46 protein-coding genes, 1 tRNA gene and 2 pseudogenes (1 of these 49 running past the window's edge) are annotated in these 57,671 nt (G+C 72.3%); 24 read left to right on the forward strand and 25 right to left on the reverse strand.

The genetic code is table 11. From position 1 onward, the window contains the following. Positions 1-30: 30 nt before the first annotated feature. Positions 31-1,224: a cellulose-binding domain-containing protein gene (locus ABD350_RS29075; protein ID WP_344351763.1), complete on the forward strand. Its 1,194-nt coding sequence runs from the start codon at positions 31-33 to the stop codon at positions 1,222-1,224. A 142-nt stretch (positions 1,225-1,366) separates the two neighbouring features. Here ABD350_RS29075 and ABD350_RS29080 read toward each other — a convergent pair whose 3' ends face one another. The 4 genes from ABD350_RS29080 to ABD350_RS29095 form a co-directional block, all read right to left on the reverse strand. Next, on the reverse strand, positions 1,367-2,782 hold the full coding sequence (locus tag ABD350_RS29080) for a TQXA domain-containing protein (RefSeq protein WP_344351669.1): 1,416 nt from the start codon (positions 2,780-2,782) through the stop codon (positions 1,367-1,369). A 260-nt stretch (positions 2,783-3,042) separates the two neighbouring features. Further along, positions 3,043-3,519 carry a single-stranded DNA-binding protein gene (locus tag ABD350_RS29085; protein ID WP_344351671.1) on the reverse strand — a complete coding sequence of 159 codons (477 nt, stop codon included), beginning with the start codon at positions 3,517-3,519 and terminating at the stop codon, positions 3,043-3,045. 383 nt (positions 3,520-3,902) lie between these two features. Beyond that, positions 3,903-6,548, reverse strand: a complete 2,646-nt coding sequence (locus ABD350_RS29090) for a GTPase (RefSeq protein WP_417801518.1) — start codon at positions 6,546-6,548, stop codon at positions 3,903-3,905. A gap of 3 nt (positions 6,549-6,551) precedes the next feature. Then, positions 6,552-8,159, reverse strand: coding sequence for a dynamin family protein (locus ABD350_RS29095; RefSeq protein ID WP_344351673.1), 1,608 nt, complete (start codon positions 8,157-8,159; stop codon positions 6,552-6,554). Between the two features lie 321 nt (positions 8,160-8,480). Between ABD350_RS29095 and ABD350_RS29100 the strand changes: the two genes are divergently transcribed. Then, positions 8,481-8,556 (forward strand) — tRNA-Arg (locus ABD350_RS29100). A 367-nt stretch (positions 8,557-8,923) separates the two neighbouring features. Next, on the forward strand, positions 8,924-9,067 hold the full coding sequence (locus tag ABD350_RS29105) for a hypothetical protein (RefSeq protein WP_344351675.1): 144 nt from the start codon (positions 8,924-8,926) through the stop codon (positions 9,065-9,067). A gap of 301 nt (positions 9,068-9,368) precedes the next feature. On the opposite strand, the gene ABD350_RS29110 is transcribed toward ABD350_RS29105, so the two are convergent. From ABD350_RS29110 to ABD350_RS29120, 3 genes are all read right to left on the reverse strand, one after another. Beyond that, the gene (locus ABD350_RS29110; RefSeq protein ID WP_344351676.1) at positions 9,369-9,638 is read right to left on the reverse strand and encodes a hypothetical protein; all 270 of its coding nucleotides are present in this window, start codon (positions 9,636-9,638) and stop codon (positions 9,369-9,371) included. Positions 9,639-9,711: 73 nt separating this feature from the next. After that, positions 9,712-10,050 carry a hypothetical protein gene (locus ABD350_RS29115; protein WP_344351677.1) on the reverse strand — a complete coding sequence of 113 codons (339 nt, stop codon included), beginning with the start codon at positions 10,048-10,050 and terminating at the stop codon, positions 9,712-9,714. Between the two features lie 335 nt (positions 10,051-10,385). Beyond that, positions 10,386-10,673: a hypothetical protein gene (locus ABD350_RS29120; RefSeq protein ID WP_289971594.1), complete on the reverse strand. Its 288-nt coding sequence runs from the start codon at positions 10,671-10,673 to the stop codon at positions 10,386-10,388. 821 nt (positions 10,674-11,494) lie between these two features. Here ABD350_RS29120 and ABD350_RS29125 point away from each other — a divergent pair. Together ABD350_RS29125 and ABD350_RS29130 are read left to right on the forward strand one after the other, a co-directional pair. Beyond that, positions 11,495-11,788, forward strand: a complete 294-nt coding sequence (locus tag ABD350_RS29125) for a hypothetical protein (RefSeq protein WP_344351681.1) — start codon at positions 11,495-11,497, stop codon at positions 11,786-11,788. Between the two features lie 228 nt (positions 11,789-12,016). Beyond that, a pseudogene (locus ABD350_RS29130) lies at positions 12,017-12,151 on the forward strand (chaplin family protein); the annotation flags it as partial. Positions 12,152-12,298: 147 nt separating this feature from the next. Here ABD350_RS29130 and ABD350_RS29135 read toward each other — a convergent pair. From ABD350_RS29135 to ABD350_RS29145, 3 genes are all read right to left on the reverse strand, one after another. After that, positions 12,299-13,165, reverse strand: coding sequence for a tyrosinase family protein (locus tag ABD350_RS29135; protein ID WP_344351683.1), 867 nt, complete (start codon positions 13,163-13,165; stop codon positions 12,299-12,301). Then, a complete protein-coding gene (locus tag ABD350_RS29140) occupies positions 13,149-13,655 on the reverse strand; it encodes a tyrosinase cofactor (RefSeq protein ID WP_344351685.1) in 507 nt (168 codons plus the stop codon). Before ABD350_RS29140 ends, ABD350_RS29135 begins: the two co-directional genes overlap by 17 nt. Positions 13,656-14,192: 537 nt before the next feature. Then, positions 14,193-14,858, reverse strand: a complete 666-nt coding sequence (locus tag ABD350_RS29145; RefSeq protein WP_344351687.1) for a hypothetical protein — start codon at positions 14,856-14,858, stop codon at positions 14,193-14,195. Positions 14,859-15,671: 813 nt separating this feature from the next. On the opposite strand from ABD350_RS29145, the gene ABD350_RS29150 reads away from it, so the two are divergent. Genes ABD350_RS29150 through ABD350_RS29185 form a run of 8 tightly spaced genes read left to right on the forward strand, consistent with a single transcriptional unit; the run spans position 15,672 to position 25,232 of the window. After that, the gene (locus ABD350_RS29150) at positions 15,672-17,012 is read left to right on the forward strand and encodes a glycosyltransferase (protein WP_344351689.1); all 1,341 of its coding nucleotides are present in this window, start codon (positions 15,672-15,674) and stop codon (positions 17,010-17,012) included. Beyond that, entirely contained in the window at positions 17,009-18,430 is a 1,422-nt protein-coding gene (locus ABD350_RS29155) for a sugar transferase (protein WP_344351691.1), read from the forward strand. Before ABD350_RS29150 ends, ABD350_RS29155 begins: the two co-directional genes overlap by 4 nt. Positions 18,431-18,434: 4 nt before the next feature. Next, entirely contained in the window at positions 18,435-19,811 is a 1,377-nt protein-coding gene (locus ABD350_RS29160; RefSeq protein ID WP_344351693.1) for an O-antigen ligase family protein, read from the forward strand. Next, a complete protein-coding gene (murJ, locus tag ABD350_RS29165; RefSeq protein ID WP_344351695.1) occupies positions 19,808-21,577 on the forward strand; it encodes a murein biosynthesis integral membrane protein MurJ in 1,770 nt (589 codons plus the stop codon). Before ABD350_RS29160 ends, murJ begins: the two co-directional genes overlap by 4 nt. After that, positions 21,561-22,304: a polysaccharide deacetylase family protein gene (locus tag ABD350_RS29170; protein ID WP_344351697.1), complete on the forward strand. Its 744-nt coding sequence runs from the start codon at positions 21,561-21,563 to the stop codon at positions 22,302-22,304. Before murJ ends, ABD350_RS29170 begins: the two co-directional genes overlap by 17 nt. Beyond that, entirely contained in the window at positions 22,301-23,458 is a 1,158-nt protein-coding gene (locus ABD350_RS29175; protein ID WP_344351699.1) for a glycosyltransferase, read from the forward strand. The genes ABD350_RS29170 and ABD350_RS29175 overlap by 4 nt, the downstream gene beginning before the upstream one ends. Then, positions 23,455-24,111 carry a lipopolysaccharide biosynthesis protein gene (locus ABD350_RS29180; protein ID WP_344351701.1) on the forward strand — a complete coding sequence of 219 codons (657 nt, stop codon included), beginning with the start codon at positions 23,455-23,457 and terminating at the stop codon, positions 24,109-24,111. The genes ABD350_RS29175 and ABD350_RS29180 overlap by 4 nt, the downstream gene beginning before the upstream one ends. Next, entirely contained in the window at positions 24,108-25,232 is a 1,125-nt protein-coding gene (locus tag ABD350_RS29185) for a GNAT family N-acetyltransferase (protein ID WP_344351703.1), read from the forward strand. Before ABD350_RS29180 ends, ABD350_RS29185 begins: the two co-directional genes overlap by 4 nt. Here ABD350_RS29185 and ABD350_RS29190 read toward each other — a convergent pair. Continuing rightward, entirely contained in the window at positions 25,229-26,371 is a 1,143-nt protein-coding gene (locus ABD350_RS29190) for a glycoside hydrolase family 26 protein (RefSeq protein ID WP_344351705.1), read from the reverse strand. The genes ABD350_RS29185 and ABD350_RS29190 overlap by 4 nt on opposite strands. Positions 26,372-26,722: 351 nt before the next feature. On the opposite strand from ABD350_RS29190, the gene ABD350_RS29195 reads away from it, so the two are divergent. Continuing rightward, complete coding sequence (locus tag ABD350_RS29195; RefSeq protein ID WP_344351707.1) at positions 26,723-26,953, forward strand: hypothetical protein; 231 nt, start codon at positions 26,723-26,725, stop codon at positions 26,951-26,953. Positions 26,954-27,025: 72 nt separating this feature from the next. Here the strand turns inward: ABD350_RS29195 and ABD350_RS29200 are convergent, their stop codons facing one another. The 9 genes from ABD350_RS29200 to iolC form a co-directional block, all read right to left on the reverse strand. Beyond that, positions 27,026-27,961, reverse strand: a complete 936-nt coding sequence (locus ABD350_RS29200; RefSeq protein ID WP_344351709.1) for a chaplin family protein — start codon at positions 27,959-27,961, stop codon at positions 27,026-27,028. 481 nt (positions 27,962-28,442) lie between these two features. Next, entirely contained in the window at positions 28,443-29,297 is an 855-nt protein-coding gene (locus tag ABD350_RS29205; protein ID WP_344351711.1) for an ABC transporter permease, read from the reverse strand. Continuing rightward, positions 29,294-31,945, reverse strand: coding sequence for an alpha/beta fold hydrolase (locus tag ABD350_RS29210; RefSeq protein ID WP_344351713.1), 2,652 nt, complete (start codon positions 31,943-31,945; stop codon positions 29,294-29,296). The genes ABD350_RS29205 and ABD350_RS29210 overlap by 4 nt, the downstream gene beginning before the upstream one ends. A 192-nt stretch (positions 31,946-32,137) precedes the next feature. Further along, on the reverse strand, positions 32,138-33,622 hold the full coding sequence (locus ABD350_RS29215) for an APC family permease (protein ID WP_344351714.1): 1,485 nt from the start codon (positions 33,620-33,622) through the stop codon (positions 32,138-32,140). A 400-nt stretch (positions 33,623-34,022) separates the two neighbouring features. After that, on the reverse strand, positions 34,023-35,525 hold the full coding sequence (gene mmsA / locus ABD350_RS29220) for a CoA-acylating methylmalonate-semialdehyde dehydrogenase (RefSeq protein ID WP_344351715.1): 1,503 nt from the start codon (positions 35,523-35,525) through the stop codon (positions 34,023-34,025). Positions 35,526-35,541: 16 nt separating this feature from the next. Next, positions 35,542-37,422, reverse strand: a complete 1,881-nt coding sequence (iolD, locus tag ABD350_RS29225) for a 3D-(3,5/4)-trihydroxycyclohexane-1,2-dione acylhydrolase (decyclizing) (RefSeq protein WP_344351717.1) — start codon at positions 37,420-37,422, stop codon at positions 35,542-35,544. Continuing rightward, a complete protein-coding gene (gene iolB, locus ABD350_RS29230) occupies positions 37,419-38,237 on the reverse strand; it encodes a 5-deoxy-glucuronate isomerase (protein ID WP_344351719.1) in 819 nt (272 codons plus the stop codon). The genes iolD and iolB overlap by 4 nt, the downstream gene beginning before the upstream one ends. Before the next feature lie 7 nt (positions 38,238-38,244). Next, positions 38,245-39,129: a Cgl0159 family (beta/alpha)8-fold protein gene (locus ABD350_RS29235; RefSeq protein WP_344351765.1), complete on the reverse strand. Its 885-nt coding sequence runs from the start codon at positions 39,127-39,129 to the stop codon at positions 38,245-38,247. Positions 39,130-39,209: 80 nt separating this feature from the next. Beyond that, on the reverse strand, positions 39,210-40,160 hold the full coding sequence (gene iolC, locus ABD350_RS29240; protein ID WP_344351721.1) for a 5-dehydro-2-deoxygluconokinase: 951 nt from the start codon (positions 40,158-40,160) through the stop codon (positions 39,210-39,212). A gap of 329 nt (positions 40,161-40,489) precedes the next feature. Between iolC and ABD350_RS29245 the strand changes: the two genes are divergently transcribed. After that, a complete protein-coding gene (locus tag ABD350_RS29245; protein WP_344351723.1) occupies positions 40,490-40,690 on the forward strand; it encodes a helix-turn-helix transcriptional regulator in 201 nt (66 codons plus the stop codon). 17 nt (positions 40,691-40,707) lie between these two features. Here ABD350_RS29245 and ABD350_RS29250 read toward each other — a convergent pair whose 3' ends face one another. Then, positions 40,708-41,751, reverse strand: coding sequence for a zinc-dependent alcohol dehydrogenase family protein (locus ABD350_RS29250; RefSeq protein ID WP_344351725.1), 1,044 nt, complete (start codon positions 41,749-41,751; stop codon positions 40,708-40,710). A 141-nt stretch (positions 41,752-41,892) separates the two neighbouring features. Between ABD350_RS29250 and ABD350_RS29255 the strand changes: the two genes are divergently transcribed. Together ABD350_RS29255 and ABD350_RS29260 are read left to right on the forward strand one after the other, a co-directional pair. Then, positions 41,893-42,111, forward strand: coding sequence for a heavy-metal-associated domain-containing protein (locus ABD350_RS29255; protein WP_344351726.1), 219 nt, complete (start codon positions 41,893-41,895; stop codon positions 42,109-42,111). Positions 42,112-42,197: 86 nt separating this feature from the next. Continuing rightward, positions 42,198-44,450 (forward strand): heavy metal translocating P-type ATPase, encoded by a 2,253-nt coding sequence (locus tag ABD350_RS29260; RefSeq protein ID WP_344351728.1) that lies wholly within the window; start codon positions 42,198-42,200, stop codon positions 44,448-44,450. A 709-nt stretch (positions 44,451-45,159) separates the two neighbouring features. Here ABD350_RS29260 and ABD350_RS29265 read toward each other — a convergent pair. From ABD350_RS29265 to ABD350_RS29275, 3 genes are all read right to left on the reverse strand, one after another. After that, a complete protein-coding gene (locus ABD350_RS29265) occupies positions 45,160-46,449 on the reverse strand; it encodes a citrate synthase (RefSeq protein ID WP_344351730.1) in 1,290 nt (429 codons plus the stop codon). Positions 46,450-46,646: 197 nt separating this feature from the next. Continuing rightward, the gene (gene recD2 / locus ABD350_RS29270; protein WP_344351731.1) at positions 46,647-48,902 is read right to left on the reverse strand and encodes an SF1B family DNA helicase RecD2; all 2,256 of its coding nucleotides are present in this window, start codon (positions 48,900-48,902) and stop codon (positions 46,647-46,649) included. Positions 48,903-48,972: 70 nt separating this feature from the next. After that, a complete protein-coding gene (locus ABD350_RS29275; protein WP_344351733.1) occupies positions 48,973-49,212 on the reverse strand; it encodes a hypothetical protein in 240 nt (79 codons plus the stop codon). Between the two features lie 303 nt (positions 49,213-49,515). Here ABD350_RS29275 and ABD350_RS29280 point away from each other — a divergent pair, with 303 nt between their 5' ends. The 5 genes and pseudogenes from ABD350_RS29280 to ABD350_RS29300 all read left to right on the forward strand — a co-directional run bounded on the left by ABD350_RS29280 (position 49,516) and on the right by ABD350_RS29300 (position 54,065). Then, complete coding sequence (locus ABD350_RS29280; RefSeq protein ID WP_344351735.1) at positions 49,516-50,304, forward strand: GAF domain-containing protein; 789 nt, start codon at positions 49,516-49,518, stop codon at positions 50,302-50,304. A gap of 102 nt (positions 50,305-50,406) precedes the next feature. After that, a pseudogene (locus ABD350_RS29285) lies at positions 50,407-50,941 on the forward strand (hypothetical protein); the annotation flags it as partial. A 203-nt stretch (positions 50,942-51,144) separates the two neighbouring features. Further along, positions 51,145-51,585, forward strand: a complete 441-nt coding sequence (locus tag ABD350_RS29290) for a hypothetical protein (protein ID WP_344351737.1) — start codon at positions 51,145-51,147, stop codon at positions 51,583-51,585. 9 nt (positions 51,586-51,594) lie between these two features. Beyond that, positions 51,595-53,430, forward strand: coding sequence for an alpha/beta hydrolase (locus tag ABD350_RS29295; protein WP_344351739.1), 1,836 nt, complete (start codon positions 51,595-51,597; stop codon positions 53,428-53,430). 110 nt (positions 53,431-53,540) lie between these two features. Beyond that, positions 53,541-54,065, forward strand: a complete 525-nt coding sequence (locus tag ABD350_RS29300) for a hypothetical protein (protein WP_344351740.1) — start codon at positions 53,541-53,543, stop codon at positions 54,063-54,065. A gap of 42 nt (positions 54,066-54,107) precedes the next feature. Here the strand turns inward: ABD350_RS29300 and ABD350_RS29305 are convergent, their stop codons facing one another. After that, positions 54,108-54,761 (reverse strand): DUF2637 domain-containing protein, encoded by a 654-nt coding sequence (locus ABD350_RS29305; protein WP_344351741.1) that lies wholly within the window; start codon positions 54,759-54,761, stop codon positions 54,108-54,110. 779 nt (positions 54,762-55,540) lie between these two features. Here ABD350_RS29305 and ABD350_RS29310 point away from each other — a divergent pair. Together ABD350_RS29310 and ABD350_RS29315 are read left to right on the forward strand one after the other, a co-directional pair. After that, positions 55,541-56,566 carry a LacI family DNA-binding transcriptional regulator gene (locus tag ABD350_RS29310; RefSeq protein ID WP_344351743.1) on the forward strand — a complete coding sequence of 342 codons (1,026 nt, stop codon included), beginning with the start codon at positions 55,541-55,543 and terminating at the stop codon, positions 56,564-56,566. Beyond that, positions 56,563-57,671: the 5' portion of a sugar ABC transporter ATP-binding protein gene (locus ABD350_RS29315; RefSeq protein ID WP_344351745.1), read on the forward strand. Its footprint extends 427 nt past the window's final position; 1,109 of the gene's 1,536 nt are visible here — the first part of the coding sequence; the start codon lies at positions 56,563-56,565; its stop codon lies off the right edge, out of view. The genes ABD350_RS29310 and ABD350_RS29315 overlap by 4 nt, the downstream gene beginning before the upstream one ends.

Raw genomic sequence — 57,671 nt, forward strand, 5'->3', positions numbered from 1 at the left:
CCCACCTCCCCCACCTCCCAGGAGACGCACATGCCCCCACTCCCCACCCGGTGCCCGCGATGGGTGCGCACGCCCTGGACGGCAGCCGTGGCCATACTCGGGCTGGCGGTGTCCCTCCTGGTCGCGGCCCCCGCCAGCGGTGCCGGCGCCGGGTCCGCCGCCGGATGCCGGGTCGACTACACCGTCAACAAGTGGTCCGGCGGCTACACCGCCCAGGTCCGCGTCACCAACCTCGGCCCCGCGCTCAGCACCTGGCGGCTGACCTGGACCTACGGCGGTGACCAGCGCATCACCTCCGCCTGGAACGCCACCGTCACCCAGACCGGCCGCTCCGTGACCGCCGCCGGCACGGACTGGAACGCCGCCCTGCCCAGTGGCGCCGCCGCCGACTTCGGCGTGCAGGGCACCTGGCAGTCCGCCGACCCGGCGCCCACCGACTTCAGCCTCAACGGTGTCTCCTGCGGTGGCGACGCGACCGAGCCGCCGACCACACCGCCCACCACTCCGGGCACCCCCTCGCCCACCCAGCCGCCGGCCGAATGCGGCAGCTCGGTGCTGTGCTCCGACTTCGAGAACCAGGCCGGCCCCTCCCCGTCCGGCGACTGGCGCTTCACCGCGCCCGACTGCCAGGGCACGGGCACGGCCACCGTCGACACGGCCGTGGCGCACAGCGGCACCAAGTCCCTCCGGGTGGACGGCCGGGCCGGCTACTGCAACCACGCCTTCGTCGCCGCCACCGCCGACCTGTCGACGGCCGGCCCGGTGCTGTACGTCCGTATGTGGGTCCGGCACACCACCGCGCTTCCCTCCTCCCACGTCACCTTCGTCTCCATGCCGGACAGTTCCCAGGGCGGCCGGGCGCTCAGGGTCGGCGGACAGAACGGCGCCCTGCAGTGGAACCGGGAGAGCGACGACGCCACGCTTCCCGCGCAGAGCCCGGCCGGTGTGGCGCTGAGCAGGCCGCTGCCGACGGGCAGTTGGCAGTGCCTGCGGTTCGCCATCGACACCTCCGCGCCCAAACTGGACACCTGGCTGGGCGACCAGCAGGTGCCCGGGCTGCACGCCGACGGCGTACCGACGCAGGACATCGACCAGCAGTGGCTCTCCCGCACCACCCCGCCCCGGCCCACCGCCCTCCGGCTCGGCTGGGAGAGCTACGGCGCCGGTGACGACACCCTGTGGTTCGACGACGTGGCCGTCGGCTCGTCACCGATCGGTTGCTGAGAGGGGCGCCGGGCTCCCTTTCGCCCGTCCGTGAGCCTGGCGGCCGGGCTCACGGGCGGGGCGTTTCTCCGCCCGTCACCCCGCCCCCATCGCCCCGCCTGCGTCGCCCCCGGCCCCGCCCTGTCTCTCCCGCCCGGCGCTCTCACGCCTCCGGTGTCGTGTCCTTTCGGCGCAGGACGACCAGGACCGCGCCGCCGATCACGACCAGGCCTATCGCCACTCCGGTGATCAGGGGGGTGAGGGCGGAGGCGCCGGTCGCGGCCAGGTCGGTGGTCTGCACGGCGCTGCCGCCGACCGAGGCCGGGCTGGGCTGGTTGGGGAGCTGGGCCGTCTGCGTCGTGACCGCGCCCTGGGTCTTGCAGTCCAGGACGCCGGTGAAGCGGTGGCTGAAGCCGTGGGGACCGGTGATCGTGAAGTCGTAGGCCTGCTCCTCCTGGAGCGGCACGGTCACCGTGCGGGTGGCGCCCGCGGGGATGGTGTGGCCGGTGCCCATCAGCTGGAAGGTGAACGGCTCGCCGCCCCTGTTGACCGCGGTGATGTCCACTCCGCCCTTGGCGCAGTTCGCGCGGGCCGACACCGCCGGTATCGGGCCGTCGGCGGCCCATCCGGCCGTGGCGGTCGCGGAGACGGTGGACTCGCTGGAGCCGGCCAGGATCTGCGTCTGGCTGCGGCTTGCGGAGGCGAAGGCGCGGCCCACCGGCACGGTCGTGGACGCCTGCACGGTCAGCTCGGCCGTGTCTCCCCCGCTGTCCAGGGCGTGGTCGGCGCCCCCGGCCGCGTCCTCGGGGATGTCGAAGTACAGCCGGCTGCCGTCCTTCGCCGAGGTGAGCACCTTGCCGTGCTCGTCGACGATCCGCACCCCGCTGCCGGCCGCGTCGGCCGGCGGGCTCACGGTGACCGCGCCGGCGTTGGTGTGCACGGTGACCGGACCGAGCCGGTCGCCCGGCCGGCCGGAGACCGCGGGCGGGTCCAGGGTGAGCGAGGCCTGCGGCTCGCCGACGCCGCGGGCGCTCTTCTCCAGGTAGTCGGCGAGTTTCTCGGCCTGTGGGTCGACGGCGTCGACGTCGGCGCCGTCGGAGTAGCGCCAGATGGCCACCTGGGTGCCGGCCGCCGCGTCCTGCTCGGTCAGCCCGCGCACGCCCGCCTTGCGCGCCAGTGCGGCCAGATCGTTGACCTGGGGGTAGGAGTGCTGCACTATCCAGCGGATCCGGCCCGCGTTCTTGTTGGTGCCCAGCGAGGTGCCGCTCCAGGGCGTCTCCTGGTATCTGGCGTCCCGCTGGGTCGGTTTGCGCAGGTCGACGCCGTACGTCTGGAGGGTGCCGCCGCCGTCCACGGACATCTCGAACAGGCCCGCCGAGACCCGCTGGTCGCCGCCGTCCTCGTGGATCACGGCCTCGCCGTAGGTCTTCAGACCGTTGTTCGTGGCCGTCGCCCCGCCCTCGGTCCGCGATGCCTCGTCGGCCACCGCCGTACCGGCGCCGGACAGCACGCCGGCCGCCACGAGGCCGGACACCGTCGTGGCGGCGGCCAGGCGTGCCGTTCCGGTGGACCGGCGCAACCCAGAGAGCGCAGCAAGCACAGAATTCCCCTTCGAGCAGGACCCGTTGGACGTGGGGGACGGTCCCACCAGCAGAAATCGGCAGCCCCTAGGGGCACGCCCGGCATCCTATGGATCACTCGGAGCCCAACCTGCCGGTCCGATGATCCGATGGCCGATCCGATCCGTAATCGTTATCGCCGGGACCGTTCATGAGCTGGTCATATCGACAAATCCACCGGTTTTCGCGGCTGACGGAACGTCACCTGCGGTTCATGACGTCATGTCACCGGCACCGGCTCCGGCGCCTGTTGGCCCGCCGGGTCGTCCTGGGCGTCCGCCCGGACCGGTGTCTCCCAGTTCGGTTCCGGGCGGGGCACCGCGGCCGGTGCGTCGGGCCTGGCCGCACGCTGGAAGAGCGCCGTACCGCGCGCCAGGTCGTGGCCGATCGCCACGGCGTCGATGTCGGCGGAGGCCCACGGCTGCTGTCCCTCCCGTGTCTCCGTGCGGACCTTCAGCCGGCCCTGGACGACGACCGGCTGGCCCACCTCCACGCACGCCGCCACGTTGACCGCGAGCTGGCGGTTGGCCCACACCGTGAAGAAGTTGGTGTGCCCGTCGGTCCAGGCGCTCTTCTCCCGGTCCCAGTACCGCGCGGTCACCGCCAGCCGGAACCGGGCCGACGGGCCCGCCGCCGACTCCCGGTAGACCGGCTGGGTCGCCACGTTGCCCACTACGCAGACGATGGTCTCGTTCACGTCTCGCTCCCCTCCCCCGCCCGCGCTCTTCCGGCCGGGCGGACACACGTACGGGCCCGTCCCGTACGGCTGCGTCTGCCGTGCCGGCGCGTACGACTGCCGTACGCGCCCGCACGTCCCGCCGATCGCTCGCACCGCCCGCCGCCTGTGCGGCCGGACCTGTCCCGCGATCGCCGTGACCTCAGACTGCCTCCGTCGGGCCGAGCCCGCCGAGCGCTGTGGACGGCCGCCCGCCTGTGGATAACTCGCTCACCCGCTCGGGTGACCTCCGCCCCCACCTCCGGCCGGCCCGCCCCCTCCGACCAATCCGCCTTCTCCGACCGATCCACCCCGTCCCTCCGGTCCGCCCCCTCCCTCCGGTCCGCCCCCTCCCTCCGGTCCGCTCACACGACCCCGGCCCTGCTCCGGGCGACCCTCCCGTACTGCTCCCGCACCTCCCGGTACCGCAGCAGTTCCGCCGCCACCGGATCGAGCACCCGGGCCCGGCCGCAGCCCGCCGCCGCCTCCCGCAACCGCCGTTCCGCCTCCTGGCCGTAGCGCCGCGCGGGCCCCCGGGCCGCCATCCGGCAGCCCCACTCCACCAGCGGCCCGCCGACGATCCCGCACACCATCAGCAGCACCGGAACGCCCAGGTTGGGCGCCATCAGCCCCGCGATCTGCCCCGCGAGCCACCCGCCGCCCACGATCTGCAACAGGGTCATAGCCGCCTGGACCAGTACCGCCACCGGCCACCAGCCCGGCCGCGGCGGGCGGCCCGGCGGCAGCCCGGCGCGCGCCGCCAGCGCGTCCAGCGCCTCGGACAGCCCCCGGGAGCCGCGTACGGCCGCCTCGCGCACCGCCTGCGCCCAGGGCGCGGGCAGCCCGGCCGAGGCCCGGTCGGCGACCGTACGGACCGCCTGCTCCACCCGCTGACGGGCCGTGGCCTCCTCGTCGGCCTGGGTACGGACCGCGTGGCGTCCCGTCGTGGACTCGCCACGGCCCTGGTACCAGCGCCACAGCCGCAGCCAGGGCGTGCCGCAGGCCCGGTTGGCGTTGCGCAGCCAGGCGCGTTCGGCGGCCTCGCCCGCCGCGGTGGCGCCCACCGCGTCCGCGAGCCGCGCGGCGAACTCCTCGCGGGCCTCCTCGGTGAGGCCGACCCGCCGCCTGGTGGCGTACACCGGCCGCAGTCCGGCCGCGGCGGCGTCCAGGTCGGCCGCCACCCGGCGGGCCGCCGCGCCGCGCTCCGCGACGAACTGGCCGAGGGCTTCGCGGAGGTCGCCGACGCCCTCGCCGGTGAGCGCGGACAGGGCGAGGACGGTGGCGCCCGGTTCGCCGTGTTCGCCGAGCGCGATGCCGTCCTCGTCCAGCAGCCGCCGCAGGTCGTCCAGGACCTGGTCGGCGGCGTCCCCGGGCAGCCGGTCCACCTGGTTGAGGACGATGAACATGACCTCCGCGTGGCCGGCCATCGGCCGCAGATAGCGCTCGTGCAGCATGGCGTCGGCGTACTTCTCGGGGTCGACCACCCAGATGACCGCGTCGACCAGCTTCAGGATCCGGTCGACCTGTTCGCGGTGCTGTACGGCGGCGGAGTCGTGGTCGGGCAGGTCGACCAGGACCAGCCCGCGCAGCTGCCCCTCGTTGTCCGGGCTGTGCATGGGGCGGCGGCGCAGCCGGCCCGGGATGCCCAGCCGGTCGATGAGGCTCGCCGCGCCGTCGCTCCAGCTGCACGCGATGGGCGCGGCGGTGGTCGGGCGGCGTACGCCGGTTTCCGAGATGGCCACTCCGGCGAGCGAGTTGAACAGTTGGGACTTGCCGCTGCCGGTCGCGCCGGCCAGGGCGACGACGGTGTGCCGGCCGGAGAGTTTGCGGCGGGCGGCGGCCTCGTCCAGGACCCGGCCCGCCTCGGCGAGCGTGTGACTGTCCAGACGGGTACGGGACAGCCCCACGAGTTCGCGCAGGGCGTTCAGCCGGGAGCGCAGCGGGCCGTCGTACGCCAGCGGGACCGGGACCTGCGCGCTCGGGCCGCGGTGCGGCTGCTCCCCGGCGGAGGCGCGCTCGGCGGCGAGGGCGGCGGAGCCGGTTTCGGTGACGCGGCGGGCGATGAGGCCGTCGTCCCAGGTCTCTGGGGAGGCACCGGCTTCGCCGTCCGTGGCGGAAGCGGGGGTGGCGGCGCTTGTGGCGGTGGCCGTCTTGGGAGGCGTGGCACCGGATGCGGGGCGGGGCTTCGGGGAGCGTGCGGGGTGCGGGTGGGGGCGGGGCACCAAGACGCCTTGCTCGGCGCCGCGCCCGCGCCCGGAACGATCCCGGTCCCCGCTGCCGCCGGCTTCACCGTGCCGGTCCCCGTTACCGCCGGCTTCACCGTGCCGGTCGCCGTCCTGCGCACCATGCCGGTCGCCGTCCTGCGCACCATGCCGGTCGCCGTCCTGCGCACCGAGACGATCGCGGTCCCGTGCACCGTACCGGTCCGGGGCCTGTACGGCGTGACGATCGCGGCCTTCTTCGGGGTGGCCGTCGCGCTCGCGGTCGGCGTCACGGTCGGTGTCGCGACCGAGGTCACGGCCGAGGTCACGGTCCGTGCCACGACCACGGTAACGGTCGGTGCTACGACCACGGTCGCGGTCGCGGTCGGCGTTCTCCTCGCGTACGCGCGCGGGGCGCTCCCGGCCGGTGTCCGGGCCGAGCTCGCCGTTCCCGTCCTGCACGCGCGCGTGCAGGACACCGCCACCGCCCCCCTCGCGCCCGGTGCCGCCCCCGCCACCACCCTGTCCGCGCCCGGCGCCGTCCTTCTCGTGACCGCCGCCGGCCCCGTCGTCCGTGGCGCCGCCTCGCCCCTCGCGGCGACCACCGGTATCCGAGCCGTCGTCGCCGGGCCCCTCCTTCGCCAGGCTGGAGCGCGCGTGCGCGAGACCGCCGGCGCGCTCGGTGCCGTCCGGGGCGCCCGTGGGGGCGCGACCGACGTGCTCCAGGGACCCGGTGTCGCCGCTGCCGCTGTCGGTGCGCCTCATGTGGTCGGTGTGCTCCGTGTGGTCCTGGTCAGTGACGGCGGTCATCGGTCACCTCTCCTTCTGCAGTACGGACAGCGCGGCGATGAGTTCGGCCTGGGGCTCGGGGTGGACGTCCAGGGCGTCGAGCGGGGCGAGGCGCCGTTCGCGTTCGGTGTGCATGACGCGGTCCACGTGCTCGGCGAGCAGCCGCCCGGCCCGGTCGCGCAGCCGCAGGACACCGTGTGCGCCGAGCCGCTCGGCGAGCCCCTCTCCGGCGGTACGTGCCCGGCGCCCGCCCAGCACCGCCGTGGCGACGAGGGCGGCGACCACCTCGGGATCGGGGGCACCGGTGCGCTCCAGGACCCGCACCTCGTCCTCGGCGTACTCCTCCAGCTCGCGACGCCAGCGCCGGGCCGCGAGCCCGATGCGGTGCTCGGAGCTCTCCGAGGAGGTGTCACGGGCGGCCAGCTCGGGGGCGCGGGCGGCGGGCTCGCGGCGCCAGGCGTCGTCCACGCGCTCGTCGGCGGCGGTAACGGCGCACAGCAGCAGGGCGGCCAGGCTCTCCACGAGGGCGTCGAGGAGTTCTCCGGCGGTGCAGTCCAGGGGGAAGGCGCGCCAGCGCTTGAGGGCGTCCCCGGCGAGCACGGCGCCCGACTGCAGGCGGCTGCGCACGCGCGCGTGCTCCCTGTCGTAGGCGGCGTCCACGGCGGAGGTGAGCCGGAGGGCGGCCGCGTACTGGGCCGCGGCGGCGCCGGCCAGCTCGGGCATGCGGGACTTCAGCGAGTCCAGCAGGCCGTAGGCGGTGCGGGCCATGATGTGCTGACGGGCGGCGGGGTCCTGGGCGTGGTGGACGAGCCAGCTCTTCAGAGGCGCGACGGCGGTGGCGGGCAGCAGTCCGGCGCCCCAGGCGGACTCCGGCAGCTCGGGCACGGTGAAGCGGGGTACGTCCCCCAGCCCGGCCTTGGTCAGCAGGGCGCCGTGATGCCGGGAGACCTCGGAGACGACCTGGTGGGGCACCCGGTCCAGGACGGTGACGAGGGCCGCGTTGTACTCCTTGGCGGTGCGCAGCAGGTGCCAGGGGACGGCGTCGGCGTAGCGGGCGGCCGTCGTGACCATGATCCAGATGTCGGCGGCGCAGATCAGTTCGGCGGCGAGGACGCGGTTGTCCGCGATGAGGGAGTCCACGTCGGGGGCGTCGAGGAGGGCGAGGCCGCGCGGGAGGGTGTCGGCCGTCTCGACGCGCAGCACGCGCGCGTGCCCGTCGTCGGTGGGCGGGAACTCCTCGGCGGGGTCCCGGCCGGGGTCCCACACGCGGGTGAGGGCGGGGAGCACGCGCATGCCGCTGAACCAGTGGTGGTCCTCCGGATGGCAGACGAGGACCGGTGTCCGGGTGGTCGGTCGGAGCACGCCCGCCTCGCTCACCCGCCGGCCGACGAGGGAGTTGACCAGCGTGGATTTCCCCGCGCCGGTGGAGCCGCCGACGACGGCGAGCAACGGCGCCTCGGGGTGCCGCAATCGGGGTACGAGGTAGTCGTCGAGCTGCGCGAGGAGTTCGTCGCGGTTGGCACGCGCGCGTGGGGCCCCGGCCAGGGGCAGCGGAAAGCGTGCGGCGGCGACACGGTCGCGCAGAGCGGAGAGTGTGTCGAGCAGCTGAGGCCGTACGTCCAAGGTCACCACATGCGAAGAATGCCCAATTTTAGGGGAATTCTGAAGCATATGGACATGTCTGCGCGCCGACGGAACAGAACGGACGGAAGGGATGAGTGGGACACTGGCACAGTCCAGGCATAACGAGTACACAACACCCGGTGCGTCAGGCGCCAAAAGCGATGCACGATTCGCACCTGCCTGCGATTATCAGGACCGCTTCACCGAACCTCCACATCGAGCCACGGAGGCGAGGCGACAGGGTCAAGGAACCGGGAGCCCTATCCTTGATCCCGGCACCGTCACGGATCGGCCCCCACCAGGCCACCAGGCACGAGGCCACCCCACCCGGCCCCCGTAGCTCAGTGGATAGAGCAGGCGCCTTCTAAGCGCTTGGCCGCAGGTTCGAGTCCTGCCGGGGGCGCCACCGACACAGGACAGGGCCGGAGCGCAGACAGGCCGCCCCGTCCGCCCGGCGACCCGGACCGGGGGCGATGCCCGACGGGGAGACGGACTCCTGGGGGTGAGGACCGATGTCCGCGCCCTCTCCCCGGCCCTCCGGAACAGCCCGGCCAGGATCTCCAGGCTTCACCCGGAAAGAGGAGGCGGGGCGCCTTCGGCTCGTAGCCGCCGATGGTCTTGCGCGGGAATGCGATGAGGCCGGGAGCCCGTGGTCACCCTTCGGCCTTTGCTGCACGGACGTCGCGGGGACCACCGTCCAGGTCCGCCGGCTGCCGGCCCACGGCCGGGAATCGTGGACGGCCGGCTCATCCCGTCGACGCAGGGAGGCTCGCGTGGGACGTCCGCCGCAGAACGGCGCCGCCCTTTCCCCGGCCGCGAGGAACGCCTCGACCGCCGTCCGGCGCTCGGCGGGCGAGTCCGCGGTCACGCGCAGCTCATCACCGCCCCTGGTGATCGCGGCCACCCCGGAGCCGTGACGCGCGGGCCGGCCCCGCGCGAACGAGATCAACGACATCAGTGCCAGGGCTCTCCGGCAGGCCCGGCAGCGGGCGGTACGCGGCGACGACACCGCCCCGTCATCGCTGATCGTCACATCGCCAGGAACGGCCCGCCGACAGCAGGGATCGGTCGCCCGGCAAGCCGGGCGACCGATCCGGGTACGCGGGATTACGGACAGCACACGACCTCGTCGCCGCCATGCCCGCGGCCCACGGTAACGGTCCGGTCCGGTCCGTTACCGAATAATCGGCCGTTCACCGTGAGGCACAAGACTTACGGTCAGCCACGCTCGCAATCGACGGGAAGTGCTTCGAACACCAGGTGCACCGACGCGACCTCTTCCTTCTTGACATTGGCCGAACAGTCGATGTTGTTGTCGGCGGGATTCACGTTCGGCTGGTCGAGGACCTCGATAACGTCACAACTAAGGATCTGCCCGCCGTTGTCGAAGCTGTGCGTGTCACCGCCGGCGGCATGCACAGTGCCGGCGGCCCCACCAGCAGCTGCCAGTGTCGCGAAGGCGCAGACCAAGGCACCCTTGAACTTCATAGAACCTTCTCCATATCAACCTCTGAAGATCGGCAGACGAGCGTGCGGAGATTCCGTAACGCCAGGAAGTGCCTCACGCAGTGCCGAACGAGACTTCTTCGATGCCGAGAACACAGGACGCCTGTTGCGACTTCGTCGATTCTGAGCGCTTACTTCGGCACATCGAGTACGGCGTCCGCATTCCGTCCAAGTACCCACGGCCGGCCAGGACGGGCAAGATGGTGGACCGGATGGCCGGGGAAATCTCTTCCCACGGCTCGCACCACACGGTGTCACTGCAACGGAACGCGTCCCAGGTAGGTCCGTGGCCGTGTTCACGGTTGAAGTCGTCAACCCAGCTCAACGCGTTCTCTCGCCATACATCGTCACCGACGAGACGCTTGGCCCGCGCGTACACCTCGATGGTCCCCACGTGCCACTCTGTATATATCCGGTAAGAAGCCAGGATGATTTTCGCGTCAGCCTCGTTGGGCCTCGGGCAGAGTGGGCAGGCAACGGCTGCGGCCACGGCTCGCCGCACCCGGGCCATACGTTGAGGGGTCATCTCTGCGGAACAGGAAGTCACTCTCGATTCAACACTTTCCGGACTGACACATGGCGAGAGAAAGTGCGGAGCGGTCTCTGGCCCGGGGGCCGAGACCGCTCCGATCTGACCAGTGAGCAGCTATTCACGCCCGTCCTGGTGATGCCTGAGAGACTCAGAACGGTTTGTTGAAGCCGCGGGTCAGCGACAGCCGCGCGTGCCTGCTAGTCGTGCTTCTTGTTCTGGAAGATGTTCGCCTTCGAGTAGTGGTCGTTGTCGTACACGACGGTGAGCTCCTTGTTCTCCTCCTCGTAGTTCTTGGAGCAGTCGATGTTGTTGTTGGCCGAGGACAGGATCGGGATGTCGATGATCTCGATCGTGTCGCAGCTGGCGATCTTCGTGCCGTTGTCGCGCAGGAAGCTGTCGTCGTCGGCGGCCGAGGCCGCGGAGGCAGCGCCACCAGCCATGGCCAGCGCGGTGAGGGTGCAGGCGAGCGCCTTCTTGAGAGCCATGTGGGTCTCCTGTGGGGTTGGGTTGGGTCGGAACATGAGAACAGGTGAGTTCCTGAAAGAGCGTCACCCGCACTCAGTGGTACCGCGCTGTAAGCCATGGCGTGGGGCTGTGCTTCCAGCGCGACCAATCAGTGAACGAATCTGCGGCCCGACGGATGTTGCTCCCACCGGGTGAAGCCTCTACCGATGGACTGCGGACGTTGCCGCCCGACTCTCCGCTCCCCGAACAATCGATGCCGGCTTGCGACACCGATGCGATTGGGAGGTCGAGCACTTCGATGCTCACACAGGAAAAGTTCCAGGTGCTGTCAGCGAGCCTCCGGGCTCCCTCATATGCGTGAGCGGTTCCACCTTGCAGAGCAGTCATGAACACCGCACACAGCGAGAGAGGCTCGGCACGGTGCGGCCGGCGTTGCCGCGCAAGACGAGGCATTGCTGCGCGGATCAAGTGTTCGCCACGCGGAATGACGTACCGAGCCGACCCGCCATGGTGCGTAGCGGGCCGGGCGCCACCGGTGAGCAGCACGGCGTCCTTCGCGGCCTGACTCCTCCCGCCGCCGCTGCACACCGATCCACTTCTTGAACCGACGTGGGTTCCTTCCGATGAAGACGCGGAGCAGCCGGGTGCCGCGCACTTTCCCACTTCACTCCGTTGGAGCAAAACCCGCTGGTTGCCGCTTCGTTTCCTAGGTGTAGTCGCGCTGCAGACGCCTGGTCATTCGCCCGCACGAATCGCTGGGCGCGGCAGCCGCCGAACGCGCGCCGCTCCCCCCAGAGCTCGTGCTTTCGACTCCCCATCATCCCAACAAAGGAGACTTCTCATGGCTCTCAAGAAGGCGCTCGCCTGCACCCTCACCGCGCTGGCCATGGCTGGGGGCGCTGCCTCCACGGCCTCGGCTGCCGACGACGACGACAACCCGAAGTTCGACAACAGCGCGTACATCCTCAGCTGCGACACGATCGAGGTGATCGACATCCCGATCCTGTCCTCGGCCAACAACAACATCGACTGCTCCAAGAACTACGAGGAGGAGAACAAGAAGGTCGTCATCGTGGACGACAGCGACAGCGTCCGCGAGGCCAACTTGTTCCTCAAGAAGGACGAGTACCGCTGACGACGGTAGGCAGCTGACGCGGCCTTCCTGACCAGCATTCGTTTTCCTTTTCCAGCGGCTCCCGATCTTTTTTCGGGGGCCGCTTCCTCGTTTTCTGCGGATCGAGGCCACCGTGCAACGGATGGCATGTCGTCGAAGGGGGTCGTCGGCTGATGACCGTGCCCACGTCCCGTGCGGGGCCGTGGCGCTTCGGCGGAAACAGGAGGACGGGAGGGGAAGTCTCACATCGTGAAGGCGACCGCTGTCGCCGCCGGCGCCGCGGGCACTCAGGGCGTGGGCGCCGGTTCGCCCGGCGCGCTGCCCGGCAACCCGCTTCAGGTACCGACGTACGTCCCGGTCAACCTGTACGGCAACACCCTCGGCACCATCGCGCCACGGAACGCCCGGCGACAACGGCTACGGCTGATCGGACCGGCACATCCGGACGCGAGACCCGGCACGCCGAGACCCGGTACGCCGACATTCGGCGCCCGGGCGCAGGAGTTCGTGCCGCGACCGCGGCACACGGGGTCACGCGTACCGGTAGATGCGGCTCATGTCCTCCAACTGGTCCGGTGTCTCCTTCCACGGCGGCAGCTTCTGGTGCCGGGCCACGACCCGTCCGTGCTGGGCGTCACCGGCTCCGGGCGGCTCGGCCGGCAGATAGCGGTGGCTGCGGTGCGCCCGCTGCCAGCGGTACCACTGGAGGTCCAGGAAGGCATGATGCAACCAGAACACCGGGTCGTTGACGGACGCGCCGCCGAGCATCGCACCACCGACCCAGCGGTGCACCCGGTTGTGGTTGCGCCAGGAGGCGCTGCCGCTGCCGGTCGTCCAGCCCTCCAGCTTGTTGCGGAAGCCCTTGCGGACGGTCGAGTCCCAGGGCCACGCGTCATAGACGGGATCGTCGAGCGCCCACTGCAGCTCGCTCTTGGTGGGCAGTTGGATGGGAGCGGCCGGGCGCCCCAGGTCCCGGGTGAGAAACCTGCCGTCGGTGACGCCCACCTTGAGAGTCCAGTGGCCCGCCGAGTAGGCGAACGGACCTGTCATCACCTGCCGGTCCGAACGCCGGCCGTTCCCGCCCAGAAGGTCCTTCGTCCACGGCACGGAGGTCGTCGTACGGTCCCGGGTCCAGTCCCAGTACGGCACCGTCACCGAGGAGTCGACCCGGCGCAGGGCCCGCTCCAGTTCGAGCACGAACCTGCGGTGCCACGGCAGGAACGACGGCGCCATGTGCGCGCTGCGCAGCCCGTGCTCGCCGTCCGAACCGAAGTAGTCGAGGTGCATCCGCACGAACTCGTCGTACTCACCTCGTCGCTTGAGCGTCAGTAGCGCGTTCACGAACCGCCGCCGTTCCCCGGCGGTGAGGGTGCTGACGTTCTTACGCACGTACGCCATGCCGGTCCCCTGTGTGCGCATGGCCGCCCTGGTGCGCGCCGGAGGAGTCGTCACCGGACCGGTCCGGCGCCGGACCGCGGAGCCGCCGGCCGGGACCGACCTCGTCCACGGCCGCCCGGGTCGCCTCCAGCGGCGTCCCGTACGACGTGTAATGGTCGACCATGCTCAGCCAGGTGCCGTCCGCCCGGCGCATCAGATGCAGTGGACGGCCGTCGACGGTGATCCGCCATTCGCCGCCGACCGCCCCGCGCCCCACCGCGGGCATGCGGACGCCCTGGATACGGCGGCCCCGGTAGATCTCGTCGAAGGAGCCGCCGCCCGGCTCCCCGGTCGAGGGCACGGGCCGGGAGGCGGCAAGGACCGGGGGCAGCGCCAGCGTGGCGGTGACGGCCAGCAGCCCCCGCGTCATCTCCCTGCGGGACGGTCTGGCCGCCCCTGTCCCGGCCTGTTGCTGGGCACCCGCCCTCACTTCACCTACACCGACGACCATGCTCGCTCCTCGTCCGGCTACAGATATCCGTACCGGACTAACCGGGCGAGGGTGCGCGGGGTCACCGCCGTAGGGCCATACGGAGGGTGCGTCTGTGACCGGCCGCGCTCCCGGGGCCGTGACGGTGCGGGACGGGAGGGAGGGTGCCGTCCTCGGAAAGTCCGGCGCCCAGCAGGCCGAAGCTCTCGCCGTCACCGGGGGAGCAGGCGAGCCGGCAGGGCGGCCGGCCGTCGCCCGCCTCGGTTCCGGCCGTCCGGGCGAGCACGCGAGCGTGCCGAGGTCCACGGCGCGGGGGGGCACCGGGTACTGAGACCAGCGCGCGACCGTATCGGCGGCCCTTGCGCGGTCCGTCGGCTTCCGGCCCGTCCGGAGCGCCCGGGAGCGCGCCGCACGACCGAGCGATGCGTTTGTGGTCACGCCCTGGGCCGGTGTCGCATGTGCGCGACACCGGCCCAGGCGAGGACCGGGGCGTCAGCCCCCCGGCGGCCGGCCGGCGCCGCACCGGCACCGGCCCGTGTCAGTCCGCCGGCGGCTGGGTCACTCCGAGGGAAGGGCGGACGGCGCGGGCAGGAACACGACGCTGGGCGCGGACGTGCCGCTCCCGGTGACGTCCGCCTCCAGCAGCTTTTCCAGGCCGGACATCACGTCGGTGGCGGACTGCAGGAGCTGGTCGGAGTCGCCGGTGATCGCCTCCACGAGATTGTCGATCGCTGTCTCGAGGGCGGAGAACACGTCGTCGAAGATGTCCCGGGCCACGGGCACAGCGCGGTGCGCCTGCCGCGCGGCCCTCGACGCGGCGGGAGCCACCGGGGCGGCCGGGCTCGCGGAGGCGGTGGACGCGGGGCTTGCGGGGGTGGTGGGGGGTTTCACCGTCGTGACCGGTGCCCGGCCGGCGGCCACTCCGGCGAGGGCCGCCTTCGCCGCCGCCCCCAGCCTTGCGGCCTCGTCGACGGGAAGGGAGCCCTTCTCCAGCGACTGGTGGAGCAGTTCGACGACCGGATCGAGCGCGGGGTTCACGCTGCCCAGGGCCCTGGCCCGGGCGAGCAGCCTCTCCTTCTGCGCCGCGGGGACGGACACCTGGGTCGCGGTACGCCCGTGCTCCCGGGCCATGTCGGCGGCGACGGCCGCCGGGCCGGTGACACCGACCAGAACGGACGCGCAGAGGACGGTGGAGGCGAGACGCCGGACGGGCAGATCACGCATGGGAATTCCTTTCGGCGAACACTGGGACCTGAGCTCACTGTCCGTTCGGCGATCTCTCCACGCAACCGCTCGACCACCGACTGTGACCCGCCCGGGGGAGCGCGGAACCGGACCGCCCGCGCCGCGGTCCGGGCAAGGGGCAGACGCCGGCCGAAGGGCTGGGTCCGGCGTCGGCCGTTGTCGCGGGAGCCGCCGAAAGCCGGGGCCGGCAGGCCGACATGTGTGTCGCGAAGGGCCCGGTCCTGGCATCCGCCGCCGTCGCCGTCGCCGGTGGTGGTGCCCAGGTTGCCTCCGCCGATACCGGTCGGGCCGGCATGGAGATGTGTTCCCCAGGACCGGCACGCGCATCCGGGCGGGATGCCCGGCACTGCGTCAAGACGTGGGTACGCCGGGGAGTTCGCCGCCGATGAGGTGATGTACGGGAGGGCCGTTCCGGTGATGGCGGTGCACTTGTCCGGTTGCCCCAACCGATCCGGACGGCCGTCCGGGCGCCCGCGCGATCCGCTCCCGGCGTACCCCGGACGCACCCGGCGGCCGGGCCGCTCGCCCGGACGACGTACCGGATACCGGGATCAGCGCACCGGGTGACGTGCCGGTCCGGCGGATGAAGGCCCACGCCGGCGCGCTCGGTCACGACCACGCGGCGACCTTCCCGATCCGGTCCGCGGCCCGGCGGTGACCCCCCGGGCTTCCGGCTCGTTTGCCACGCGGACGCGGCGTGGGTCCAGGCGCTCTTCGCCGCCGTGGGCGCCCAGGACCGCAGACGCGTTCACGACCGCAGTCCCGAGCGCCCTGTGAAGGAGGTAAACGCGCATGGACCCATCACCTTCCGGCTTCCGGCCCGGGGTCCTGCACGTCGCGCAGCCTGTCGACGGCGGTGTCGCCCGGGTCGTGCTCGACCTGAGTCGGGCTCAGCTCGCGGCGGGCCTGCGGGTCGCGGTCGCGTGTCCCGGCGGTGCGCTCGCCACGGGACTGCGGGAGGTGGGAGCCGAGGTATGGGACTGGCCGGCAGGCCGGTCGCCGGGACCCGGCCTGCCGGGCGAGGTACGGCGGCTCGTACGCCTGCTCGACGAGGTACGGCCCGACTTGGTTCACGCGCACAGCGCCAAAGCCGGCCTGGCCGCGCGGCTCGCCGTCCGCGGACGCGTTCCGACCGTGTTCCAGCCGCACGCCTGGTCCTTCGAGGCGGTCGGCGGGATCACCGCGGCACTCGCCGTGCGCTGGGAACGGTGGGGCGCGCCCTGGGCGGACCGGGTGGTGTGCGTCAGCGCGGCGGAGCGCGCGACCGGCCTGCGCGCGGGGGTGCGCGCCGCCTACCGGGTCATCCCGAACGGCATCGACACCACCCGCTTCTCCCCGGCCTGCGCGTCACCGCCCGCCTTCCCGGCCCCCACAGCACCTCCTCCCCCCGTCGGCGGCGACCGCCGCGCCGGGGGCGAGGCCGGCCCGGCCGGGCGGCCCCTCGTCGTCTGCGTGGGCCGTCTGTGCCGGCAGAAGGGCCAGGACGTACTGCTGCGCGCCTGGGAGACCGTCCTCCAGACACTGCCGCAGGCGCGGCTCGCGCTGGTGGGTGACGGCCCGGACCGCGAGGCGTTACGCCGACGGGCACACCCCTCGGTGCAGTTCACGGGCGCGGTCGCCGACGTCGTGCCCTGGTACCGGGCCGCCGATCTGGTGGTGCTGCCCTCGCGCTGGGAGGGCATGGCGCTCGTCCCGCTGGAGGCCCTCGGCTGCGCACGGCCCGTCGTGCTCACCGACGTCGACGGTGCTCGCGAGAGCCTGCCGCAGGCGCTGGCCACGCACTGCCTGGTGCCTCCGGCGGACTCCGTGGCACTGGCCCGGGTGATCACCGCGCTGCTGTCCGATCCGCCGTTACGCGCGGCTCTCGGCGCCCAAGGCCGTCGGCACATCGTGTCCCGGCACGACGTGCGGCACACCGCGGCCCGGATGGCGGCCGTCTACCGCGAACTCCTCACCGACGCGCCACCACGGACCGGCCGCCGCCCGACGCAGACCGAACACCGCCCCGCACCGACCGACCCGCACACGGCGTACACCGACCACCGCCCGGCACAGCCCGGCCGGGCCCCGGCGGAGAGCAGCGGAACGAGCCGGCTCGTGCCCGCCGAACGCAGGGAGTCCAGAGACTCGTGACCACGGAAACCACCGTTCCCTCGCCCGGCGCGCAGCCATGGGCCCACGGACCCCCGCACGTCTCCGTCGTACCCGCCCGTCCCGTCGGCGGCTTCCGGTTCCCTTCGCGGCGCCCGGCCGGGTGGTATGCCCCACCACTGCCGCTGCTCGCCGCCGATCTGCTCGCCGCGCTGGCGGGCACCGTCGTCCTGGGGGAGGCCGCCCCCCGGCCGGTGCCGGCGGCCGCGTTGGTGGCCGGCGCGCTGCTGCTGCGTCCGCGCTCGGCCCGGCCGGTGCCCGGTGTGCTCGACGAACTGCCCGCGGTGAGTGGGCGGATCGCGGTGACCTGGCTGGCCCTGGCCGCGCTGCTCGCCGCGTACGACCCCGCCCACGCCCTGACCGCCCGGACCCTGCTGCTGGGCTGCACCCTGCATACCGCGGCCGCCGGCCTGACCCGGGCCCTGGTGCACTGGCGGTGCACGGTCGCGCTACTGCGGCGACCGCGTACCACCCTGGTGATCGGGCCCGCCGTGACCGCGCAGCGGGTCGCCGCCGCGCTGCTGCGGCATCCGCGCTGCGGAGTGCGGCCGGTGGGCGTGGTCGCGGAGCAGCCGGGGGGCACCGGGGTACTGCCGGTCCTCGACACCGGCGAGGAGGTGGAGCGGGCACTCGTCCAGAACGGGGTGCGGGTGGTCCTGACCGTGCACCCGGCCGTGCGCACCGAGCGGGCTCCGCTGCTGCGGGCGCTCGCCGAGTCGGGCTGCGCGCTGTGGGAGGTGGACGCGGACAGCCCGGCGTACGAGTCGCGCGACCGGATCGCCGGGTTCGCCGTGCGTCGCCTGGACCTGGGCACGCGGCGGCGCGGCAGCGCCGGCAAGCGGCTCATGGACATGGTGGTGTCCGGGGTGCTGCTGGCCCTGGCCAGCCCGGTGCTGCTGGCGTGCGCGATGGTGCTGCGGCTCACCGAAGGGCCCGGGGTGGTGTTCCGGCAGGAACGCGTCGGCAAGGACGGCCGCCCCTTCACGATGCTGAAGTTGCGCACCCACCGCCCGGCCGACGAGCACGAGGCGGCCACCCGGTGGAGCGTGGCCGGCGAGCAGCGGATGAGCCGCTTCTGCCGGTTGCTGCGGCATACCTCGCTGGACGAGCTGCCCCAGTTGTGGAACGTCTTCCGGGGGGACATGAGCCTGGTCGGTCCGCGGCCCGAACGGCCTCACTTCGTCAGCCGGTTCAGCGACCTCCATCCCGGTTACGCGGCCCGCCATCGCATGCGGGCCGGTATCACCGGTCTCGCCCAGATCAACGGGCTGCGCGGGGACACCTCCATCGAGGACCGGGCCCGCTTCGACAACGCCTACATCGACAACTGGTCGCTGTGGCAGGACGTCTGCATCCTGCTGCGCACCGCCGCCGCGCTCGTGCGCTCCACGGGGAGCTGACCCGATGACGTCCCGCCCGCCGTCCCCCGGGCCCGCACGGCTGTCCCCGGTGCTGCCGGTGGTGGCCGTGGTGGCGCTGCTCGCGCTGCCCGTCGCGCCCGGTGACGGCGGTGGCGCCGGCCCGGCCGACGCGCTGTCGGCGCTGGCCGTCCTCTGCTGCGCGGTGCGGCTGCTGCGCGCGCGCCGCCGCCCGCTCGGCCCGGCCGCCTGGGTGATCCTCGGGCTGCCGGTGGCCGCTCTGGTGCCGGCCGCGCTGCACGCGGTCCCGGCCGACGCCGGAATCACCGGCCTCGGCCGATACCTCCAGGTCTTCGTCCTGGTCCCGGCCGGCGTCGCGCTGCTCATCCGGGGCCGGGCCGACTTCCGGCTGCTGGCCTGGTCGTTGGTGGCGCTCGGGGGGTGGCAGGGCGCGGTCGGCGTGCACCAGTACGTCACCCGGACCGGCGCCTCCTACCAGGGCGAGAACATCCGGGCGGTCGGCACCTTCGGGGTGACGGACGTGATGGGCATGGCCACGGTGGTGTCCTTCGGGCTGGTGTCCGCGGTAGGCCTGGCCCTGGGCCGGTCCGTGGCGCGGGACCGGGTGATCGCCATCGCCTGCGCGCTCGCCCTGTCGGTGCCGCTCGCCCTGTCCTTCAGCCGGGGTGCCTGGATCGCCACCGCCGTCGCCCTCACGGTCCAGCTCCTGCTGGCCGGGGCGCGCCGGGCGGTGCGGGTCGTGGCGGTCGTGCTGGCGGGGGCGGTGCTGGTGGGCGGGCTGGGGGTGGGTACGACGCCGCTCCGGGAGCGGATCGACAGCATCACGCGGGTCGCCGACGCGCCGGACCAGTCGGTCACCGACCGGTACACGATGTGGGCGGCGGCGGTCGACATGTGGCGGGACCGGCCGCTGACCGGCGTGGGGCTGAAGGCGTTCCCGGAGTACCGCGACGCACACGCCTCGCTCGCCCTGTCCTCGGGCAGCGACACCGAGGGCGCGGGCGCCGCCTTCCGTCGGCAACCGCTGCTCTCCCCGCACAACATGTACCTGCTGGTCCTCGGCGAACAGGGACTGACGGGGCTGCTGTGTCTGGCGGGCGGCTGGCTGGCCCTGCTGGTGTGCGCCCTGCGCGGCCTGTGCCGGACCCGCGCGGCCGGCGGCCGGGGCCTGGACTGCGCGCTGGTCGCCTGCGGGCTGCTGGTGTGGCAGCTCGTCGACTTCGTGTACGCCGACATCGGCGGCCCGTCGACCGTGCTGACAGCGGTGTGCTTCGGGCTGGTCGCCTGGTGGGCGCTGCTGGCCGGTGACGGCCCCGGCACGGACGAGCACTCCGAGACCCCGGCCCGGCACGCACCGGCTCCGGCACCGGGAACGGGTACGGGCAAGGCGGTCCCGCGTTGACGAGTCGTACGACCGGTGAGGCACCGGGGCCGGACACCGCCGCCGCCCGGCAGCCGTCGGCGGTCACGGGCCCGGCGCGAGAAGCAGGCATCGACAGGACCGCCCCGCCATACGGCTCTCCACCCGCCCCCGCCCGCGACACCACGCCATCCCACCGCGCCCCTGAAGCAGCGACCCCCACGTCCCGCGTCCCCGGCCCCCCTCAACCGGACGAGCCCCCGGTCCCGACCGGCCGTTTCCTGGCCCGGGCCGCGTTCCTCACCGCCTCCCTCTCCGTCGCGGCGGCGCTGCTCGGGCTGGTGCGGGACCAGTCGCTGGCGCGGTTGTTCGGGGCCGGGCGGGACACGGACGCCTTTCTGGTCGCCTGGACCGTGCCGGAGTTCGCGGCCACGCTGCTCATCGAAGACGGGCTGGCCTTCGCGCTGATCCCGGCGTTCAGCGCGGCCCTGGCCCACCGGGCGCGGGGCGCCGCCGGGGATCCGGTGCGCTCGCTGGTGGCCGGCACCCTGCCCCGGCTGGCGCTGGCGTTCGCGGCGGTCGGCGGGCTGCTCACGGTGGCCGCGCCCTGGTTCGTCGCGGTGCTCGCGCCGGGCCTGCCCGACCCGGCCCCGGCCGTGGACTGCACCCGGCTCACGGCCAGTTGTGTGCTGAGCTTCGGTCTCGCCGGGTACTTCAGCGCGGCGCTGCGCGCGCACCGCAGCTTTCTGGCGCCGGCCGCCATCTACATCGTCCACAACCTCGCGATCATCACGGCGATGTACGCGTTCGGCGGCCGGTGGGGCGTACGGTCGGCCGCGTTCGGGGTGGCGGCGGGCGGCTTGCTGATGGTGGCGTTGCAGGTTCCGGCCCTGGCCTTGCGGTTGCGGGGCGGCCGTACGGACCCGCGGCCCGCCGCCCCGGCACCCCCGCTGGACGCGCCCCTGCTGGCCACCGTGCTGCTGTTCGCGCTGGGCCGGCAGTCGCAGGTGCTCATCGAACGGTTCCTGGCCTCCGGGCTGCCCGCCGGGGCCATCTCGCACCTGAACTACGCGCAGAAGGTCGCGCAGATCCCGATGACGCTGTCCATGATGCTGTCCACGGTCACCTTCCCGGTGGTGGCGCGGGCGCTGGCCGACGGCGAGACCGAGCGGGCCCGGGGCCGGGTGGAGCGGGATGTGGCGGTGGCCGCCCGCCTGGTGCTGCTCGGCACGGCCGCCGTCGTGGCCTGCGCCCCGCAGCTGATCGGACTGCTGTTCCAACGGGGCGCGTTCACCGCCCAGGACACCGCGGCGACCGCCGGTGTCATGCGGGTCTACGCGCTGGGGCTGCTCGCCCAGACCCTGACCGGGGTCGTGGTCCGCTCGTACTTCTCGGCGGGCCGCGCCACCTGGTACCCGGCGGCCGCGATGGCCGCGGGGATCGCCGTGACCTGGGGAATCGGCGCGTGCACGGCCGGTTCCCGGGGGGCCGCCGGGATCGCCGCCGCGAACGCCGCCGGGATCACCCTGACCGCCGCGCTGCTGCTCGCGGGCACCGGCCGCAGTGGTGTGCCGCTGCGGGCCGGTGCCGTGCTGCGCGGGCTCGGCCGCCCCCTGGGGGCGGCCTGTGGGGCCACCGTGGCGGGCGGGCTGGCGGCGGGAGTGCCGTCGGCCGCCCCGGCCGGGCTCGCCGCCGGCGTGGCCACGGTGGCCGTCGTCTTCCTCCTGCTCGGCGGCGCCCCCGGCGCCCGTGCCCTCCGTCCCGTCCGTTCCCTCCCCCAAAGGCTCGCCCATGCCCTCACCCGCTAAGTCCCCGGCGGCCGGCCCGCCCCCGTGGATCGCCATGTACCACTCGGTCGGCGACTGCTCCGACGACCCCTACCGCGTCACGGTCTCCCCCGGCCGGCTGGAGCGGCAGTTGCGCTGGCTGGTCCGGCGGGGGCTGCGCGGGGTGTCGGTGGCCGAGCTGCTGGCCGCCCGGGACCGGGGCGAGGGCCGGGACCTGGTGGGTCTCACCTTCGACGACGGGTATGCCGACTTCGTCACCAACGCCCTTCCGCTGCTCGACCGTTGGAGGTGCACGGCCACCCTGTTCGTGCTGCCCGGCCGGCTCGGCGGCGACAACGCCTGGGATCCGCTGGGCCCGCGCAAACCGCTGCTGACCGCCGACGGCATCCGGCGGGCCGCCGCCGCGGGCGTGGAGATCGGCTCGCACGGCCTCACCCACGTCGATCTCACCCGGGCCGACGACACCCGGCTGAAGGCCGAGACCGTCGAGAGCCGGGCCGCGCTGGAGGAGCTGACGGGCGCCCCGGTGGGCGGCTTCTGCTACCCGTACGGCACGGTCGACCGGCGCGTCGTGGCGGCCGTGCGGGAGGCCGGGTACGACTACGCGTGCGGCATCGACCCCGGTCGGCTGACCGGCCGGCACGCCCTGCCGCGGGTGCACATCGGGCAGGAGGACACCGCCGTACGCCTGGTGCTGAAACGCCGGCTGCACCGGTGGCGCCGACGGCCGGTGGAGGGACTGCGGTGAGGGTCCTGCACATCATCACCGGGCTGAACGTGGGCGGCGCCGAGCAGCAACTGCGGCTGCTGCTGCGGCATCTGCCGGTCGAGTGCGAGGTGGTGACGCTGACCGATCCGGGCCCGGTGGCCGACGGGCTCGCGGCCGACGGGGTGCGGGTGACCCACCTCGGCATGAGGGGCAACCGCGACCTGAGCGCGCTGCCCCGGCTGACCGGGATCATCCGGCGCGGCCGGTACGACGTGGTGCACACCCATCTGTACCGGGCCTGCCTGTACGGCCGGATCGCCGCCCGGCTGGCCGGGGTGCCTGCCGTCGTCGCCACCGAGCACTCGCTCGGGGACACCCAGACGGAGGGCCGGCCGCTCACCACGGGGGTCCGCGCGCTGTATCTGCTGGGCGAGCGGCTGGGCCGGACCACCGTCGCGGTCTCCCCGGCGGTCGCCGCCCGGCTGGCCCGCTGGGGCGTGCCCGAGCCGCGCATCACGGTCGTGCCAGGCGGCATCGACCTCGCCCGGTTCGCCTTCGACCCGTCGGCCCGCCGCCGCGCCCGCACGGAACTGGGCCTGGACGAGGGCGCGTTCGTGATCGGCGGCATCGGCCGACTCGTCCCCGGCAAACGCTTCGACGTCCTGGTCCACGCCCTCGCCGGGCTGCCCGCCGACTGCCGGCTGCTGCTGGTCGGCGGCGGCCCGCAGGAAGGCGCGCTGCGGCGGGCCGCGCACCGGGCCGGGGTCGCGGACCGGGTGGTCTTCGCCGGGGAGCGGCCGTATCTGCCCGACGGCTCGCCCGGGGCCGGGCTGCCCGCGCTGACCTCGGCGATGGACGTGCTCGCCGCCCCCTCGCCCGAGGAGGCGTTCGGGCTGGCGGTGGTGGAGGCGCTCGCGGCCGGGCTGCCGGTGCGCTACACCTCCTGTCCGGCCCTGGAGGACCTGCCGTTCGAAGCCGCCCCGGACGCGTTGCGGGTCCCGTGCGAGCCCGGCGCGTACGCCCGCGCGCTCGCCGGGGTCCGCGCCGCCGGTCCCGGTCCGCGCGCCCCCGCCGGGGCGGCTCGCCACTACTGCATCACCCGCAGCGCCGCCCGGCTCCTGAACGTCTACGCGGCGGCGCTCGCCCACCCGTCCCCCACCCCCAGGCCCCCGCAGAAAGCCGTCCTGTCATGACCGAGAACCACACCCGGCGTCACCGCGGCTCCCGTCTCGCCCCGCCCCGCGCGTTCCCGCCCTGGTCGCTGGTGGCGGCCGGGGTCCTCGCGGGCGGGCTGCTGGGCGGCGGGTACGGCGTGCTGCGGCCCGCCGAGTACACGGCCACCAGCTATCTGGTCGCCGTGCCCGGCGAGCGGTCCGACGCCGCCGGCGCGCTGGGTTTCGCGCAGGCCTACGGCCGTATCGCCACGCAGCCCGCGGTGCTCGCCGACGCCCAGGTATCCGCCGGGGTGCCGGTGGCCGCGCTGCGCGCCGGGGTGCGCACCGCCACCTCGCCCGACGCGCCGATGGTCGCCGTCTCCGCGACCTCGCCCCGCCCGGCGGAGGCCGCCGCCATGGCCAACGCGGTCGCCGGGGCGCTGGCCCGGCGCGCCGACGCCGCCCGGGCCGCCACCCGCGTGTCCCTGGTCCCGTTCACCCGCGCGGTACGGCCGACCGAGCCGTCCTCGTCCTCCGCCGGGGTGACCGGGCTGGTCGGGGCGGGCGGGGGCGGGCTGCTCGGCGCCCTCGCGCTGCTGGTACGGCCGCGCCGCGCGCCGGAGGCCGAGGTCCCGCGCCCGGCCCCCGCGCCCGGACCGGCCGTCGTCGCCGACGCGCGCGGCCGGCGGTGACCGCCACCGTCGCGGCGCGCGCCCGCGTCCGCCTCACCGCCGAACTCGTCAACGACGCGGACGTGTTCGCCGGCCTGGCCCCGGCCTGGGAACGGCTGGCCGGGCGGTGTGCCGCCGCGACCCCATTCCAGAGCCACGCCTGGCTGCACTCGTGGTGGCTGTCGTACGGCCGGCCGGGACGGCTGCGGCTGCTGCTGGTACGGGCCGGCCGGGACCTGGTGGCCGCCGCGCCGCTGATGCTGGTCCGCCGGCCGCTGCCGGCGCTGCTGCCGCTCGGCGCGGGCATCTCCGATTACGCGGACGTGCTGCTGGACGACGCCGACGACGGGCGGGCGGCCGGTGTGCTCACCGAGGCGCTCGCGGACGCGGCCCGCACCGCGCTGGTCGACTTCCGCGAGGTGCGTCCGGGCGGCGCGGTGGAGCGGGTCTACGACCGCTGGCCCGGACCGCGCCGCACGGTCCCCGACTCCCCGTGCCTGGAGCTGCCCGCCGTACCGATGGACGAGCTGATCGCCCGTCTGCCGTCGGGCAAGTCCGGCCAGCGGGCGCGGGCGAAGCTGCGCAGGCTGGCCGCGCTGGGCGTGCGCCGGCGGACAGTGGGCCCGGAGGAGGTCGGGACGGCGCTCGACCGGCTGCTGGCGCTGCACCGGCTGCAGTGGCAGGGCAGAGACGTGACGAGCGAGCATCTGCGGCCCCGGTTCCGGGCTCATCTGCTGCGCGCGGTGGGCCCGATGGTGCGCTCGGGCAACGCGGTGGTCACCGAGTTCCGGATCGGCGACGAGGTGGTGGCCGTCGACCTGACCCTGCTCTCGGGCGGCATGGCCGGCGGCTACCTCTACGGCGCCCACCCGGGCCTGCGGGAACGCCGGGCGGACGTGGCGGTGATACTGCTGGACGCCTGCGCCGAGCTGACGGGTAGCGGCGGGCCGGGCACACTGAGCCTGCTGCGCGGCGACGAGCCGTACAAGCGTCACTGGCGGCCCGACCGCGTCGTCAACCAGCGGCTGCTCATGGCCCGTCGGCACACCGCCCCGCTGTTGACGGCCGCGCTGTGCGGCACGACCGCACGGCAGCGGGGCAGGGAGCTGCGGCATCGGTGGCGGGAACGCGGGCGGCCCTAGCGGTGCCGCGACCACCAGCCGAAGGGAAGGCAGATGTCGTGGCCGAGCCAGTACCCGGTCCAGTCGTCCGGATCCAGCGGCGCGCAGGTGGCCGGGGGCGTGGTGGGAGCCTGGGTCGGAGCCGGTGTGGACGACGGCGCGGACTGGTCGTCGCGGCCGTACAGGGCGGCCCGGTAGATCCGTGCGGAGCGGGGGTTGGCCGGGCACTGCCACACGCCGTGCGGGCAGTAGTCGGTCAGCGTGTGGTACACCGGCCGGTGTTCGCCGATCCAGGCGAGCATGCGCCGCATGTACTCGGCGTTGTCGCCGTTGCGGAAGAGCCCCCATTCCGGGTACGACACGGGCTTGCCGTGGGCCTCGGCGAAGTCCACGTGCTGCTGGAGGCCGTAGGGCTCGCTCACCTGCTCGTCGAACGTCACGCCGGCCGGCTGGTCGTAGGAGTCCATGCCGATGATGTCGACCGTGTCGTCACCGGGGTAGCACTCGGTCCAGGGCACGGCGTCGCGGCCGCGGCTCGGCGCGAAGTCGAACCGGAACCGCTGGCCCGGCACCGCGCGCATGGCGGCGACGATCCGGTTCCAGTACGCCTTCCAGGACGCGGGGTCCGGCCCGCAGCGATGGGTGTAGGTGGTGCCGTTCATCTCCCAGCCCAGCACGATCACCGTGTCCGGCACCCCCAGCGTCACCAGCCGTTCGGCGAGGATCCTGAAGTGCCCGTCGAACGCGCCGGCCGCGGCCTGCCGCAGCAGCCACCGCACCTCCTCGTCCGGGACGTCCTCCTCGTTGCGTTCCTGCATCGGCACGTTGAGGACCAGCGTCCGGTCCGCCTTCTCCCGCCGCCAGCCGGCCCAGGCGTCCAGGAAGCCGGGCGGGCCCTCGATGTCCTCCCACAGGCCGCCGGGCAGATAGGTGTGGGCGACCTTCAGTTCGGCCCCGCCGAGCCAGTTGCTCAGCCCGGCCATGCGCGCGATCCCGCGGGGCCCTGAGGCGAGGAACGCCCCGAAGGGCGCGGCGGTCCGCGCGGGAGCCACCGGGTCCGCGGCGAAGCCGGGGCCGGCCGCCAGGGTGACCGAGGCGACAGCCGACACCGCGAGCACGGCCCGCCACAGGGACCGGCTCCTTTGCCGCCGTGCGGCCATGTCCGCCCTCCCTCTCTCCGCTCGTCACGCGCCATACGCCACTCGACGAACCGGTCGTCTCCCGGTCACCGACACTCAGTCACACCAGTACGAAAAATGCCAGCGCGGTCGCCGCTTCCGGTCCCCGGAACCGCCCGGACGGGCCAACGAAGGGAAAGCGGGCAAGGCGCCGGGGTACGACCTGTTGGTGGTGGGCACCGGACCCGTGCCCGGGGCGAAGAACGCACCGTGACCTGGTGGCGCCGCGTGCGGCTGCTTCGGGCCGTCACCCGGGACGGGGAGAGGCGCACCGCGGACGGCCGCGGGAGGCTCCGGGTGGGCTGGGCCGTGGCGCGACGGGGCCGATCCACCATGCCGGAGACCGGGCACGTCATCGCGGCTGCCGGCTCCCGGCGCCGACGGGGCACCGCGGGGGAGCCGGCGTCCGAGGCGTCGTACCCGGGCCTGTTCCTGGCCGGCCCGGAGACGACCGGCGGGCTCCCGCCCGGCGGGTTCGTGCGCGGCGCGACCTTCACGGCGGGGAGGCTGGTGCGCTGGGGGCGGCGACGGCCGCGCGCGGGCCCGGGCCGGGTCGGGTGGTGAGGTGCCGATCGCCGACCCGGCGCTGACGGTTGCGCCGCGGGGTGCCGGGGACTCGGTGCGGCCCCCGGCACGCTACCGGCGTGCGGCGGCCCGGCCCCGCCGGTACAGGATGGCCCCGGCCGCGATCAGCGCGGCGCCGGCGGCCGAGGACGCGATCATGGCCCGCTCCTCACCACCGGTGTGCGGGAGCATGGGCGGCTGCGCAGGAGGGTGCTCGCCATCGCCCGGGGGTGGCGGGGCCTCCTCGTCCCCGTACGAGGGCGGGGCCTCCTCGTCCCCGTACGAAGGCGGGTCCGTCTCCTCGTCCCCGTACGAAGGCGAGTCCGTCTCCTCATCCCCGTACGAAGGCGAGTCCGTCTCCTCATCCCCGTACGAAGGCGAGTCCGTCTCCTCATCCCCGTACGAAGGCGAGTCCGTCTCCTCATCCCCGTACGAAGGCGAGTCCGTCTCCTCGCCCCCGTACGAAGGCGAGTCCGTCTCCTCGCCCCCGTACGAAGGCGGATCCGTCTCCTCGCCCCCGTACGAAGGCGGATCCGTCTCCTCGCCCCCGTACGAAGGCGGATCCGTCTCCTCGTCGTCCCCGTACGAAGGCGGCGCGGAGTGGTTGTCGCTGGGACGCGTCTGGTCGCCGTAATCGGAGTCGCCGTAGCCACCGGCCTCGCCGGGGGCGCCGGCCTCGCCGGGGGCGCCGGCCTCGCCGGGGGCGCCGACCTCGCCGAGGTCGTCGGACTCGTCAGGGTGCCGGCTGCCCTTCTCACCCTTCGCCCCCCGGGCCTCGGCGACGCAGGCACTTCCGGACACCGTCTCCAACGTGGCGGTCGCGCTGATGGAGTTGCCGCAGGCGTCCGCCGGGTCCTGGACGTTGTTCCCGGCCAGCGGCCCGGGGGAGGCATGAGCGGTACTGTGCCCGTTGGCGTCGGCGAACGCTGTGCCGCCGTACACGGACAGCACGCCGGTGGCGGCGGCGGCCACGGCGATGCCCTTGCTGAAATTCTGTCGCAGTCTCATGGTCTCCCTGCTCGGAGAAGTGGGAAGGGGCGAACCCCCGCGGAAAAAGCACTTCAGACGTTGACGCAGGTGTTGCCGACATCCTGGGCACGGCCGGATCCGCACGACACCGCCGGGGAATCATGCCCCTCGCACACTTCCCCTCGTCCGAATTCGACGAAAAGGGCCCGGATGGCCCGCAGACGGGGCAGCGGACGGACCGGGAACTGCCACGGCTTGTTCAGCGCGTTCTGGACCAGCGTCAGCCGCGGGTTCGCGTGATAGCCCTTCGCCGCCGAATTACCCCATGATCAGACGGCGCCGACGCCCACGCCTATAACAGAGGTGGCGGTCGCAGCGGCGATCATTTCCTCCCTGACCACTTCGCTCCCTTTCCTCGTAGCGACGCATACCCTACGGCCCGATCAACCAGCGACAGCTGGAATGGTCGCGGCAATTCACCTGATTGGCGCGCAGGGTCTCGAACGATCCGAACATCGGGCTAAGAGACGATGTCCTTACGGGAGAACGCGCGGAAGGCCAGTGCGAACAGCACCAGGGCGTACGTCACGGAGAGCGCGGCGCCCTGGATCATGCCGGACCACTCGGGGGTCGGCTGGACGGCGTCCACCCAGGCGAACTGCCAGTGCGCGGGCAGGAAGTCCCGCCAGTGGCCGAGGGCGGTGACGGCGTCCAGGACGTTGCCGACGATGGTCAGGCCGACCGCGCCGCCGACCGCGCCGAGCGGGGCGTCCGTCGCCGTGGACAGCCAGAACGCCAGCCCCGCGGTGACCAGTTGGGACACGAAGAGGTACGCCACGACCACCAGGAGCCGCTGGGCCGCCGTGCCGGTGTCCAGCGCGCCGCCGGTGGGGATCCGCAGCGGGCCCCAGCCGTAGGCGGCCGTGCCGGCGGCGAGCGCCACGAGCGGCAGCAGCACCATCCCGGCGAGGGACAGCCCGAGCGCCACGACGAGCTTGGACCACAGCAGCCGTGCGCGGGGCACGGGCGCGGCGAGCAGATAGCGCAGCGAGGACCAGCTCGCCTCGGAGGCGACGGTGTCCCCGCAGAACAGGGCGACCGGGATGACCAGCAGGAAGCCGGCCGACACGAAGAGGTTCACGGCGGCGAAGTTGGCGCCGGAGGCGGTCGCCGTGTCCATCAGCGTGACCCGGTCGTTGCGGCCGCCCGGGTCGCCGCCGACCGCGAAGGCGATCAGCAGCACGAACGGCAGGACGGCCAGGACCGCGCCCATGACCAGGGTGCGGCGCCGTTTGAGCTGGCGGACCAGCTCGACCCGCAGCGGCAGGGTGCGCCCCGCCCGATAGCCGGAGGCGACCTCGGTGAGTGTGCTCATGCGGAACCTCCGATCAGGGTGAGGAAGGCGTCTTCCAGGCGGCGGTGCGGGCCGATGGAGGCGACCGGCAGCTCCAGCCGCACCAGTTCCGCGACCAGCCGTTCGGCCGTGCCGCCGGGGGCGAGACGGACCAGCAGCCCGTCGTCGGTGCGCACGGCGGAGGCGACGCCGGGCAGCGAGGCCACCTTCTCCACCACCGGCTCCTCCACCGGCCGGGCGGTGCCGACCAGCAGGGTGTCGCCGGAGCCGATGATGTCCCGGACCTTCCCGGCCCGCACCAGCCGGCCGCGATCCATCACGACCAGGTGGGTGCAGGTCTGCTCGACCTCGGCGAGCAGATGGCTGGAGACGATCACCGTGCGGCCGCCGGCCGCGTAGCGGATCATCACCTCGCGCATCTCGCGGATCTGGGGCGGGTCCAGGCCGTTGGTGGGCTCGTCCAGGATGAGCAGGTCGGGCAGGCCGAGCATGGCCTGGGCGATGGCCAGGCGCTGGCGCATGCCCTGGGAGTAGGTGCGCACCGCGCGGGCCAGGGCGTCGCCGAGCCCGGCGATCTCCAGGGCCTCGTCCAGGTGGGCGTCCTCGGGCGGGCGGCCGGTGGCCCGCCAGTACAGCTCCAGGTTCTCCCGGCCGGACAGGTGGGGCAGGAAGCCCGCGCCCTCCACGAAGGCGCCGACCCGGGAGAGCACCGACGCGCCGGGCCGGATGGCGTGGCCGAAGACCCGGATCCCGCCGTCGTCGGGGCGGATCAGGCCCATGAGCATGCGCAGGGTGGTGGTCTTGCCCGCGCCGTTGGGCCCGAGCAGTCCGAGGATCTGGCCCTTCTCCACGCGGAAGGACAGGTCCCGGACGGCGTACCGGTCCGTGGACCTGGCGTAGCGCTTGCTCAGGCCGTCGATGACGAGGGGGACCTCGGCGAGGTCCGGGTCGGGGGCGGGGGCGGCCGTGCGGCGGCGGGCGGTGAGCAGCAGGGCGAGGGCGGCGACGGCGCCGGCCGCGGGCAGCCACCACACCCAGGCGGGCAGGGGCGCGGCGGCGGTGGTGACCTGGGGGGCCGTCGGCACGCTCAGGGCCGACTTCAGGGAGACGGTGTAGGTGGCCGGGGCGGCCGGTGAGGCGTAGCCGAGGTCGGTGGAGGCGAGGACCAGGCGGAGCCGGTGGCCCTTGCGCACCTCGTGGTCGATGGCCGGGAGGGTGACGGTGACGTCCTTGCCCGCCTTGGCGCCGGTCACCCGGAAGGGGGTGACGAGCTGGGCGGGCAGCACCGGGGTGCCGCCGTCGGGGCCGACGTCGTAGACCTTGCCGAACAGGACGGCGTCGTCACGGGTGGAGGTGATGTGCACGGTGGCCGTCGGGGTGCCGGTGATCCGCAGGTCGCGGGTGAGCGGAGCCGAGTCGAACCGCGCGTACTGGCCGGGGAAGTCCATGGAGAGGCCGACGCCGAGCGCGGACAGCCGGGCCAGGCCGCCGGAGGTGCCGAGGCCGGGCAGCGCGGAGACGCCGGGCGGGCTGGCGCCGGCCGGGCTGGCGACGCGCTGGGCGGCGCCGGTGAGGGCGATGGGGCGCGGGTGGCCGCGCAGGCCCGGGTAGGTGCCGGCGCTCGCGCCGCGCAGCCGGGCGGCGCCGTCGGTGGAGTCGACGCCTCCGGTGCGGGTGACCCGGAAGGCGGGGCCGGTGTCGGCGTCCTCGTCGCCCTTCAGGTACCGGTCGAACCAGGCGCGCGTGCGTGCCTCGATCCGGTCGGTCTCCATGTCGCCGCCGTCGTGTCCGCCGGCGATCCAGTCGACGGCGACGGGGGCGCCGTTCGCGCGGATGGTCCGGGCGGCGGCGTCGGCCTGGTCGAGGGGGAACAGGGAGTCGGTCTGCCCCTGCACCAGCAGGGTGGGCACCTTGACGCGGTCGCCGACGGCGGACGGCGAGCGCTGGGCCAGCATCGCGCGGGCGGCCGGGTCGGGGGTGCCGGACGCGGCGACCCGCTCGTACATCCGGCACAGCGCGGGCTCGAACCTGGCGCAGCCGCCGCCGCTGTTGACGAACACGCCGGCCCACAGCTTCTTGAACACGCCGTGCGGGAGCAGGGCGTCGGCGAGGTTCCAGTAGGTGATGGCCGGGGCGATGGCGTCGACGCGCCGGTCGTGTCCGGCGGCGAGCAGGGCGATCGCGCCGCCGTAGGAGCCGCCGGCCACGCCCACGCGGGGGTCGCCGGGCCGGTCGAGCCGTACCTCGGGCCGTTTCGCCAGCCAGTCGACGAGCCGGGAGACGTCGGCGACCTCGCCGCGGGGATCGTTCAGCCCGATCTTGCCGGTGGACCGGCCGAAGCCGCGCGCGGACCAGGTCAGGACCGCGTACCCGGAGCGGGCGAGGTCCTCGGCCTGCCGGCGCATGTCGTCCTTGCTGCCGCCGAAGCCGTGCGCGAGCAGCACGGCGGGGTGGCGGCCGGCGTCGGCCGGGGTGACGTACGAGGTGTCCAGGCGCGCCCCGTCGACCGCGAGGACCCGGTCGGTGCGGCGCACGGCAGGGGTGTCGTCGGAGGCGACGGCCGCCGTCCACGTCCCGGCACCGGCGAGCATCACGGCGGCGGCCGCGGCGGCGACGAGCCGGCGCGGCCGGCGCCGGAGCGTCCGGGGTGCGCGAGGTCGAAGATCCATGCGTCAACGGTACGGGGCCGCACCGACAATCGCTGCTGCCGTGGGGTGGAGGGGCGGACCCTGCCTGGGGCGTACGGAGGTGGCCCTCGTGTACCGCGCCCGCGGTACACGGGGCACGGGGCGCGGTGGTGGTCCGGGCGCGGGTCCGTCGTGGCTTGCCGCGCGGTGCCCCGTGCCCCTTCGGGGTGCTCCTCAGGCCTGGGCCTCTCCCACGGCCGGGGCGGGCTCGGCGGGGCCGGGCTGGGCCGGGATGGTCACCGGCTGCCCCGCCGGGTCCGCCGGGTCCGTGGTCCGCGCGTCCTCGGGGATGGACACCAGCCAGCGGGTGTCGCGGCGGGGCCGCAGGTACAGGGCCCAGTAGAGGGTGGCGACGGCGGTGATGCCGCCGGTCCACAGCAGGTAGGCGGTCTCCTGCTGGGTCAGGATGTAGGCCAGGACGGCGATGAGCAGGACCGGCACCGCGGGCCACAGCGGCATCCGCCAGGCGGGCGTGTGCTTGTGGGAGCCGCGGCGGGCGAGCAGCGCGGCGACCGCGACCAGCAGGTACATGCCGGTCACCGAGACGCCGGTGACGCCGTACAGGGTGTCGAGGTTGACGAAGCAGAGCACCGCGCCGGGGACGCCGACGGCGAGGGTGGCCACCCACGGGGAGCCGAAGCGGCCGAGCCGGGAGAAGACCGTGTTGACCGGGCCGGGCCAGGCCTTGTCGCGGGCGGAGGCGAACAGCACGCGGGAGTTCTGGATGACCATGACGATGCCCGCGTTGATGATGGCGAGGGCCACGCAGAGGCTGACGAAGGTGCCGACCGCGGAGTTGGACCAGGCGGTGACCATGGAGCCGATGTCGCCGCCGGTCAGTTCGGTGAGGTCGGAGGCGCCCAGGGTGATCGCGGCGACCGGGACCAGGATGACGACGGTGGAGATGGCGAGGGTGGCGAGGACGGTGCGGGCGACGTTGCGGCGCGGGTTCTCCAGTTCCTCGGAGAGGTAGACCGCGGTGGAGAAGCCCTGGGTGACGAACAGGGCGATGGCGAGTCCGGAGACCACCAGCATGGCGGTGACGGTGTCCGTGTGGCCGTGGTCGCCGGCGACCTGCAGGGAGACGAGGCTGCCCATCCCGCGGTGGCTGTGCGAGAAGCCGAGCAGGGCGACGACGCCGGCCGCGATGACCTCCAGGACCAGGAAGATGCCGGTGATCCAGGCGTTGGCGCGCAGGTCGAGCAGGCCGGCGAGGGTGGCGAGCAGCATCACGCCGGCGCCGGTCATGGACGGGTCGAGGTGGACGATCGGGGCGAGGTAGTCCGCCGTGCCCATCGCGATCACCGGCGGCACGATCATGACGACCAGCAGGGAGAGCACGAAGACGAGCCAGCCCGCGAGCCGCCCGGCCATCGTCGACACCATGGCGTACTCGCCGCCCGCGCTCGGGATGAGGGTGCCCAGCTCGGAGTAGCAGAACGCCACGGCGATACAGAGCAGGGAGCCGATGGCGATGGTCAGGGCGGTGGCGGTGCCGAGGGAGCCGAACAGGTCGGGCACCACGACGAAGAGCGTGGAGGCGGGCGTGACGCACGACAGCGTCAGCAGGGTGCCGCCCACGACACCGATGGAGCGCTTCAGCCCGGGAGCGGGGGCCGGCGCGGCGTCGGCCACGGTCTTCTGGTGCGTGTCGGTCATGCGGCGGTTCCGATCGACTGGTGCGAGTGAGGGTGGGCTCGGGAGCGCTATCGCCTCCGGCGGATCGTCGAATGTTCGGTCTCGTCCGCTCCCGGCGCTGCATAGAACCCCGACGAAAACCTCCACGTCAATGGCCGTTTACCTTCGGAATCCGCAGCTCCGCTTCTCCGTGGGGGGCATCACTTTCCCAGGCCGTTACGCCCTACAGGTGCTTCCATCAAGCCCAGACCGGTTGTGACCTTGCTTTCAAAGGCACCGTCAGGACAACCCCTTCGTCACCCGTTTCGTCCGCAGTGCACGGGAACCGCAGCGGACGGTGCGAAAAAATGTCGGGCGTCCGCTATCCGGACACGCCGGTGCCCCGCCCCCCGCGGCGCGGAGGACGGGGCACCGGGCCGGCTCAGTGGTTGCGCGGGAAGCCCAGGTCCACGCCCGCCGGGGCGTCGGCCGGGTCGGGCCAGCGCGTGGTGACGACCTTGCCGCGGGTGTAGAAGTGCGTGCCGTCGTTGCCGTAGATGTGGTGGTCGCCGAAGAGCGAGTCCTTCCAGCCGCCGAAGGAGTGGTAGCCCACCGGCACCGGGATCGGCACGTTCACGCCGACCATGCCCGCCTCGACCTCCAGCTGGAAGCGCCGGGCTGCCCCGCCGTCCCGGGTGAAGATCGCGGTGCCGTTGCCGAACGGCGAGGCGTTGATGAGCGCCACGCCCTCCTCGTAGGTGTCGGCGCGCAGCACGCACAGCACCGGGCCGAAGATCTCGTCCTGGTACGCCTTGGCGCCGGTCGGCACCCGGTCCAGCAGCGAGATGCCGATCCAGTGGCCGTCCTCGAAGCCCTCGACGGTGTACCCGGTGCCGTCGAGCACCACCTCGCAGCCCTCGGCGGCGGCACCCGCGACGTACGAGGCCACCTTGTCCCGGTGCGCCTTGGTGATCAGCGGGCCCATCTCGGACGCCGGGTCGTTGCCCGGACCGATCTTGATCTTCTCGGCGCGTTCGCGGATCTTCTCCACCAGCGTGTCGCCGATGGAGCCGACCGCCACGACCGCCGAGATGGCCATGCAGCGCTCGCCCGCCGAGCCGTAGGCCGCGCTCACCGCCGCGTCGGCCGCCGCGTCCAGGTCGGCGTCCGGCAGCACCAGCATGTGGTTCTTGGCGCCGCCGAGGGCCTGCACCCGCTTGCCGTTCACGGAGGCGGTGGCGTGGATGTGACGGGCGATCGGGGTGGAACCGACGAAGGAGACGGCCTTGACGTCCGGGTGCTCCAGCAGCCGGTCGACGGCCACCTTGTCACCGTGGACGACGTTGAAGACACCGTCGGGCAGACCGGCCTCGGACAGCAGCTCGGCGATCCGCACGGAGGCGGACGGGTCCTTCTCGCTGGGCTTGAGCACGAAGGTGTTGCCGCAGGCGATGGCGATCGGGAACATCCACATCGGGACCATCGCCGGGAAGTTGAACGGCGTGATGCCCGCGACGACGCCGAGCGGCTGGCGGATCGCGGCCACGTCGACCCGGCTGGCGACCTGCGTGGACAGCTCGCCCTTGAGCTGCACGTTGATCCCGCAGGCCAGGTCCACGATCTCCAGGCCGCGCGCGACCTCGCCGAGCGCGTCGGAGTGCACCTTGCCGTGCTCGGCGGTGATCAGGTCGGCGATCTCGTCGCGGTGGGCGTCCAGCAGCGCCCGGAACCGGAACAGGATGGAGGTGCGCTGGGCCAGCGAGGACTGGCCCCAGGAGGCGAAGGCGTCCTTGGCCGACGCGACCGCCGCGTCCACCTCCTCGGCCGAGGCGAACGCGACCTTCGTGGTCACCGCGCCGGTCGCCGGGTCGGTGACCGGCCCGTACGTACCCGACGCGCCGTCGACGGCCTTCCCGCCGATCCAGTGGTTGACGATCTTCGTCATGTCCGGGGACTCCTTCTCACAGATGGCGGCGTCGGGTGGAGACGTGCCGTTCGTACAGCTCGCGTGCCTTGACCGCGGACGGGCGGGTCGCGGTCGCGGCCACGGGAACATCCCACCAGGCCTGGGCGGGCGGCGCGCCCGACACAGTGTCGGACGTTTCGGTCTCCACGTAGACACATGTGGGGACGTCGGCGGCGCGCGCCTCGCCGAGCGCCGCCCGCAGCTCCCCCACGGTCCCCGCGCGCAGCACCCGCATGCCCAGGCTGGCCGCGTTGGCCGCCAGGTCGACGGGCAGCGGGGCGCCGGTGTAGGTGCCGTCCCCGGCCGGGTAGCGGTAGGCCGTGCCGAACCGCTCGCCGCCCACCGCCTCCGACAGCCCGCCGATGGAGGCGTAGCCGTGGTTCTGCACCAGGACGAGTTTGATCGCGACGCCTTCCTGCACGGCCGTCACGATCTCCGTCGGCAGCATCAGATACGTGCCGTCGCCGGCCAGCGCCCACACGTTGCGCTCCGGCGCGGCGAGCTTCACGCCGATGGCGGCGGGGATCTCGTAGCCCATGCAGGAGTAGCCGTACTCCAGGTGGTACTGGTCCGCCGACCGCGCCCGCCACAGTTTGTGCAGGTCGCCGGGGAGCGACCCGGCCGCGTTGATGATGATGTCCGACTCGTCCACCAGCGTGTCCAGCGCCCCGAGGACCTGTGTCTGGGTCGGGCGGGCGGCGGGGTCGGGGGCCGCGAAGCAGGCGTCGACGGTCCGCTCCCAGCGGTCCTTGGCCCCGGTGTACTCGGCGACGTACTCCCCCGGCACCCGGTGCCCGTGCATCCCGAGCGCCTCGGTCAGCTCGCCCAGGGCGCTGCGGGCGTCCGCGACCAGCGGGAGCCCGGCGAGCTTGTGGCCGTCGAAGGGGGCGATGTTGAGGTTGACGAAGCGGACGTCCGGGTGGGCGAAGAGGGTGCCGGAGGCGGTGGTGAAGTCGGTGTAGCGGGTGCCGACGCCGATCACCAGGTCGGCGGTGCGGGCCAGGTCGTCGGCGGTCGCGGTGCCGGTGTGCCCGATCCCGCCGACGTCCTGCGGGTGGTCGTACCGCAGGGACCCCTTGCCGGCCTGGGTGGAGGCGACCGGGATGCCGGTGGCCCCGGCGAACTCGGCGAGGGCGGTCTCGGCGCGGCTGTGGTGCACCCCGCCGCCCGCGATGATCAGCGGCCGGCGTGCGTCGCGGATCTCCCGGACCGCCTCGGTCAGTTCGGCCGCGTCCGCGCCGGGCCGCCGTACGGTCCACACCCGCTCGGCGAAGAACCGCTCCGGCCAGTCGAAGCTCTCCGCCTGCACGTCCTGCGGCAGGGCGAGGGTGACCGCGCCGGTGTCCACCGGGTCGGTGAGCACCCGCATCGCCTGGAGGGCCGACGGGATCAGGGCCTCCGGCCGGGTGACGCGGTCGAAGTACCTCGACACCGGGCGCAGGGTGTCGTTGACCGACACATCGCCCGCGTAGGGCACCTCCAGCTGTTGCAGCACCGGGTCGGCGGGGCGGGCGGCGAAGACGTCGCCGGGCAGGAGCAGCACCGGCAGGTGGTTGATGGTGGCGAGGGCGGCGCCGGTGACGAGGTTGGTCGCGCCGGGGCCGATGGAGGTGGTCACCGCGTGGGTGGACAGCCGGCCCGACTGGCGGGCGTAGCCGACGGCCGCGTGCACCATGGCCTGCTCGTTGCGGCCCTGGTGGTACGGCATCACGTCCGCGTACTCGACCAGCGCCTGGCCGATCCCGGCGACGTTGCCGTGCCCGAAGATGCCCCAGACGGCGCCGACCAGCCGCTGCCGGGCGCCGTCCCGCTCGGTGTACTGGGCGGCCAGGAAGCGGACCAGTGCCTGGGCGACGGTGAGCCGGATCGTCGTCATCGGTACCCCCCGGTGGTGTGGTCGGGATGGAAGCGGATGAGCCACTCCCGGCTCGGCCCCGGGCCCGCCATGACGTTCAGGTAGTACATGTCGTGCCCGGGCTGGGCGATGGACGGGCCGTGCCAGCCGTCGGGGACGAGCACGGCGTCGCCGGAGCGGACCTCGGCGAGCACGTCCGCACCGCCCGCGCGGGAGGGCGACACCCGTTGGTAGCCGAGCCCGTTCGGGCCGTCGATCTCGAAGTAGTAGATCTCCTCGAGCTCCGACTCCTCGCCGGGCCGGTGCTCGTCGTGCTTGTGCGGCGGGTACGAGGACCAGTTGCCGCCGGGGGTGATCACCTCCACGGCGATCAGCCGGTCGCACGCGAAGGCGTCGGCGGCGGCGAAATTGCGCACCCGGCGGGCGCAGGTGCCGCTGCCGCGCTCCTCGACGGGGACCTCCGGCGCGGGGCCGTAGCGGGCGGGGAGTCGTCGCTCGCACTTCGCTCCTGCCAGGGCGAAGCGGCCTCCCGCGCCGGAGGCGATCTGGACCCGGGCGTCCCGGGGGGCGTACGCGAAGTCGGTGACATCCGCGAACACACTGTCCCGGCCCAGGAGTTGGAACTCGTCCTGCTCCGTTTGTACGGTACATCCGCCTTCCAGCGGAAGCACGATCCACTCGCTGTCGCCGGTGGTGAAGGTATGGCTGCCGCCGGGCGCCAGCTCGACGACCCGCAGACTGCTGTGCGTCCAGCCGGCCGATTCGGGGCCGATGTCGACGGCGTACCAGGCGTTCGCGGTCGCGCCCCTGGGCAGATGCAGATCGGTGCCGGTCATGCGCCCCTCACAGCAGTCCTACGGCGGTGTCCACGGCGGCGGCCACATCGCCGTCCGCCGGGTACAGCAGCGAGCGGCCCGCCACCAGGCCGCGCACGGTGGGCAGACGCAGCGCGCCGCGCCACTTGTCGTAGGCGGCGGCCCGGTCCGCCGGCAGGTCCCCGACGTCCCCGCCGAGCAGGACGGCGGGCAGCGTGGAGGTCTGCATCACCCGGGCCATGTCGCCGGGGTCCTCGGTGACCGGCACCTTCAGCCAGGTGTAGGCGGAGGAGCCGCCGAGGCCGGAGGCGATGGCGATGGACCGGGTGACCGCCTCGGCGGAGAGGTCGTTCACCAGCTCGCCCCCGGGGCCGCGGCGGCTGATGAACGGCTCCACGAACACCGGGAGCCGGCGGGCCGCCATGGCGTCGATGACACGGGCGGCGGTCTCCAGGGTGGCGAGGGAGCCGGGGTCCGTGTAGTCGACGCGCAGCAGCAGCTTGCCCGCGTCGAAGCCGAGCCGCTCGATGTCCTCGGGGCGGTGGCCGGTGAACCGGTCGTCCAGTTCGAAGCTGGCCCCGTGCAGTCCGCCGCGGTTCATGGAGCCCATGACGACCTTGTGCTCCAGGGCGCCGAGCAGCAGCAGGTCGTCCAGGATGTCGGCGGTGGCGAGCACCCCGTCGACACCGGGCCGGGACAGGGCCAGGCAGAGTCGGCTCAGCAGGTCGGCCCGGTTGGCCATGGCGAGCCGCCGGTCCCCGACGCCGAGGGAGCCGCGGGCCGGGTGATCGGCGGCCACGATCATCAGCCGCCCGCCGTCGTCCAGCAGGGGACGACGGGCCCGGCGCGCGGCGGCCTCGGCGATGGCCTCGGGATGCCGGGCGCGGATCCGGACCAGCTCGGCCACGTCGATGCCGGGGTGGGGGGCGGCCGGCGGTGGCCCCGTGCCGGCGGCGCCGCCCTCGGTGTGCGTGCCGGCGACCCGGCCGGCCCTCACCGCACCGCTCCGGCGTCGAGCGCGGCGGCCACCTCGTCGGGGGTCGGCATCGCGGAGGAGCACTCCAGGCGGGAGGCGACGATGGCGCCGGCCGCGTTGGCGTGCCGCATCACCGTCTCCAGGCCGTGCCCGGCCAGCAGGCCGTGGCACAGCGAGCCGCCGAAGGCGTCGCCGGCGCCGAGTCCGTTGAGGACGGTGACGGACAGCGGCGGGACCTCGGCGGTCTCGCCCGCACGGCTGACGGCGAGGACGCCCTTGGGCCCCTGTTTGACGACGGCCAGCTCGGCCCCGGCGTCCAGCAGGGCGCGGGCGGCGGCGTACGGCTCGCGCGTCCCGGTGGCGATCTCCACCTCGTCCAGGTTGCCGACGGCGACGGTGGCGTGGCGCAGGGCCTCGGCGTAGAAGGGGCGGGCGGCGCCTGGGTCCGCCCAGAACATGGGGCGCCAGTCCAGGTCGAAGACGGTGATGCCGGCCTTGGCCCGGTGGGCGAGGGCCGCGAGGGTCGCCGTACGGCTCGGCTCCTCGCTCAGGCCGGTGCCGGTGACCCAGAAGATCCGGGCCCGCGCGATGGCGTCCAGGTCAAGTTCGCGGGTGTGGATCTCCAGGTCGGGGGCCTTGGGCCGGCGGTAGAAGTACAGCGGGAAGTCGTCCGGCGGGAAGATCTCGCAGAAGGTGACGGGGGTGGGCAGGCCGGGGACGGGGGTGACCCAGCGGTCGTCGACGCCGAAGCCGCGCAGGGCCTCGTGGAGGTAGGCGCCGAACGGGTCGTCGCCGGTGCGGGTGATCACGGCGGTGCGGCGGCCGAGCCGGGCCGCGGCGACGGCGACGTTGGCCGCGGATCCGCCGAGGAACTTGCCGAAGGACGAGACCTGGGCGAGCGGGACGCCGGTCTGGAGCGGGTAGAGGTCCACCCCGATCCGCCCCATGGTGATCAGGTCGTAGGCCATCGGCTTCCCTTCGTCATGGCTCTCCCGGCTTTCTAGCCCCGCATACGGAACCGTGTCAACGTTTTGTCCGGACATACGGACCTCCGGACTCCGGTACGGCGGGGCTCCTCCCCGTGCATGGATGCCCTTTGTGGCGGGTTCGTCACAAACACCACCGTCCTGTCACGGATGTCACGCCTGTATCGGTTCTCTGTCACATGCCGTCGACAGACGCCCCCCGGCGGTCACTCACCGTCGCCGTCAGTCACAGGCTGGGTGACCGACGCAGCGCCCGGCCCCCCGGGCGGCCGTACGGTCGCCGCCGTGGCGCACACAGGGAGGTGCGGCTCATGGCCGACCGGAGGCTCTGGTCCTACAAGGAGATCGCGGCGCACATCCGGGTGCGGCCGGACACCGTGCGGTCCTATCGCAAGCACGGGCATCTGCCCCCGCCCGACCACGTCGAGGGCGGCAGGCCGTACTGGTATGCCGACACCGTCCGCGCCTGGGTCGCCGCGCGCCCCGGCAACCGCCGGCGCGGGGCCGGCTGACCACCCGGACGGACAGGTCAGCTCCAGGGCTCGACGACCGTGACGCCCGCCCCCGTCGCCGTGCCCATGGCCGCGAGCGCCGCCGGGGCCGCGTCGAGCGGGATGGTCCGGGTCACCAGGAGGTCGGGGCGCAGGACGCCGGTGCGGACCAGGTCGAGCATGCCGGGGTAGGCGTGGGCGGCCATGCCGTGGCTGCCGAGGAGTTCCAGTTCCAGGGCGATCGCGCGGGCCAGCGGGACCGGGGTGGTGCCGTCGGCCGAGGGCAGCAGGCCGACCTGGACGTGCCGGCCGCGGCGGCGCAGCCCGTTCACGGAGGCGGCGCAGGTGGCGGGCGAGCCCAGGGCGTCGAGCGAGAGATGGGCGCCGCCGCCGGTCAGCTCCCGGACGGCGGCGGCCGGGTCGGCCACGCCGGTGGCGTCCAGGCACGCGGCGGCGCCGAACCCGCGCGCCAGTTCCAGGGCCCGCAGGGAGATGTCGACCGCCACCACCCGGGCACCCGAGGCCGCCGCGATCATCACCGCCGACAGGCCGATGCCGCCGCAGCCGTGCACCGCGACCCACTCCCCGGCCGCCACCCGGCCCTGCTGGACCACGGCCCGGAAGGCGGTGGCGAAACGGCAGCCGAGGGCGGCGGCGGTGGCGTACGCCATGTCGTCCGGGAGGGCGACGAGGTTGACGTCGGCGTGGTCGAGGGCGACGTACTCGGCGAAGGAGCCCCAGTGGTGGAAGCCGGGCTGGGTCTGCCGTTCGCACACCTGCTGGTCGCCCGCCACGCAGGCCGGGCAGGTGCCGCAGGCGCAGACGAACGGCACGGTGACCCGGTCGCCGGGCCGCCACCGGGTCACCCGGGCGCCCACCGCCTCGACCACCCCGGCGAGTTCGTGCCCCGGCACGTGCGGCAGCGTGATGTCCGGGTCGTGCCCCGCCCAGCCGTGCCAGTCGCTGCGGCACAGCCCGGTGGCCTCCACCCGGACGACCACGCCGTGCGCCGCGGGCTCCGGGTCGGGCACCTCCCGTATCCCGGCCGGCTTTCCGTACTCCTCGAAGACCACCGCTCGCATGCGCGCTCCTTTCGGGAACCCGCATGAAGGCTAGACGTTCCGGGGAGGCACTTGGCTTCATACCCCCTAGGGGTATACAGTGATATCGGGGTTCCTTCGGGTACCCCGCGGCCCACACGCGCCTCGACGAGGAGTAACGACATGACCACCGTCACCACCGTCTACAAGGTCACCGGCATGAGCTGTGGCCACTGCGAGGGCTCCGTCTCCGAGGAGATCTCCCAGCTCCCGGGCGTCAGCTCGGTGAAGGCCGTCGCGTCGACCGGCGAGGTGACCGTCGTGTCCGCGGCCCCGCTCGACGAGGAGGCCGTGCGCGCCGCCGTCGACGAGGCCGGCTACGAGCTGGCCGGCCAGGCCTGAGCACCACCCGACCGATCCCCGACCGGGCCGTGCCGACCAGCTGATACTGGATCCGTACGGCCCGGTCCGATGTCTGGAGTCCGGACATGACCAGCACCACCGCCAAGCCGCCGGCCACGGCGCCCGGCACCGAGCAGGTCGAGTTGCTCATCGGCGGCATGACCTGCGCGTCCTGTGCCGCCCGGGTGGAGAAGAAGCTCAACCGGATGGACGGCGTCAGCGCCACCGTCAACTTCGCCACCGAGAAGGCCAAGGTCACCTTCGCCGACGGCGTCGAGGTCGCCGACCTGATCGCCACCGTCGTAAAGACCGGCTACACCGCCGAGGAACCCCGGCCGCCGGAGCCCGAGACCGAGGCCGCGCCCGAGGCCCCGGAACGGGACGCCGAACTCGCCGAGCCGAGGCACCGCCTGCTCGTCTCCGCGCTGCTCGCCGCGCCCGTGGTCCTGCTCGCGATGATCCCCGCGCTCCAGTTCGACAACTGGCAGTGGCTCTCGCTCACCCTGGCCGCGCCGGTCGTCGTCTGGGGCGGCGCCCCCTTCCACCGGGCCGCCTGGACCAACCTCCGGCACGGCGCCGCCACCATGGACACCCTGGTCTCGGTCGGCACGCTCGCCGCGTTCGGCTGGTCGCTGTGGGCGCTGTTCTTCGGCGACGCGGGCACCCACGGCATGCACGACGAGTTCCGCCTCACCGTCTCCCGCATGGACGGCGCCTCCACCATCTACCTGGAGGTCGCCTCCGGGGTCGTCGCCCTGATCCTGCTCGGCCGCTATCTGGAGGCCCGCTCCAAGCGCCGCGCCGGCGCCGCCCTGAAGGCGCTGATGGAGCTGGGCGCCAAGGACGTGGCGGTGCTGCGCGAGGGCCGCGAGGTGCGGGTGCCGGTGTCCGGCCTGGCCGTGGGCGACCGGTTCGTCGTACGGCCCGGCGAGAAGATCGCCACCGACGGCACGGTGGTGGAGGGCATCTCCGCGGTGGACGCCTCCATGCTGACCGGCGAATCGGTGCCGGTCGACGTCGGCCCCGGCGACCGGGTCACCGGCGCCACGGTCAACGCCGGCGGCCGGCTGGTCGTCGAGGCCACCCGGGTCGGCGCGGACACCCAGCTCGCCCGGATGGCCCGACTGGTGGAGGACGCGCAGAACGGCAAGGCCGAGGTGCAGCGGCTCGCCGACCGGATCTCCGCCGTCTTCGTCCCCGTGGTCATCCTGATCGCGCTCGGCACCTTCGGCGTCTGGCTGGGGGTCACCGGGGACACGACCGCCGCGTTCACGGCCGCCGTCGCCGTCCTGATCATCGCCTGCCCCTGCGCGCTGGGCCTGGCCACGCCGACCGCGCTGATGGTGGGCACCGGGCGCGGCGCCCAGCTCGGCATCCTGATCAAGGGCCCCGAGGTGCTGGAGTCCACGCGCCGGGTGGACACGGTGGTCCTGGACAAGACCGGCACGGTGACCACCGGCCGGATGAGCCTTGAGGCCGTGTACGTCGCCGAGGGCGAGGACGAGAAGGAGCTGCTGCGTCTCGCGGGCGCCCTGGAGCACGCCTCCGAGCACCCGGTGGCCCGCGCCATCGCCGCCGGAGCCGAGGAACGCGCCGGTGCGCTGCCGCCGGCGGAGCACTTCGAGAACGTGCCCGGGCGGGGCGTACGCGGGCGCGTGAACGGCCGTGAGGTGGCCGTGGGGCGGCTCTACGACGAGCTGCCGCCGGAGCTGGCGCGCGCGGCCCGCGAGGCCGAGCAGCAGGGCCGTACGGCCGTCGTGGCCGGCTGGGACGGGCGGGCCCGCGGGGTGCTCGCCGTCGCCGACGCGGTCAAGGAGACCAGCGCCGAGGCCATCCGCGAGCTGCGCGCACTGGGCCTGACGCCGGTGCTGCTCACCGGGGACAACCGCACGGTCGCCGACGCGGTCGCCAGGGCCGTCGGCATCGGCCCGGAGCACGTGTACGCCGAGGTGCTGCCCGAGGACAAGGTGGACGTCGTACGGCGGCTCCAGGGCGAGGGACGGGCCGTGGCCATGGTCGGCGACGGCGTGAACGACGCCGCCGCGCTGGCCACCGCGGACCTGGGCCTGGCCATGGGCACCGGTACGGACGCGGCGATCGAGGCCGGCGATCTGACGCTGGTGCGCGGGGACCTGCGGGTGGCCGCGGACGCCATCCGGCTCTCCCGCCGGACGCTGGCCACCATCAAGGGCAATCTGGTGTGGGCCTTCGGCTACAACGTCGCCGCGCTGCCGCTGGCCGCCGCCGGGCTGCTCAACCCGATGATCGCCGGGGCCGCGATGGCCTTCTCCTCGGTCTTCGTGGTGACCAACAGCCTGCGGCTGCGCGCCTTCCGGTGAACGACTGCCGAATTTCGGAATCGATCTTCCGTTCCCACTGGAGTCCTGCGCGAGCCTCACATAAGCTCTTCACAAGCCTCGCGCATCTTCCTTACGCTTGGGCCTCGATTGCCATATCGGGGCTCTTGCGTACGTAAGGGACATATGCAAGAGACGCACATCACAGTGATGCGAACGTAACCATCGAAGGGGTTCGAAGGTCTAAGTTGGCGATGTCAGACCAGCGTCTTGGGGGGCGCTGACTGGCGTCTGGGGATGTCTTGGGGGACTTTCCCAGAAGGGGGTACCTCCCGGCTCGCACGACGTTGAGAGCTTGGGGGAGCGTTGCCGGGGCACGTACACCGGGAAGCTTTGAGCGGCCCTCCCAGCGTGCGCTGTCCCGGCAGACCGCACCGCATCACTGGAGTACGGCGAGTTCGCTCGCGCGTGCTCAGACAGCGATTCAGGCGCTGTCCTCTCCGAGCGCCCGGCCGGATCCCGTGGGGGGAATCCGCACCGGGACATGGGAAGGCGCCCTGGTCGTCGGCCCGTGGGGGGACCGGCGTCGGGGCGCCTTCCACCTTTGTGACGCTTCTTCCGAGACGCTTCTCCGCCTCGCGTCTTCCGTGACGCTTCTGGCGCTTCTCCGCCGCGCGATCACCCGCGGGCGATCACCTGCGAGCGCCGGACCGGGGCCCGCCCTTTCGGACGGACCCCCTGCCCACTGCGCTCAGCGCTCCTCGACCGGGACGAAGTCGCGCTCGACCACGCCGGTGTAGATCTGGCGCGGGCGGCCGATGCGGGAGCCCGGCTCCTTGATCATCTCGGTCCACTGGGCGATCCAGCCCGGCAGCCGGCCGAGGGCGAACAGGACCGTGAACATCTCGGTCGGGAAGCCCATGGCCCGGTAGATCAGACCGGTGTAGAAGTCGACGTTCGGGTAGAGCTTGCGCTCGGTGAAGTAGTCGTCGGAGAGCGCGTGCTCCTCCAGCTTCAGGGCGATGTCGAGGAGCTCGTCCTCCTTGCCCAGCGCGGAGAGGACATCGTGCGCGGCAGCCTTGATGATCTTGGCGCGCGGGTCGAAGTTCTTGTAGACCCGGTGGCCGAAGCCCATCAGGCGGACGCCGTCCTCCTTGTTCTTCACCTTGCGGATGAAGGTGTCGACGTCGGAGCCGGAGTCGCGGATGCCTTCCAACATCTCCAGCACCGACTGGTTGGCGCCGCCGTGCAGCGGGCCCCACAGCGCGTTGATGCCGGCCGAGATGGACGCGAACATGTTGGCCTGCGAGGAGCCGACCAGGCGGACCGTGGAGGTCGAACAGTTCTGCTCGTGGTCGGCGTGCAGGATCAGCAGCTTGTCCAGCGCCGACACCACGACCGGGTCCAGCTCGTACTCCTGCGCCGGGACCGAGAAGGTCATGCGCAGGAAGTTCTCGACGTAGCCCAGGTCGTTGCGCGGGTAGACGAACGGGTGGCCGATCGACTTCTTGTACGCGTACGCGGCGATGGTCGGGAGCTTGGCGAGCAGCCGGATCGTGGAGAGGTCGCGCTGCTTCTCGTCGAACGGGTTGTGGCTGTCCTGGTAGAAGGTGGACAGCGCCGAGACGACCGAGGACAGCATCGCCATCGGGTGGGCGTCGCGAGGGAAGCCCTTGTAGAAGTTCTTGACGTCCTCGTGCAGCAGCGTGTGCCGCGTGATGTCGTTCTTGAACGCCGTCAGCTGGTCGACGGTGGGCAGCTCGCCGTTGATGAGCAGGTACGCCACCTCAAGGAAGGTGGAGCGCTCGGCCAGCTGCTCGATGGGGTAGCCGCGGTAGCGGAGGATGCCCGCCTCGCCGTCGAGGTAGGTGATCGCGGATTTATAGGCGGCCGTGTTGCCGTACCCGCTGTCCAGGGTCACCAGACCGGTCTGGGCGCGGAGCTTCCCGATGTCGAAGCCCTTGTCGCCGACGGTGCTGTCGACCACCGGGTAGGTGTACTCGCCGTCGCCGTACCGCAGTACTACAGAGTTGTCGCTCACGTCTTCCCTCACCGACGTAGTGCCTCATCTTCGAGGTGCCCTGACTGTCTCTACCATCCCCCATTTGGCTCAGGAGAGTGCACTCGGGGTCGACCATTGGGCCTATTGACGGCACTCAGTGCCGTCAGCCTGCCCATCCTGCCCCCTTCGAGGGGGTTCCGGAAGTGCTCTGTGACCTTCACGACTCGTTTGATCGATCATTTCGTGCCGAGTCTGAAGTCCAGGGCCGTGCAACGCCGTCCGGCCGACACCGTGCGCACCGCCTGGCCGATCGCCTTGCGTGATCCGACGAGCACGACCAGCCGACGGGCCCGGGTGACCGCCGTGTACAGCAGGTTCCGCTGAAGCATCATCCATGCCCCCGTCGTGACGGGAATCACCACGGCGGGATACTCGCTCCCCTGCGAACGGTGGATGGTCACCGCGTACGCGTGGGCCAGTTCGTCCAGTTCGTCGAATTCGTACGGCACCTCCTCGTCCTCGTCCGTCAGCACTGTCAGGCGCTGTTCGACCGGGTCGAGCGAGGTGACGACGCCCACGGTGCCGTTGAAGACACCGTTCTTCCCTTTTTCGTAATTGTTGCGGATCTGGGTGACCTTGTCGCCGACGCGGAAGACCCGGCCGCCGAACCGCTTCTCCGGCAGATCGGGCCGGCCGGGCGTGATGGCCTGCTGGAGCAGCCCGTTGAGCGCGCCGGCGCCGGCCGGGCCGCGGTGCATCGGCGCCAGCACCTGCACGTCCCGGCGCGGGTCCAGCCCGAACTTGGCGGGAATTCGCCGTGCGGCGACGTCCACGGTGAGCCGCCCGGCGGCCTCCGTGTCGTCCTCGACGAACAGGAAGAAGTCCTTCATCCCGTCGGTGAGCGGGTGCTGCCCGGCGTTGATCCGGTGCGCGTTGGTGACCACCCCGGACTGCTGGGCCTGCCGGAAGACCCGGGTGAGCCGGACGGCGGGGATGGGACCGCCGTCGGCGAGCAGGTCCCGCAGCACCTCTCCGGCGCCGACGCTGGGCAACTGGTCCACGTCCCCGACGAACAGCAGATGGGCGCCCGGCGGCACGGCCTTGACCAGCTTGTTGGCGAGCAGCAGGTCCAGCATGGACGCCTCGTCCACCACCACCAGGTCGGCGTCCAGCGGGCGGTCGCGGTCATAGGCCGCGTCCCCGCCGGGCCTCAGCTCCAGCAGGCGGTGCACGGTGGAGGCCTCGGCGCCGGTCAGCTCCGACAGCCGCTTGGCCGCGCGGCCGGTCGGGGCGGCCAGCAGCACCTTGGCGCGCCGGGCCCGGGCCAGCTCCACGATCGAGCGGACGGTGAACGACTTGCCGCAGCCCGGCCCGCCGGTGAGGACGGCGACCTTCTCCGTCAACGCCAGCTTGACCGCCGCCTCCTGCTCGGGCGCGAGGTCGGCGCCGGTCCGGGACGTGAGCCAGCCGAGCGCCTTCGCCCAGTCGACGTCCCGGAAGCCCGGCATCCGGTCCTCGTCGGTGCGCAGCAGCCGCAGCAGCTGGGCGGACAGGGAGAGTTCGGCGCGGTGGAAGGGCACCAGGTAGACGGCGCTGACCGGCTCCTCGTCGCCGTCGGGACCGGGCACCTTCTCCCGTACGACGCCCGGGTCGGCGCCCTCCTCAGGGGGCTCGGCCAGCTCGGCCAGGCACTCGATGACCAGCCCGGTGTCGACCTGGAGCAGCTTGACGGCGTCGGCGATCAGCCGGTCCTCCGGCAGGAAACAGTGCCCCTGGTCGGCGGACTGCGACAGCGCGTACTGCAGGCCGGCCTTCACCCGCGCGGGGCTGTCGTGCGGGATGCCGACCGACTGGGCGATCTTGTCGGCGGTGAGGAAGCCGATGCCCCAGACGTCGGCGGCGAGCCGGTACGGCTGCTCCTTGACGACGGAGATGGACTCGTCCCCGTACTTCTTGTAGATCCGCACGGCGATGGAGGTGGACACCTCGACGGTCTGGAGGAAGAGCATGACCTCCTTGATCGCCTTCTGCTCCTCCCAGGCGTCGGCGATCTTCTTCGTGCGCTTCGGGCCGAGGCCCGGCACCTCGATCAGGCGCTTCGGCTCCTCCTCGATGATCCGCAGGGTGTCGAGGCCGAAGTGCCGGGTGATGCGGTCGGCGAAGACCGGGCCGATGCCCTTGACCAGCCCGGAGCCCAGATAGCGGCGGATGCCCTGGACGGTGGCCGGCAGGACGGTCGTGTAGTTCTCGACGTGGAACTGCTTGCCGTACTGGGGGTGCGAGCCCCAGCGGCCCTCCATGCGCAGGGACTCCCCCACCTGGGCACCGAGCAGCGCGCCGACCACTGTGAGGAGGTCGCCGGCACCTCTGCCCGTGTCGACCCGGGCGACGGTATAGCCGTTCTCCTCATTGGCGTATGTGATGCGCTCCAGCACGCCTTCGAGAACGGCGAGACGCCGTTCACCGCTGGAGTTCCCCGCCTGTCGGTCCATGATCCGACGGTACCGGTGGGGTCTGACAGCCCGCCTGCGGACAGCCCGCCCGCGCGGCCGGGCCCGTGCTTCAGCCGGCCTGCTTGTCGCCCCTGACGCCGGGTGACAGGAACGTCTTCAGACGCATGAGCAGCGAGGCGCGTGGCTCGCTGGATCCGCTGAGGCTCGCTCGTACGCTCTCGAAGTCCACGGAGCGGAGGGCCGTGGCTTTCCGCTTCATGTACTCGGCCGGGTCTCTTTCGAACTCGCGTACCGCCGGGTCCGTGTCCAAGACGACCCCGCTCCACACCTCGCTGTGCGCAGTGCTCATGCTCGCGCTCCCCCCCGGGTTCGACTCGGAGGACGGGTGGCTCCCGCCGGTCTGGGTCGGCATGCGCCCTCCAAGCGTTGACGGTACAGTCTCGGCTGATGGCTTGTCAGCGTCAATCCGACGGTATGGCTTACGAATTGACAATCGGCCCGGTTCAAGAGGCTGACATCGTCCCTGAACGAACCGTCCGCCTCCCGGTCACGGCCCGGACACCTTCCGTCACCGTATTGATACCCAGAGACACGCCCTCCGAAACGGTCGAACCACCCACATGGCCTAACTCCGCGTGTAGGCTCCGTCGCTATGTCCTTGAGTGGATTACGGGTGGGCTGGGGTACGACGACGATGGGGACGCTGAGCGTCGTCACGTACGTGGCACCGATCGTCCTCGGTCTTGGCCTGGAACTTCCGATATGGCTCGCCATGACGATCATGGGTGTCGGCGTCCTCGCCACGGTGGCCACGGTCGTCGTGTCCCGGCGTGAGACGGTCGCCGCCCGGCGCGACCTGGTCACCGCCGAACAGGCCGCGAAGGTCGCCGCGGAGCGTGCCCGTGGAGCCATGGAGGACGTGCTCACGGTGTTGGTCCACCACATCGGCGAGATCGTCAGCGCGACCAGCAAGAGCGCGCGCAGCCCGCTCCAACAGCAGATGAAGCTGGCCATCGTCTCCCTCACGGCCCAGCTCATCGGTCCGCAGAACACGCGCGCCTGCGTCCTGGAGGTCGACCCGGCGTCCCTGGGGACCGGCGTCCGGGAGATGAAGTGCCTCGCCGGCCTGTGGATGGGGCGGGCGGAGGCGCCGCGGACGGTGTTCCGCGAGGACCAGGCGCGCGGGGCGTCCCTGCTGAAGCTGATGGACGACCGCAAGAGCACGTTCGTCGAGAACGTCGACGCGCTCGATCCCGCGCTCCGCCCCGAGACGGACTCGTACAAGACCTACATCACCGCCACCATCACCGCCGCCGGCAAGGACGCGTTCGGCGTCCTGTGCGTGGACGCGCCGAACCCCGGGGACCTCCGCAAGGAGGACATCCGCCTGGTGGAGGTCCTGGCCCGCCTGCTGGGCGCGGCGCTGGCGGTACGGCGCTGAGGCCCGCTGCCCCTTCCCGAACCGCGACGCGACCTCTCGGCGGCCTGGCTCGTTGGCCAGGCCGTACGAAAGGAGAGCTGATGGTCGGCTCGTCGCATGAGGGTCGAGCGCCGGGTGGACACGTTGCTGCGGGCGGAGGCGGACGAGGGTACGTATCCGCTCGTCGTGGAGTCGCAGGGGAAGACGGACGAGCGGAAGCGGGGCAGCTGGCTGTACTACCTGCGACGGCGCAGTGGGCCTCGCGTCCGATCCGGCTGGGTCTCCCGGGGCGGCACTCGCTGACGGTGCGGCCGTTTCCATACTGGAATCCCTGGCATCCGCCCTGCGGCACATCGACTCCGACAGTGCCGCGGTCTTCGCGCAATTCGTCGACTCATGCCTGGTCGGCCCCCAGGCGAAGCAGATGTGGAGGGATCTCATGACGGCTGTCCAGTACTTCCGGCGACACCCGCTGGCCGAGCAGGTGCGTGAGGAGGGGCGTATTCAGGAGCGGCAGGAGATGACCCTCCACGTCCTGGAGTGGCGCGGTATCCCGGTGCCCGATGGTGTCCGTGAGCGAGTACATGCCTGCACGGACCCCGGCCAACTGGAGGTCTGGGCCCAGCGCGCCCTCCATGCTGCGGACGCGGCGGAGTTGTCCGTCATGCATCCCCGGACCTCGTCAGTCATGAGCCCGCGCGTGGCTGAAACCCACATGAGTACAGATACTCAGGAAGGGCTGGGGGCCAGTGCGGATGGTCCGCGAACACCCGGCACACGTACTCTCCTGGCGGACTAATGGATCAGCACCGTCGAGCGCTTTTGGTGCGGCGGTTCTCGATACGACCTGGGGGGCCACGCGTGGCGTGGGACGAGTGGGAGCAGCTCAAGGCCACCGCTGCCGATCGGCATTCCGCACGCACGCAACTCGACCAGTTGCCCATGGTCGGCGGTGGCAAGGGCAAACTCCGGTCCGACAAGGCGGCCTGGTCCGCGGCCGGTGAGGGCGTCGGCTCGCTGCAGGACAGTCTCAGCAAGGCGCTGACGAAGCTGGAACAGGGACAGACGGGCCTGGACGAAGAGTCCGTATGTCTTACAGCGGCTGCCCAAAAAAGTGTGTATGCCTCCTGGGAGCGCCGTGTCACCGACATCAGTGAGTTGTGCCGCGGTCTGGCCGAGGTGCTGAACAAGACGGGTCACGACCAGTTGAGGACTGACCAAGCCATCAAATCCGAGATCGCGGGGATCAAGGTCGGTTCCGAGAGCAGTTCTGCCCCCGGTAAACCAGGCAAGGGCCGGTAATTCACAGGCATGGACCTCCAGACGCTGCAAAAGATCAAGCCATCAGAGTACGCGGAAGCCGCGGACGGTTACCGTGCAATCAGTGAGACGGCTGATGCCGCGAGGGAACGTGTCGACAAGGATGTCGCCAAGGCCATCCGCGAAGCGAACGAGGGAGAGGCGGCAGACGCTGCGCAGCGAAAGCTGCGACAGCTGTCCGAGAACTTCCACTACACACAGCTCGAATGCGGCCTGATCAGTGGTGCGCTCAATGCCTTCTCTTCGGAGATCGCCGCCCCTCAACGCCAAGTGTTGCAGGCGCTCGATGACGCGAAGGCACTGTCGTACACCGTCCATGCGGACGGTAGCGTGACGTTTCCCGCCGGTGGAAAGAACGAGCTGACCGGTGAGGAGATTCCCGGCGGGACTGCCATCGGAAACGACGGCATGTACCACGGGCCCGGGCTTGGTCCGGACCTGTCCGGCCTGATCCATCCCAACCCCCATCAGGCCAAGGCGCAAGACATCGCCAACAGAATCTCTCGTGCCCTCCGCGAAGCAGCGGAGATCGACGAGCGATACAGCTCGGTACTGAAGAAACTGAAGGCGGCTCCGGGGCTGATGGTCGACGCCAAGACGTGGACCGATGTGGCTGCGGACACAGAAGCTCTCGGCGAGGCCGCGTCGGATTATCTCCGAGATCACATTCCTCTCGACAAGTCACCCGCCGAGCGCAAGGAGTGGTGGGATAGTCTCAGCGATGAGGAACGCAACGAATACAAAAGAGCGTTTCCTGAGTATATCGGCAATTCGGACGGCATCCCGTCAGCTGTGCGCGACGAGGTGAATCGGGAAAACCTGGACATCCTCATCGGCAAACTGTCGAGTGAGGACGGCGAAAAAGCCAAGACGCAGCTGGACGCGCTCAAGAGCATCCAGCAGCAGCTTCAGGACAATGCCACGCAACGGCTCACGAACGCGGGAGAGCCGCCCATGTACCTGCTTGGAGTCAGCGATGAAGGACTGGGCCGGGCTATTGTCTCCTACGGGAACCCGGACACGTCCAGGAACGTGTCCGCGTACGCACCGGGCCTCGGTACCGCTCTGGACACCGACTTCACAAGAAATGACCTGAAGCGGGCGCATGAAACAGCGGTTGGCGCACGGAAGTACGACCCCTCCAGCGCATCCATCGTGTGGCTCGGCTATGACGCCCCCCAGCTTTCCGCGCCCGGCGATCTCCCTACGCTGGCATCCGACACGGATGTCACGTCGGCTGACAAGGCGAAGAACGGTGCCCCGGCGTACAACTCGTTCATGGCCGGGCTCGCGGCAACCAACGACCACAAGGATCCGCATCTCGTGGCGATCGGGCACTCATACGGTTCCCGCCTGGTCGGCGCGGCAACGCAGGAACCGGGAGGAATTCCGGGGGCCGACGACATCATTCTTCTGGGCAGTCCGGGCACGGGCGTCGACAGGGCAGAGGAACTCGGCGTCGGCAAAGACCACGTCTTCGTCGGGGCCGCGGAGAACGACCCGGTGAGCCACCTGCCGTCGAAGAAGGAGGCGATCGCGGGGACCATGGGCTTCTTCGGGGGCGGGCCGGCAGGGGCGCACCTGATCGGGGACCTCGCGGATCAGGGGGACGATGACCTCTGGTTCGGGAAAGACCCGGCCAGCGAGACGTTCGGGGCCAGGCGCTTCGAGGTCGCCGACGGCCCCAGGCCGCTGATCGATGGGCAGGGACCTACACCGGCGCATTCCAATTACTTCAATCCGGAGAAGGATCCTCAGTCGGCCGCGAACATCGCGGCCCTCGTCGCCGACCGGCCCGAACTTGTGAAGTGGGACGAACATCGATGAAGAAGCGCACCCTGGGCCTTCTGGTGGCCGCCCTCCTTGTTTCCGGTTGCGGCTTTTCGGGTGAGGGCACCGAAAAGGGTAGTCGGGAGGGGTCGACGAAGGAGACTCACATGAACATGCAGGAGGCCGGCGTCCACGCGGAGCAGATGCTGGACGCCATGGTCAAGGTCATCCACCCTCCTGTGGAGGCCGCTCCAGGGCCTTCCAGCGAAGCGATCTGCCCCGACTTCAAGAACGACTCCACCGGCACGGGGCAAGTGACGCGCCGACGCTATGTGATGACGATCATTTCCAGCGAGCGGCGGGGCAACTTCCTGGGCGTGGTGGAGCGCTATTGGAAGAAGCTCGGGTACACCATCACGTCGGTGCGCGACCACAAGGAGATGCCGGCGGTCTTCGCCACCGCACCCAACGGTTTCCGGGTCAGCCTGGAATTCGGTTACGCGGGCCAGGCCAGCTTCGACGTGGTGTCTCCCTGTGTCGCCGAGTCGAAGGTGACCGAGCCTTCGCGGAAGCCCCTCGACCCGCGTGCCGTCAAGTCCGACGGGCTCCCGTACATCCACTCCGACTTCTGGTCGCGGAACGCTCCGGTTCCTCCTTCTCCCTCCCCGTCGGTGTCCCACCACGACAGCTGAGCCGGGCACCCATCGGCCGACGCCCGGCGCAACGGTTCTGCGTTACCTGCCGTGGCGGGGTTTTTCCTGGCTCTGGGGCAGTGTCAGGGTGATCTGGCGGATCAGTTGCTGGAAGCACGCCAGGGACGCGAACGCGGGGAGGGCGGCTCCGGCGATGCCCGTGACGGTTCGGTCGGCCTGGGCTACGCACAGGATCATCGCCACCGAGGAGAACAGCACAACGATGCACCACGAGTGCATGGCCCGGCGCTGATGCAGGGCATTTCGCAGGATGGAGAGGGAGGCCGCCATCCAAGGGCCGTACACGAGCAGGGGCCACCAGGCGATCATTCCTCCGTTCACGCCCGGGGTGGCATTCCGCAGCGGATCATAGGCCGCCATTCCGCCGAATACGCTGACCATCGCCGCGAGGACGGACACGAACGCGGCGATCACAACACTGCCCGCCCGCATCCACTTGACGTGGTCTTTCTCGACGCGCCTCTTCCGGTGCCCCGGTCCGGCGGGAGCGCGCCGGCCGGAGGGGAACTGCGCGGTGATCCGCGCCAGTTTCTCCATCGGGTCCGCGAAGTCCAGGCCGGGTGCCGGCTCGCTGCGCGGCGGCGGGACCATGGCCGTCTGTCCGGTGGGCGCAGCCTCCTTCAGGAGGGTGGCGAGTTCTTCCGCCGGGTCCCAGTAATCGGGTGGTACCAGCACATCGCCCGGGTCCAGGGCATCGCCCGGACCGCCGGGCCAGTGGGGGCCCGGCGGGTACGGGGCCGCGTCCGCGTACCATTCGCGCCGTGTGAAAGAGGAACCCGAATATTCTTGATTCATAAATCCCCCCGGGTCAGACGCGGTCCAAGTGGCCGTCGGCGTTTTCCTGAGCGCTCCACCGTTCGTTGAATTCCTCCTGGACCGCCTCCAGCAGAGCAAGGAATTCGTGAAGCAGGGTCCCGGTCTCCTGCGGTGCGGCCGGGGCGTGATCGTTACGCCCCTCCGGTGCGAAGTCGGTTGCTCCAGGTGGGTGCAATGTTGGACTGAATGTCAGCAAACCGTCCGTCGACAGGCTATCCTTCCTCGTGTCCCGGTGAAGCAGGCCGTGGAACCTCGTCGTCGTCATATTCGGCTAACGCCACCCCCTCTCCTCCAGATGCGCGGCAAATGAGTGAACGCGATCCCTGGAAAACGTTAGGGAGAGCGTTTTTTCATTTGTTCCGTCCCGGCTTCGTGTCGGTCTCATGCCGGTCTCGTGCCGGTCTCGTGCCAACCTCGTGCCGACCTCGTGCGCGTGCGTGTCCGCGGTCCAACCGGCCGCCGGCCCCGGCCCCGACTCCCGAGAGTGGCCCCCACCCGCCACGACCGCCCGCCGCCACGGTCACGATTGGGTTTCGGCCAACCCCACCCCCTTGCCCCCGCCCCGTGTAATCGTTTCCAATCCTCGTACGGCAGGGATGTAATCGATTCCACGAGTCCACGAGGAGGTGGAGCCGGCGATGGCGAGCATCAAGGATGTCGCCGCTTCGGCGGGGGTGTCCGTGGCCACCGTGTCACGCGTGCTGAACGGCCACCCGTCCGTCAGCGCCGACGCCCGGGAGCGGGTGATGGCCGCCGTGGCGGCCCTCGGGTACCGGCCGAACGCCGTCGCGCGGTCCTTGCGGACCGATCAGACCCACACCCTCGGGCTCGTCATCAGTGACGTGCTGAATCCCTACTTCACCGCGCTGGCCCGGTCCGTCGAGGAAGAGGCCCGGGCGCTCGGGTACAGCGTGATCATCGGGAACGCGGACGAACGGCCCGAACTCCAGGACCATCACGTGCGGAACCTGCTCGACCGGCGGATCGACGGGCTGCTCGTGTCGCCCACCGACGGCGGGTCGCCGCTCATGCTGGACGCCGCCCGGGCGGGGACTCCCATGGTGTTCGTCGACCGGTGGATCCCCGGTGTGGACGTGCCCGTCGTGCGGGCCGACGGGCGGGCCGCCGTACGGGACCTCGTGGCGCATCTGTACGCGCTCGGGCACCGGCGGCTCGCCATCATCGCCGGGCCCGCCGCCACCACCACCGGCAGTGAGCGTGTCGAGGCCTTCCGGGCCGCGCTCGCCGAGTACGGGCTGCCGTTGCCCGACGCCTACATAGGCCAGGGCGACTTCCAGGCCGAGAGCGGGCGGCGGGTCACCGAGGGGTTCCTGGATCTGCCCGAGCCGCCCGACGTCGTCTTCGCCGCCGACAACCTGATGGCGCTCGGCGCGCTGGACGCCGTACGCGCGCGGGGTCTGCGCGTGCCCGACGACATCGCGCTGGCCGCGTTCGACGACATCCCGTGGTTCGTGCACACCGATCCGCCGGTCACCGCGATCGCCCAGCCCACCGGTGAGCTGGGGCGGGCCGCCGTACGCGCGCTGGTCGACCGGATCGAGGGGCGTACCCCGCGCTCCGTCACGCTGCCCGCCCGGCTCGTCGTACGCCGCTCGTGCGGTGAGCCCCCCACCCCCTCCCCAGTGCAAAGGAGCACGACGTGAGCAACCCGGACGAGTTGCTGCGCATCGAGGGCATACGGAAGACCTTCCCCGGCGTGGTCGCGCTCGACGGCGTCGACTTCGATCTGCGCCGGGGCGAGGTCCATGTGCTGCTCGGTGAGAACGGGGCCGGCAAGAGCACGCTGATCAAGATGCTCTCCGGTGCCTACACCCCCGACGCCGGCCGGATTCTCGTGGGCGGAGAGGAGGTGCGCGTCCACGGGGCGCAGGACGCCGAACGGCTCGGGATCGCCACGATCTACCAGGAGTTCAACCTGGTGCCGGATCTGACCGTGGCCGAGAACATCTTCCTGGGGCGGCAGCCGCGCCGCTTCGGGATGATCGACCGGAAGCGGATGGAGGACGACGCCGCGACGCTGCTGAAGCGGGTCGGGGTCGACGTCTCGCCCCGGGCGCGGGTGCGGGAACTCGGGATCGCCCGGCTGCAGATGGTCGAGATCGCCAAGGCGCTCAGCCTGAACGCGCGCGTGCTCATCATGGACGAGCCGACCGCCGTGCTCACCTCGGAGGAGGTGGAGAAGCTCTTCACCATCGTGCGGGGGCTGCGTGCCGACGGGGTGGGGATCGTGTTCATCACCCATCACCTGGAGGAGATCGGCGCCCTCGGGGACCGGGTCACCGTCATCCGGGACGGCAGGAGTGTCGGGCAGGTGCCCGCCTCCACTCCCGAGGACGAGTTGGTCCGGCTGATGGTGGGGCGGTCCATCGAGCAGCAGTACCCGCGGGAGCGGCCCGAGAAGGGCGCCCCCCTGCTGTCCGTGGAGGGGCTGGGCCGGGACGGGGTCTTCCACGACGTGAGCTTCGAGGTGCACGCCGGTGAGGTCGTCGGCATCGCGGGGCTGGTCGGTGCCGGGCGGACCGAGGTCGTGCGGGCCGTGTTCGGCGCCGATCCCTACGATCGCGGGGTCGTCCGGGTCGCCGGCACCGAGCTGCGCCGGCATGACGTGAACGCCGCGATGGACGCCGGGATCGGGCTCGTGCCGGAGGACCGCAAGGGGCAGGGGCTGGTGCTGGACGCCTCCGTCGAGGAGAACCTGGGGCTGGTGACGCTGCGCGCGGCCACCCGGGCGGGGCTCGTGGACCGCAA

The organism is Streptomyces nogalater (assembly GCF_039532885.1).
Taxonomy (GTDB): domain Bacteria; phylum Actinomycetota; class Actinomycetes; order Streptomycetales; family Streptomycetaceae; genus Streptomyces; species Streptomyces nogalater.

What these genes read in the sequence shown, in the direction of transcription:
- ABD350_RS29075 (WP_344351763.1), top strand. Translation starts at nt 31, where the DNA reads ATGCCCCCACTCCCCACCCGGTGCCCGCGATGGGTGCGCACGCCCTGG.
- ABD350_RS29090 (WP_417801518.1), bottom strand. Translation starts at nt 6,548, where the DNA reads ATGACCGCCGTCACTGACCAGGACCACACGGAGCACACCGACCACATG.
- ABD350_RS29110 (WP_344351676.1), bottom strand. Translation starts at nt 9,638, where the DNA reads ATGAAGTTCAAGGGTGCCTTGGTCTGCGCCTTCGCGACACTGGCAGCT.
- ABD350_RS29120 (WP_289971594.1), bottom strand. Translation starts at nt 10,673, where the DNA reads ATGGCTCTCAAGAAGGCGCTCGCCTGCACCCTCACCGCGCTGGCCATG.
- ABD350_RS29125 (WP_344351681.1), top strand. Translation starts at nt 11,495, where the DNA reads ATGGCTCTCAAGAAGGCGCTCGCCTGCACCCTCACCGCGCTGGCCATG.
- ABD350_RS29135 (WP_344351683.1), bottom strand. Translation starts at nt 13,165, where the DNA reads ATGGCGTACGTGCGTAAGAACGTCAGCACCCTCACCGCCGGGGAACGG.
- ABD350_RS29140 (WP_344351685.1), bottom strand. Translation starts at nt 13,655, where the DNA reads ATGGTCGTCGGTGTAGGTGAAGTGAGGGCGGGTGCCCAGCAACAGGCC.
- ABD350_RS29145 (WP_344351687.1), bottom strand. Translation starts at nt 14,858, where the DNA reads ATGCGTGATCTGCCCGTCCGGCGTCTCGCCTCCACCGTCCTCTGCGCG.
- ABD350_RS29150 (WP_344351689.1), top strand. Translation starts at nt 15,672, where the DNA reads ATGGACCCATCACCTTCCGGCTTCCGGCCCGGGGTCCTGCACGTCGCG.
- ABD350_RS29160 (WP_344351693.1), top strand. Translation starts at nt 18,435, where the DNA reads ATGACGTCCCGCCCGCCGTCCCCCGGGCCCGCACGGCTGTCCCCGGTG.
- ABD350_RS29170 (WP_344351697.1), top strand. Translation starts at nt 21,561, where the DNA reads ATGCCCTCACCCGCTAAGTCCCCGGCGGCCGGCCCGCCCCCGTGGATC.
- ABD350_RS29180 (WP_344351701.1), top strand. Translation starts at nt 23,455, where the DNA reads ATGACCGAGAACCACACCCGGCGTCACCGCGGCTCCCGTCTCGCCCCG.
- ABD350_RS29190 (WP_344351705.1), bottom strand. Translation starts at nt 26,371, where the DNA reads ATGGCCGCACGGCGGCAAAGGAGCCGGTCCCTGTGGCGGGCCGTGCTC.
- ABD350_RS29195 (WP_344351707.1), top strand. Translation starts at nt 26,723, where the DNA reads ATGCCGGAGACCGGGCACGTCATCGCGGCTGCCGGCTCCCGGCGCCGA.
- ABD350_RS29200 (WP_344351709.1), bottom strand. Translation starts at nt 27,961, where the DNA reads ATGAGACTGCGACAGAATTTCAGCAAGGGCATCGCCGTGGCCGCCGCC.
- ABD350_RS29205 (WP_344351711.1), bottom strand. Translation starts at nt 29,297, where the DNA reads ATGAGCACACTCACCGAGGTCGCCTCCGGCTATCGGGCGGGGCGCACC.
- ABD350_RS29210 (WP_344351713.1), bottom strand. Translation starts at nt 31,945, where the DNA reads ATGGATCTTCGACCTCGCGCACCCCGGACGCTCCGGCGCCGGCCGCGC.
- ABD350_RS29215 (WP_344351714.1), bottom strand. Translation starts at nt 33,622, where the DNA reads ATGACCGACACGCACCAGAAGACCGTGGCCGACGCCGCGCCGGCCCCC.
- mmsA (WP_344351715.1), bottom strand. Translation starts at nt 35,525, where the DNA reads ATGACGAAGATCGTCAACCACTGGATCGGCGGGAAGGCCGTCGACGGC.
- iolD (WP_344351717.1), bottom strand. Translation starts at nt 37,422, where the DNA reads ATGACGACGATCCGGCTCACCGTCGCCCAGGCACTGGTCCGCTTCCTG.
- iolB (WP_344351719.1), bottom strand. Translation starts at nt 38,237, where the DNA reads ATGACCGGCACCGATCTGCATCTGCCCAGGGGCGCGACCGCGAACGCC.
- iolC (WP_344351721.1), bottom strand. Translation starts at nt 40,160, where the DNA reads ATGGCCTACGACCTGATCACCATGGGGCGGATCGGGGTGGACCTCTAC.
- ABD350_RS29245 (WP_344351723.1), top strand. Translation starts at nt 40,490, where the DNA reads ATGGCCGACCGGAGGCTCTGGTCCTACAAGGAGATCGCGGCGCACATC.
- ABD350_RS29250 (WP_344351725.1), bottom strand. Translation starts at nt 41,751, where the DNA reads ATGCGAGCGGTGGTCTTCGAGGAGTACGGAAAGCCGGCCGGGATACGG.
- ABD350_RS29255 (WP_344351726.1), top strand. Translation starts at nt 41,893, where the DNA reads ATGACCACCGTCACCACCGTCTACAAGGTCACCGGCATGAGCTGTGGC.
- ABD350_RS29260 (WP_344351728.1), top strand. Translation starts at nt 42,198, where the DNA reads ATGACCAGCACCACCGCCAAGCCGCCGGCCACGGCGCCCGGCACCGAG.
- recD2 (WP_344351731.1), bottom strand. Translation starts at nt 48,902, where the DNA reads ATGGACCGACAGGCGGGGAACTCCAGCGGTGAACGGCGTCTCGCCGTT.
- ABD350_RS29275 (WP_344351733.1), bottom strand. Translation starts at nt 49,212, where the DNA reads ATGAGCACTGCGCACAGCGAGGTGTGGAGCGGGGTCGTCTTGGACACG.
- ABD350_RS29280 (WP_344351735.1), top strand. Translation starts at nt 49,516, where the DNA reads ATGTCCTTGAGTGGATTACGGGTGGGCTGGGGTACGACGACGATGGGG.
- ABD350_RS29295 (WP_344351739.1), top strand. Translation starts at nt 51,595, where the DNA reads ATGGACCTCCAGACGCTGCAAAAGATCAAGCCATCAGAGTACGCGGAA.
- ABD350_RS29300 (WP_344351740.1), top strand. Translation starts at nt 53,541, where the DNA reads ATGAACATGCAGGAGGCCGGCGTCCACGCGGAGCAGATGCTGGACGCC.
- ABD350_RS29310 (WP_344351743.1), top strand. Translation starts at nt 55,541, where the DNA reads ATGGCGAGCATCAAGGATGTCGCCGCTTCGGCGGGGGTGTCCGTGGCC.